Source organism: Klenkia sp. AC732 (assembly GCF_979256525.1).
The window spans coordinates 1-57,671 of sequence record NZ_CEEDOS010000016.1; the positions used below are offsets into that span (position 1 = coordinate 1).

Annotated in this window: 52 protein-coding genes, 1 tRNA gene and 1 pseudogene (1 of these 54 running past the window's edge); 42 read left to right on the forward strand and 12 right to left on the reverse strand. The window is 75.5% G+C overall.

The genetic code is table 11. From position 1 onward, the window contains the following. The 13 genes from AC0IVP_RS09485 to AC0IVP_RS09545 all read left to right on the forward strand — a co-directional run. On the forward strand, positions 1–3,002 hold a 3,002-nt coding region (locus tag AC0IVP_RS09485), incomplete at its 5' end, for an Rne/Rng family ribonuclease (RefSeq protein WP_471756196.1). Between the two features lie 314 nt (positions 3,003–3,316). Next, positions 3,317–3,634: a 50S ribosomal protein L21 gene (gene rplU, locus AC0IVP_RS09490; protein ID WP_056297449.1), complete on the forward strand. Its 318-nt coding sequence runs from the start codon at positions 3,317–3,319 to the stop codon at positions 3,632–3,634. Positions 3,635–3,641: 7 nt separating this feature from the next. After that, positions 3,642–3,917: a 50S ribosomal protein L27 gene (gene rpmA / locus AC0IVP_RS09495; protein ID WP_056297451.1), complete on the forward strand. Its 276-nt coding sequence runs from the start codon at positions 3,642–3,644 to the stop codon at positions 3,915–3,917. Positions 3,918–4,068: 151 nt separating this feature from the next. Next, positions 4,069–5,550 carry a GTPase ObgE gene (gene obgE, locus AC0IVP_RS09500; protein ID WP_471756198.1) on the forward strand — a complete coding sequence of 494 codons (1,482 nt, stop codon included), beginning with the start codon at positions 4,069–4,071 and terminating at the stop codon, positions 5,548–5,550. After that, entirely contained in the window at positions 5,547–6,668 is a 1,122-nt protein-coding gene (proB, locus tag AC0IVP_RS09505; RefSeq protein ID WP_471756200.1) for a glutamate 5-kinase, read from the forward strand. The genes obgE and proB overlap by 4 nt, the downstream gene beginning before the upstream one ends. A gap of 13 nt (positions 6,669–6,681) precedes the next feature. Next, the gene (gene def, locus AC0IVP_RS09510; protein ID WP_471756202.1) at positions 6,682–7,164 is read left to right on the forward strand and encodes a peptide deformylase; all 483 of its coding nucleotides are present in this window, start codon (positions 6,682–6,684) and stop codon (positions 7,162–7,164) included. A gap of 50 nt (positions 7,165–7,214) precedes the next feature. Next, the gene (locus AC0IVP_RS09515; protein WP_157519471.1) at positions 7,215–8,468 is read left to right on the forward strand and encodes a glutamate-5-semialdehyde dehydrogenase; all 1,254 of its coding nucleotides are present in this window, start codon (positions 7,215–7,217) and stop codon (positions 8,466–8,468) included. Between the two features lie 7 nt (positions 8,469–8,475). Continuing rightward, a complete protein-coding gene (locus tag AC0IVP_RS09520; protein WP_471756204.1) occupies positions 8,476–9,366 on the forward strand; it encodes an AAA family ATPase in 891 nt (296 codons plus the stop codon). Next, positions 9,366–10,781, forward strand: coding sequence for a vWA domain-containing protein (locus tag AC0IVP_RS09525; RefSeq protein ID WP_471756206.1), 1,416 nt, complete (start codon positions 9,366–9,368; stop codon positions 10,779–10,781). Before AC0IVP_RS09520 ends, AC0IVP_RS09525 begins: the two co-directional genes overlap by 1 nt. A 295-nt stretch (positions 10,782–11,076) precedes the next feature. Beyond that, positions 11,077–11,829, forward strand: a complete 753-nt coding sequence (gene nadD, locus AC0IVP_RS09530; RefSeq protein WP_471756208.1) for a nicotinate-nucleotide adenylyltransferase — start codon at positions 11,077–11,079, stop codon at positions 11,827–11,829. Then, the gene (rsfS, locus tag AC0IVP_RS09535) at positions 11,829–12,368 is read left to right on the forward strand and encodes a ribosome silencing factor (RefSeq protein ID WP_082557029.1); all 540 of its coding nucleotides are present in this window, start codon (positions 11,829–11,831) and stop codon (positions 12,366–12,368) included. Before nadD ends, rsfS begins: the two co-directional genes overlap by 1 nt. Next, positions 12,365–13,216: a histidine phosphatase family protein gene (locus tag AC0IVP_RS09540; protein WP_471756210.1), complete on the forward strand. Its 852-nt coding sequence runs from the start codon at positions 12,365–12,367 to the stop codon at positions 13,214–13,216. Before rsfS ends, AC0IVP_RS09540 begins: the two co-directional genes overlap by 4 nt. A gap of 20 nt (positions 13,217–13,236) precedes the next feature. Then, complete coding sequence (locus AC0IVP_RS09545; protein WP_056297470.1) at positions 13,237–14,109, forward strand: DegV family protein; 873 nt, start codon at positions 13,237–13,239, stop codon at positions 14,107–14,109. Between the two features lie 23 nt (positions 14,110–14,132). On the opposite strand, the gene AC0IVP_RS09550 is transcribed toward AC0IVP_RS09545, so the two are convergent. Further along, on the reverse strand, positions 14,133–15,728 hold the full coding sequence (locus tag AC0IVP_RS09550) for a hypothetical protein (RefSeq protein WP_471756212.1): 1,596 nt from the start codon (positions 15,726–15,728) through the stop codon (positions 14,133–14,135). Between the two features lie 93 nt (positions 15,729–15,821). On the opposite strand from AC0IVP_RS09550, the gene AC0IVP_RS09555 reads away from it, so the two are divergent. From AC0IVP_RS09555 to holA, 4 genes and pseudogenes are all read left to right on the forward strand, one after another. Beyond that, positions 15,822–17,069 carry a ComEA family DNA-binding protein gene (locus tag AC0IVP_RS09555; RefSeq protein WP_471756214.1) on the forward strand — a complete coding sequence of 416 codons (1,248 nt, stop codon included), beginning with the start codon at positions 15,822–15,824 and terminating at the stop codon, positions 17,067–17,069. A 23-nt stretch (positions 17,070–17,092) separates the two neighbouring features. Next, a complete protein-coding gene (bluB, locus tag AC0IVP_RS09560; protein ID WP_471756216.1) occupies positions 17,093–17,734 on the forward strand; it encodes a 5,6-dimethylbenzimidazole synthase in 642 nt (213 codons plus the stop codon). A gap of 816 nt (positions 17,735–18,550) precedes the next feature. Continuing rightward, positions 18,551–19,558 (forward strand): annotated as a pseudogene (locus tag AC0IVP_RS09565) (ComEC/Rec2 family competence protein); the annotation flags it as partial. Between the two features lie 782 nt (positions 19,559–20,340). Next, a complete protein-coding gene (gene holA / locus AC0IVP_RS09570) occupies positions 20,341–21,309 on the forward strand; it encodes a DNA polymerase III subunit delta (protein ID WP_471756218.1) in 969 nt (322 codons plus the stop codon). A 103-nt stretch (positions 21,310–21,412) separates the two neighbouring features. On the opposite strand, the gene rpsT is transcribed toward holA, so the two are convergent. Continuing rightward, complete coding sequence (rpsT, locus tag AC0IVP_RS09575; RefSeq protein WP_056297483.1) at positions 21,413–21,673, reverse strand: 30S ribosomal protein S20; 261 nt, start codon at positions 21,671–21,673, stop codon at positions 21,413–21,415. Positions 21,674–21,884: 211 nt separating this feature from the next. Between rpsT and lepA the strand changes: the two genes are divergently transcribed. From lepA to AC0IVP_RS09595, 4 genes are all read left to right on the forward strand, one after another. Beyond that, on the forward strand, positions 21,885–23,726 hold the full coding sequence (lepA, locus tag AC0IVP_RS09580; protein ID WP_235564861.1) for a translation elongation factor 4: 1,842 nt from the start codon (positions 21,885–21,887) through the stop codon (positions 23,724–23,726). Further along, complete coding sequence (locus AC0IVP_RS09585; RefSeq protein ID WP_471756220.1) at positions 23,723–24,370, forward strand: MOSC domain-containing protein; 648 nt, start codon at positions 23,723–23,725, stop codon at positions 24,368–24,370. The genes lepA and AC0IVP_RS09585 overlap by 4 nt, the downstream gene beginning before the upstream one ends. A gap of 66 nt (positions 24,371–24,436) precedes the next feature. After that, complete coding sequence (locus AC0IVP_RS09590) at positions 24,437–25,123, forward strand: LppX_LprAFG lipoprotein (RefSeq protein WP_056297491.1); 687 nt, start codon at positions 24,437–24,439, stop codon at positions 25,121–25,123. Positions 25,124–25,151: 28 nt separating this feature from the next. Further along, positions 25,152–26,801: an MFS transporter gene (locus AC0IVP_RS09595; protein ID WP_471756222.1), complete on the forward strand. Its 1,650-nt coding sequence runs from the start codon at positions 25,152–25,154 to the stop codon at positions 26,799–26,801. Here the strand turns inward: AC0IVP_RS09595 and AC0IVP_RS09600 are convergent. Then, positions 26,791–27,759, reverse strand: a complete 969-nt coding sequence (locus AC0IVP_RS09600; protein ID WP_056298229.1) for a zinc-binding dehydrogenase — start codon at positions 27,757–27,759, stop codon at positions 26,791–26,793. The genes AC0IVP_RS09595 and AC0IVP_RS09600 overlap by 11 nt on opposite strands. A gap of 35 nt (positions 27,760–27,794) precedes the next feature. Further along, entirely contained in the window at positions 27,795–28,796 is a 1,002-nt protein-coding gene (gene selD, locus AC0IVP_RS09605; protein WP_056297498.1) for a selenide, water dikinase SelD, read from the reverse strand. 83 nt (positions 28,797–28,879) lie between these two features. Between selD and AC0IVP_RS09610 the strand changes: the two genes are divergently transcribed. The 3 genes from AC0IVP_RS09610 to selB all read left to right on the forward strand — a co-directional run bounded on the left by AC0IVP_RS09610 (position 28,880) and on the right by selB (position 32,027). After that, positions 28,880–28,975 (forward strand) — tRNA-OTHER (locus tag AC0IVP_RS09610). Between the two features lie 47 nt (positions 28,976–29,022). Further along, complete coding sequence (gene selA / locus AC0IVP_RS09615; RefSeq protein ID WP_471756224.1) at positions 29,023–30,309, forward strand: L-seryl-tRNA(Sec) selenium transferase; 1,287 nt, start codon at positions 29,023–29,025, stop codon at positions 30,307–30,309. Further along, the gene (selB, locus tag AC0IVP_RS09620) at positions 30,297–32,027 is read left to right on the forward strand and encodes a selenocysteine-specific translation elongation factor (protein ID WP_471756226.1); all 1,731 of its coding nucleotides are present in this window, start codon (positions 30,297–30,299) and stop codon (positions 32,025–32,027) included. Before selA ends, selB begins: the two co-directional genes overlap by 13 nt. A gap of 38 nt (positions 32,028–32,065) precedes the next feature. Here the strand turns inward: selB and AC0IVP_RS09625 are convergent, their stop codons facing one another. After that, positions 32,066–32,842 (reverse strand): enoyl-CoA hydratase-related protein, encoded by a 777-nt coding sequence (locus tag AC0IVP_RS09625; RefSeq protein WP_471756228.1) that lies wholly within the window; start codon positions 32,840–32,842, stop codon positions 32,066–32,068. 39 nt (positions 32,843–32,881) lie between these two features. Here AC0IVP_RS09625 and hemW point away from each other — a divergent pair, with 39 nt between their 5' ends. Next, complete coding sequence (gene hemW, locus AC0IVP_RS09630) at positions 32,882–34,114, forward strand: radical SAM family heme chaperone HemW (protein WP_471756230.1); 1,233 nt, start codon at positions 32,882–32,884, stop codon at positions 34,112–34,114. Positions 34,115–34,144: 30 nt separating this feature from the next. On the opposite strand, the gene recQ is transcribed toward hemW, so the two are convergent. After that, complete coding sequence (gene recQ, locus AC0IVP_RS09635; protein WP_471756232.1) at positions 34,145–35,986, reverse strand: DNA helicase RecQ; 1,842 nt, start codon at positions 35,984–35,986, stop codon at positions 34,145–34,147. Positions 35,987–36,081: 95 nt separating this feature from the next. Between recQ and AC0IVP_RS09640 the strand changes: the two genes are divergently transcribed. The 5 genes from AC0IVP_RS09640 to AC0IVP_RS09660 all read left to right on the forward strand — a co-directional run bounded on the left by AC0IVP_RS09640 (position 36,082) and on the right by AC0IVP_RS09660 (position 40,995). Further along, positions 36,082–36,969 (forward strand): ABC transporter ATP-binding protein, encoded by an 888-nt coding sequence (locus AC0IVP_RS09640; protein WP_471756234.1) that lies wholly within the window; start codon positions 36,082–36,084, stop codon positions 36,967–36,969. After that, positions 36,966–37,709: an ABC transporter permease gene (locus AC0IVP_RS09645; RefSeq protein WP_471756236.1), complete on the forward strand. Its 744-nt coding sequence runs from the start codon at positions 36,966–36,968 to the stop codon at positions 37,707–37,709. Before AC0IVP_RS09640 ends, AC0IVP_RS09645 begins: the two co-directional genes overlap by 4 nt. Before the next feature lie 17 nt (positions 37,710–37,726). Beyond that, the gene (locus AC0IVP_RS09650) at positions 37,727–38,836 is read left to right on the forward strand and encodes a sensor histidine kinase (protein WP_471756238.1); all 1,110 of its coding nucleotides are present in this window, start codon (positions 37,727–37,729) and stop codon (positions 38,834–38,836) included. Continuing rightward, on the forward strand, positions 38,833–39,438 hold the full coding sequence (locus tag AC0IVP_RS09655) for a response regulator (RefSeq protein ID WP_471756240.1): 606 nt from the start codon (positions 38,833–38,835) through the stop codon (positions 39,436–39,438). The genes AC0IVP_RS09650 and AC0IVP_RS09655 overlap by 4 nt, the downstream gene beginning before the upstream one ends. Before the next feature lie 675 nt (positions 39,439–40,113). After that, positions 40,114–40,995, forward strand: coding sequence for an endonuclease domain-containing protein (locus tag AC0IVP_RS09660; protein ID WP_471756242.1), 882 nt, complete (start codon positions 40,114–40,116; stop codon positions 40,993–40,995). A 470-nt stretch (positions 40,996–41,465) separates the two neighbouring features. Here AC0IVP_RS09660 and AC0IVP_RS09665 read toward each other — a convergent pair whose 3' ends face one another. Further along, positions 41,466–41,789, reverse strand: coding sequence for a type II toxin-antitoxin system VapB family antitoxin (locus AC0IVP_RS09665; RefSeq protein WP_056297528.1), 324 nt, complete (start codon positions 41,787–41,789; stop codon positions 41,466–41,468). A 200-nt stretch (positions 41,790–41,989) separates the two neighbouring features. On the opposite strand from AC0IVP_RS09665, the gene hrcA reads away from it, so the two are divergent. From hrcA to AC0IVP_RS09685, 4 genes are read left to right on the forward strand one after another with little or no spacing between them, the layout of a single operon-like run. Further along, complete coding sequence (gene hrcA, locus AC0IVP_RS09670) at positions 41,990–43,036, forward strand: heat-inducible transcriptional repressor HrcA (protein ID WP_471756244.1); 1,047 nt, start codon at positions 41,990–41,992, stop codon at positions 43,034–43,036. A 15-nt stretch (positions 43,037–43,051) separates the two neighbouring features. Beyond that, positions 43,052–44,191 carry a molecular chaperone DnaJ gene (gene dnaJ / locus AC0IVP_RS09675; protein ID WP_471756246.1) on the forward strand — a complete coding sequence of 380 codons (1,140 nt, stop codon included), beginning with the start codon at positions 43,052–43,054 and terminating at the stop codon, positions 44,189–44,191. Between the two features lie 5 nt (positions 44,192–44,196). Beyond that, positions 44,197–44,964: a 16S rRNA (uracil(1498)-N(3))-methyltransferase gene (locus AC0IVP_RS09680; RefSeq protein ID WP_082557034.1), complete on the forward strand. Its 768-nt coding sequence runs from the start codon at positions 44,197–44,199 to the stop codon at positions 44,962–44,964. A 32-nt stretch (positions 44,965–44,996) separates the two neighbouring features. Beyond that, on the forward strand, positions 44,997–45,356 hold the full coding sequence (locus AC0IVP_RS09685; RefSeq protein ID WP_056297535.1) for an HIT domain-containing protein: 360 nt from the start codon (positions 44,997–44,999) through the stop codon (positions 45,354–45,356). A 33-nt stretch (positions 45,357–45,389) separates the two neighbouring features. On the opposite strand, the gene AC0IVP_RS09690 is transcribed toward AC0IVP_RS09685, so the two are convergent. Genes AC0IVP_RS09690 through AC0IVP_RS09700 form a run of 3 tightly spaced genes read right to left on the reverse strand, consistent with a single transcriptional unit; the run spans position 45,390 to position 49,113 of the window. Further along, a complete protein-coding gene (locus tag AC0IVP_RS09690) occupies positions 45,390–46,445 on the reverse strand; it encodes an ABC transporter ATP-binding protein (RefSeq protein WP_471756248.1) in 1,056 nt (351 codons plus the stop codon). Further along, entirely contained in the window at positions 46,442–47,944 is a 1,503-nt protein-coding gene (locus tag AC0IVP_RS09695) for an ABC transporter permease (RefSeq protein ID WP_471756250.1), read from the reverse strand. The genes AC0IVP_RS09690 and AC0IVP_RS09695 overlap by 4 nt, the downstream gene beginning before the upstream one ends. A 47-nt stretch (positions 47,945–47,991) precedes the next feature. Next, positions 47,992–49,113 carry an extracellular solute-binding protein gene (locus AC0IVP_RS09700; RefSeq protein ID WP_471756252.1) on the reverse strand — a complete coding sequence of 374 codons (1,122 nt, stop codon included), beginning with the start codon at positions 49,111–49,113 and terminating at the stop codon, positions 47,992–47,994. 131 nt (positions 49,114–49,244) lie between these two features. Between AC0IVP_RS09700 and AC0IVP_RS09705 the strand changes: the two genes are divergently transcribed. The 5 genes from AC0IVP_RS09705 to AC0IVP_RS09725 all read left to right on the forward strand — a co-directional run bounded on the left by AC0IVP_RS09705 (position 49,245) and on the right by AC0IVP_RS09725 (position 53,505). After that, positions 49,245–50,069: an enoyl-CoA hydratase/isomerase family protein gene (locus AC0IVP_RS09705; protein ID WP_471756254.1), complete on the forward strand. Its 825-nt coding sequence runs from the start codon at positions 49,245–49,247 to the stop codon at positions 50,067–50,069. A gap of 93 nt (positions 50,070–50,162) precedes the next feature. Then, the gene (locus AC0IVP_RS09710) at positions 50,163–51,311 is read left to right on the forward strand and encodes a PhoH family protein (protein ID WP_235564864.1); all 1,149 of its coding nucleotides are present in this window, start codon (positions 50,163–50,165) and stop codon (positions 51,309–51,311) included. 2 nt (positions 51,312–51,313) lie between these two features. Further along, positions 51,314–51,811: an rRNA maturation RNase YbeY gene (gene ybeY / locus AC0IVP_RS09715; RefSeq protein WP_471756256.1), complete on the forward strand. Its 498-nt coding sequence runs from the start codon at positions 51,314–51,316 to the stop codon at positions 51,809–51,811. Beyond that, positions 51,808–53,157 carry a hemolysin family protein gene (locus AC0IVP_RS09720; protein WP_056297547.1) on the forward strand — a complete coding sequence of 450 codons (1,350 nt, stop codon included), beginning with the start codon at positions 51,808–51,810 and terminating at the stop codon, positions 53,155–53,157. The genes ybeY and AC0IVP_RS09720 overlap by 4 nt, the downstream gene beginning before the upstream one ends. A gap of 6 nt (positions 53,158–53,163) precedes the next feature. Further along, positions 53,164–53,505: a cytidine deaminase gene (locus AC0IVP_RS09725; RefSeq protein ID WP_471756258.1), complete on the forward strand. Its 342-nt coding sequence runs from the start codon at positions 53,164–53,166 to the stop codon at positions 53,503–53,505. Here the strand turns inward: AC0IVP_RS09725 and AC0IVP_RS09730 are convergent. Further along, positions 53,498–54,094, reverse strand: a complete 597-nt coding sequence (locus tag AC0IVP_RS09730) for a hypothetical protein (RefSeq protein ID WP_056297552.1) — start codon at positions 54,092–54,094, stop codon at positions 53,498–53,500. The genes AC0IVP_RS09725 and AC0IVP_RS09730 overlap by 8 nt on opposite strands. 70 nt (positions 54,095–54,164) lie before the next feature. On the opposite strand from AC0IVP_RS09730, the gene era reads away from it, so the two are divergent. From era to AC0IVP_RS09745, 3 genes are read left to right on the forward strand one after another with little or no spacing between them, the layout of a single operon-like run. Continuing rightward, the gene (gene era / locus AC0IVP_RS09735; protein ID WP_056297555.1) at positions 54,165–55,079 is read left to right on the forward strand and encodes a GTPase Era; all 915 of its coding nucleotides are present in this window, start codon (positions 54,165–54,167) and stop codon (positions 55,077–55,079) included. Beyond that, positions 55,080–55,826 (forward strand): DNA repair protein RecO, encoded by a 747-nt coding sequence (gene recO, locus AC0IVP_RS09740; protein WP_056297560.1) that lies wholly within the window; start codon positions 55,080–55,082, stop codon positions 55,824–55,826. Between the two features lie 10 nt (positions 55,827–55,836). Next, a complete protein-coding gene (locus AC0IVP_RS09745; RefSeq protein ID WP_056297563.1) occupies positions 55,837–56,601 on the forward strand; it encodes an isoprenyl transferase in 765 nt (254 codons plus the stop codon). A gap of 3 nt (positions 56,602–56,604) precedes the next feature. Here the strand turns inward: AC0IVP_RS09745 and AC0IVP_RS09750 are convergent, their stop codons facing one another. Continuing rightward, positions 56,605–57,671, reverse strand: partial view of a serine/threonine-protein kinase gene (locus AC0IVP_RS09750; RefSeq protein ID WP_471756260.1) — the 3' portion only. 547 nt of this gene lie beyond the right edge of the window; only the last 1,067 of its 1,614 coding nucleotides appear in the window; its start codon lies beyond the right edge, outside the window; the stop codon is at positions 56,605–56,607.

The following is a 57,671-nucleotide window of genomic DNA, read 5'->3' on the forward strand; positions in this document are numbered from 1 at the left end:
CGGCCGCCGAGCCCGCCGAGGCCGCCCCCGCGCCCCGCCGCCGCAGCCGCCGCACCCAGGCCGAGACGCCGGCCGAGCCGACCGACAGCGCGCCCGAGGCGCCCGCCGTCAGCGACGACGAGCCCGCGGAGAAGCCGGCCCGTCGCAGCCGCTCGCGCCGCAAGACCGCCGCCGAGCGCGCCGCCGAGGCGGCCGAGGCAGAGCAGGACCGTGCCGAGCAGGAGGAGGAGACCCCCGTCGTCCTCCCCGCGCCCGGCGACGAGGCCGACGCCGAGGACGCCGAGGACACCGACGCCGAGGGTGAGGACCGCGACGACGACGACTCCGCCTCCGGCAGTCGCCGCCGTCGCCGTGGCCGCCGTGGCCGTGGCCGTGGCCGCAGCGGCGAGGACGACGAGGACCGCGACGGCGACACCGCCGACGCCGGCCCGGCCTCCGGGTCCGACGAGACCGAGGACCCCTCGGGCACCGGCTCCGATGGGGACGACGACGAGGACGACGACTCCGGGGACGCCGAGGGCTCCGGGTCCAGCACCCGCCGTCGCCGCCGCCGCCGGCGTCGCGGGGAGTCCGCGGGCTCGTCCGGCACGGCCGGCACGGCGGACACCACCGACAGCACCGACGACGACCGTCCCGAGCGGGCCGGCCGCAACGGCCGCGACTCCAGCGACGACGCCGTCAAGGGCGTCGCCGGCTCCACCCGCCTGGAGGCCAAGCGCCAGCGCCGTCGGGACGGCCGGGACACCGGTCGTCGCCGCGCGCCGATCCTGAGCGAGTCGGAGTTCCTGGCCCGCCGCGAGGCCGTCGACCGCGCGATGGTCATCCGCCAGCAGGGCGACCGGACCCAGATCGCCGTCCTCGAGGACGACGTGCTGGTCGAGCACTACGTGACCCAGGCGCAGTCGACGTCCTTCGCCGGCAACGTCTACCTGGGCCGGGTGCAGAACGTGCTGCCCTCCATGGAGGCGGCGTTCGTCGACATCGGCAAGGGCCGCAACGCGGTGCTGTACGCCGGTGAGGTCAACTGGGAGACCGCCGGGCTGTCCGGCAAGTCCCGGTCGATCGAGCAGGCGCTGAAGTCCGGGGACAAGGTCCTGGTCCAGGTGACCAAGGACCCGATCGGCCACAAGGGCGCCCGGCTCACCCAGCAGGTCAACCTGCCCGGCCGCTTCCTGGTCTACGTGCCCGGCGGCTCGATGACCGGGATCAGCCGCAAGCTGCCCGACAACGAGCGCCAGCGGCTCAAGGACATCCTCAAGAAGATCGTCCCCGAGGACGCCGGCGTGATCATCCGGACCGCGGCGGAGGGCGCCTCGGAGGAGGAGCTCACCCGCGACGTGGCCCGGCTGCAGGCGCAGTGGGAGGTCATCCAGACCAAGGCCGCCTCGACCAGCAACGCCCCGACGCTGCTGTACGGCGAGCCCGACCTGGCGATCCGGGTCATCCGCGACGTGTTCAACGAGGACTTCAAGCGCCTGGTCGTCCAGGGCTCGGACGCCTGGGACACCGTCGAGGCCTACGTCGCGCACGTGTCGCCCGAGCTCTCCGAGCGCCTGCAGCGGTACACCGGCACCGGTGACGTCTTCCGCGAGCTGCGGATCGACGAGCAGCTGCTCAAGGCGCTGGACCGGAAGGTCTGGCTGCCCTCGGGCGGGTCGCTGGTCATCGACCGCACCGAGGCGATGACCGTCGTCGACGTCAACACCGGCAAGTTCACCGGCTCCGGGGGCAACCTGGAGCAGACGGTCACCAAGAACAACATCGAGGCCGCCGAGGAGATCGTCCGCCAGCTCCGGCTGCGCGACATCGGCGGGATGATCGTCATCGACTTCATCGACATGGTGCTGGAGAGCAACCGGGAGCTGGTGCTGCGCCGGCTCACCGAGTGCCTGGGCCGCGACCGCACCAAGCACCAGGTCGCCGAGGTCACCTCGCTGGGTCTGGTCCAGATGACCCGCAAGCGGGTCGGCCAGGGCCTGCTCGAGGTGTTCTCCGAGCCCTGCGAGCACTGCCGCGGCCGGGGTGTCGTGGTGCACCTGGACCCGGTGGACGAGAAGAAGCGGGCGGCCACCGCGGCGGCCGCCGGCGTTCCCGCCCCCCAGGGCGGCAACGGCGGCAACGGCGGCAACGGTGGCAACGGCCGCAACCGGGGCAACGGCTCCGGTGGTCGGGACGCCGAGGCCCCCGAGGTGACCACCGAGGCGGCCCAGACCGCCGAGGCGGTCCCGGCCGGCGATGAGGCGACCGCGGGGGACGAGCAGCCCACCGGCGGCCGTTCCGGGCGCCGCAGCCGGGGACGCCGCAACCGCGGCCAGTCCGGTGAGGCCCGCGCCGCCGAGGACGCCGCCGTGCTCTCCGCCGCCCGCGGTGAGGACGACGACGCCGCGGGGGAGACCCCCGACGAGGCCGTCCGGGACGCGCCGGTGGACGCCGTCGACACGGTCGAGGAGGCCGACGGCCAGCTGGCCGTCGACGCCGAGGCCGTCGACGCCCAGGTGGTCCACGACGACGACGACGCCGACGACGCCGACGGCGCAGACGACGCCGAGGACGCGGCCACCCAGGACGCGCTCGGGACCGTGGCTGCAGGTGCGGTGTCCAGCGGTGCCGTGGCGCCCGTGCCCGCCGACGCACCCGTCGGACCGTCCGCGGACGAGGCGCCCGCGGACCAGTCGACGGTGGACGAGCCGACGGTGGACGAGGCGGCGGTGGACGAGCTGACGGTGGACGAGGCGGCACCGACCGACGGGACCGCCGGGGACACCCCGGCCACCGCGGAGCAGCCCGACGTCCCCGAGCAGGTCGAGCTCGACCTGCCCGAGGCCGCCGGCGCCGTCACCGAGGAGACCCCGGCGACCGCCACCGACGGCGACGCCGCCCCGGAGCCGACCGCCGAGGTGCCCGCACCCGCGCAGCCCGTCGTCGAGGAGCCCCCGGCCGCGGCCGTGGCCCGTCCGCGCCGCCGCCGCGCGGCCAGCCGTCCGGCCGGTCCGCCCGCCTGACCCGACCCCGACCCGGTGGCCCAGCCACCGGGTCGGGGCTCGAGCCACCGTCGACGGTGGCTCGACCCCCTGCCCGGTGGCTGAGCCACCCAGCAGGGGACCGCACACCTGGTCGCGGCCACCCGGACGCGACCTCCGGCACACGGGTTCGACCACGCGCGTCGGCCTCGGGTACGCTGGCCGGGTTGCATCGCCACGGGCCGGGCACCGCGAGGTGTCCCCTGGACCGGCGAGCGACCAGTCCAGCACCCAGGTCACCGCTCCAGCGCGGGGCCGTGTGCAGGACACGAAGAGAACCGATCGAGGAGTCAGTGGTGTACGCAGTCGTCAAGGCCGGTGGCAAGCAGCACAAGGTGGGTGTGGGTGACACGTTCACCGTGCACCGCCTCTCCGGAGCGGCCGGCGACACCGTCGCCCTCCCCGCAGTCCTGCTGGTCGACGGGGACACCGTCACCAGTGACGTGGCCGCCCTCGCCGGCGTGACCGTGACCGGCGAGATCGTCGCCCACGGCAAGGGCCCGAAGATCAAGATCCACAAGTTCAAGAACAAGACCGGCTACCACAAGCGTCAGGGGCACCGTCAGCCGCTGACCGACGTCGTGGTCACCGCCATCGACTCGAAGAAGGGCTGAGCACCTCATGGCTCACAAGAAGGGCGCATCGTCGTCCCGCAACGGTCGTGACTCGAACGCCCAGCGCCTGGGCGTGAAGCGTTTCGGTGGCCAGGTCGTCAAGGCCGGCGAGATCATCGTCCGCCAGCGCGGCACCCACTTCCACCCCGGCCTCGGCGTCGGCCGCGGCAAGGACGACACCCTCTTCGCCCTCACCCCCGGTGCGGTCGAGTTCGGCCGCCGCGGCGGTCGTCGGGTCGTCAACGTGCAGGCCGTCGCGGCCGAGCTCGCCCCCGCAGTCTGATCGTCGGCCCCTCGGGGCCACCGCACCACCACGCATCACGTCCGGGCCCGGCGGGAATCCCGCCGGGCCCGTTCGCGCTCCACGGCACCACCACCGCACCACCACCGCACCACCCCACCACCAGGCCACCCAGCAGAGAGAGGCGGCGATCATGGCCGCTTTCATCGACCGTGTGACCGTGCACGTGTCCGCCGGCAACGGAGGGCACGGGGTCAGCTCCGTCCACCGCGAGAAGTTCAAGCCCCTCGGCGGTCCCGACGGCGGCAACGGCGGTGACGGGGGCGACGTCGTCCTCGAGGTCGCCTCCGACGTCCACACGCTGCTGGACTTCCACCACCACCCGCACCAGAAGGCGCCCAACGGCAAGCCCGGTGCGGGCAGCAACCGCAACGGCGCCCGCGGTGAGGACGCCGTCCTTCGCGTCCCCGAGGGCACCGTCGTGACCACCACCGACGGTGAGGTCCTCGGTGACCTCATGGGCGTGGGCACCCGGCTGGTCCTGGCCGCCGGCGGCCGCGGCGGTCTGGGCAACGCGGCACTGGCCAACGCCCGCCGCAAGGCCCCCGGCTTCGCGCTGCTCGGCGAGCCCGGTGACGAGATCGACGCCGTGCTGGAGCTCAAGAGCGTCGCCGACGTCGGCCTCGTCGGGTTCCCCTCGGCCGGCAAGTCCTCGCTGGTGGCCGCGATGAGCGCCGCCAAGCCGAAGATCGCCGACTACCCGTTCACCACCCTGGTGCCGAACCTGGGCGTCATCCGCTCCGGCGACGTCACCTACACGATGGCCGACGTCCCCGGACTGATCCCCGGCGCCTCCACCGGGCGTGGGCTGGGCCTGCAGTTCCTCCGCCACGTCGAGCGCTGCGCGGTGCTGGTGCACGTCGTGGACATGGCCACGATGGAGCCCGGCCGGGACCCGGAGAACGACATCGCCGCCCTCGAGCACGAGCTCAGCGAGTACGCCGGCGACGAACTGGACCTGGTGGGCCGGCTGAAGATCGCCGTGCTCAACAAGATCGACGTGCCCGACGGTCGCGAGCTGGTCGACCTGGTCCGCGGCACCCTGGAGGCCCGCGGCCTCGAGGTGTACGCGATCAGCGCCGTCACCGGCGAGGGCCTGGCCGAGTTCGGCTTCGCGCTGGCCCGCGAGGTCGCCGCGCACCGGGCCTCGCTGCCGGCGCCGGAAGCCACCCGGATCACCCTCACCCCGCGCGCTGTCGACGACGGTGGCTTCACCGTCGAGCCCGACCCGCGCACCGGTGGCTGGGTGGTGCTCGGCGTCCGCCCCTCGCGCTGGGTGCGCCAGACCGACTTCAGCAACGACGAGGCCGTCGGCTACCTGGCCGACCGGCTCAACCGGCTCGGGGTGGAGATCGCGCTGGCCGAGGCCGGTGCGGTCCCCGGGGACGCGATCACCGTCGGCGACGTCACCTTCGACTGGGAGCCCACGCTGCCCGCCGGCACGCTCACCGTCGAGGAGACCGCGGGCCTGGGTGGCCGTGGCACCGACGTGCGGCTGGAGAACAACACCCGGCCGCGCGCCGAGGACCGCCTCGCGGCCAAGAAGCTGCGGCGCACGCCCTACGAGCTCATCGAGGAGTACCCCGACGAGCTCTGGGACGACGACCGCGCATGAGCACCCGCGCCGACGTCGCCGCCGCACACCGGGTCGTGGTCAAGGTCGGTTCCTCCTCGCTCACCACGGTGGAGGACGGCCTCGACGAGACCCGGCTGCGTGCGCTGGTCGACGTCCTGGGGGCGCTGCGGGCCGCCGGCCGTGAGGTCGTGCTGGTCTCCTCCGGCGCCATCGCCGCGGGGCTGGCGCCCCTGGCTCTGACCGGCAAACCGCGCGACCTCGCCACCGCGCAGGCCGCCGCCAGCGTCGGGCAGCTCCGGCTGGTGCAGACCTACGCCGACGCGTTCGCCGGGCACGGCGTGACCGTCGGGCAGGTGCTGCTGACCGCCGACGACCTCACCCGCCGCGGGCACTACCGCAACGCCCGGCAGACCATCGAGCGGCTGCTGGCCCTGGGCGTGCTGCCGATCGTCAACGAGAACGACACGGTCGCCACCGAGGAGATCCGGTTCGGCGACAACGACCGGCTGGCCGCCCTGGTCGCGCACGTCGCCGTCGCCGATGCCCTGGTGCTGCTGTCCGACGTCGACGGCGTCTACGACGGCGACCCCCGGGTCGGCCCGGCCGAGCGCATCGACACCGTGCGTGCCGTCGAGGACCTCTCCGCCGTCGTCCTGGGCTCGGCCAGCCGCAACGGCGTGGGCACCGGCGGGATGGCCACCAAGGTGGAGGCCGCGCTGATCGCCGCCCAGGCCGGGGTGCCCGTCGTCGTCACCTCGGCGGCCCAGGCCGGCCCGGCGCTGGCCGGGGAGCCGGTGGGCACGCTGTTCGCGGTGAGCGGGCGGCGTCCCTCGGCCCGGCAGTTCTGGCTGCGCTACGCCTCGCGCCCGCGCGGCCGGGTGCTGCTGGACGCCGGCGCGGTCACCGCCGTCCGGGAGCGTGGGGCCTCGCTGCTGGCCGCCGGGATCACCGGCGTCACCGGGGACTTCCTGGCTGACGACCCGGTCGAGCTGGTCGGCCCCGACGGCGTCGTCGTGGCCCGTGGCCTGGCCGGTTACGACGCCCGCGAGCTGCCCGACCTGCTGGGCCGCAAGACCGCCGACCTGGACCCCGAGCACCGCCGCGAGGTCGTGCACCGCGACGAGATGGTGCTCGTGCGGCCCCGTGCGGGTGCCTGAGAGGATCTCCGACGTGGCTCTGCGTCCCATCCGTGAGTACGGCGACCCGGTGCTGCGCACCCCCTGTGACCCGGTCCGGTCCTTCGGCAAGGACCTCGCCGGGCTGGTGCGCGACCTGGAGGAGACCGTCGACCACCCCGGCCGCGCCGGGCTGGCGGCCAACCAGATCGGCGTCTCGCTGCGGGTCTTCTCCTACAACGTGGACGACGTGATCGGGCACCTGGTCAACCCGGTGATCACCGAGCGGTCCGAGGAGACCCAGGACGGCGACGAGGGCTGCCTGTCCATCCCCGGCCTCTACGCCCCGACCGTGCGTGCGATGTGGTGCGTGGCCGAGGGCGTCGACGTGCACGGCGAGCCACTGCGCCTGGAGGGCGAGGGTCTGATGGCCCGCTGCCTGCAGCACGAGGTGGACCACCTGGACGGCAGGGTGTTCCTGGACCGGCTGGCCGGGGACGCCCGCAAGCAGGCCCTGCGCGCACTCCGCGGCGCCTGACCCCGGCGGACGCCCGACAGTCAGCGCTGTCTGCTGCGTATCCTCGCGGCGTGCCCGACGTCTCCGCCCTGCCCCTGATCGGTGCTGCTGCCCTGAAGGCCCGGGCCGCCGCCCGGGTGCTCCGCACGCTGCCCACCCAGACCAAGGACGCCGCGCTGCTGGCGATGGCCGACGCGCTGGTCGCCCACACCGACGACGTGCTGGCCGCCAACGCCGCCGACGTCGAGGCCGCCCGCGCCGGGGGGACCCCGGAGTCGGTGCTGGACCGGCTCCGGCTGGACGCCGACCGGGTCGCCGGGGTGGCCGACGCGCTGCGCCAGCTGGTCGCCCTGCCCGACCCCGTGGGTGACGTCGTCCGCGGGTCGACGCTGGAGAACGGGCTGCAGCTGCGCCAGGTCCGGGTGCCCCTGGGCGTCATCGGGATCGTCTACGAGGCGCGCCCCAACGTGACCGTGGACGCGGCCGGACTGTGCCTCAAGAGCGGCAACGCCGCCCTGCTGCGCGGATCCGCCTCGGCGTTCGGCACCAACACCGCCCTCGTCGCCGTCCTCACCGAGGCCGCCGAGAAGGCCGGGCTGCCGGCCGGGTCGATCGCCCTGCTGCCCGCCGACCGCGCGTCGGTGGGGGAGCTGCTGCACGCCCGCGGCCTGGTCGACGTGGTCATCCCGCGGGGTGGGGCCGCCCTGATCCAGCGGGTGGTCAGCGAGTCGACCGTCCCGGTCATCGAGACCGGTGTCGGCAACTGCCACGTCTACGTCGACGCCTCCGCAGACGGCGCGATGGCCGAGGCGGTCGTGCTCAACGCCAAGACCCACCGGGTGAGCGTCTGCAACTCCGCGGAGTCGCTGCTGGTGCACCGGGACTCCCCGCACCTGGCCCGGCTGCTGGGCGCCCTGGTCGAGGCCGGGGTGACCCTGCACGGTGACGACGCCGCCCGGGCCGCGCACTCCGCCGTCGTCCCGGCGACCGACGAGGACTGGGCCACCGAGTACCTGTCGATGGACATGGCCGTGCGGGTCGTGGACGACCTGCCGGCGGCGCTGGACCACATCGCGACCTGGGGGAGCGGGCACTCCGAGGCCATCGTGGCCGACTCCGCGACCGCGATCGCGGACTTCGTCGCCGGGGTGGACGCCGCCGCGGTGCTGGTCAACGCCTCCACCCGGTTCACCGACGGCGGGGAGTTCGGGTTCGGCGCCGAGATCGGCATCAGCACCCAGAAGCTGCACGCCCGCGGCCCGCTCGGACTGCCGGAACTGACCTCCACCACCTACGTCGTGACCGGCAACGGCCACACCCGATAGGAGCCCCGTGCCCACCCAGTCGAAGCAGTCGCCCCAGTTCGCCGACGTGGCGGACGTGACCGCCCGGCTGTCGGCCGCGGGCTACCTCCCCGACCACCAGATCGCGACCACCGTCTTCCTGGCCGACCGGCTGGGCAAGCCGCTGCTCGTGGAGGGTCCGGCCGGCGTGGGCAAGACCGAGCTGGCCAAGGCCCTGGCCACCGCGACGTCGGCGGAGCTGATCCGGCTCCAGTGCTACGAGGGCCTGGACGAGGCCCGCGCGCTGTACGAGTGGAACTACAAGAAGCAGCTGCTGCGCATCCAGGCGTCGCAGAACTCCGCGGATGGCGGCGACTGGGGCGACCTGCACGACGACGTGTTCGGCGAGGAGTTCCTGCTCTCCCGACCGCTGCTGACCGCCATCCGGCGCACCGAGCCCACCGTGCTGCTCATCGACGAGACCGACAAGGCCGACGTGGAGGTGGAGGGTCTGATGCTGGAGGTGCTCAGCGACTTCCAGGTCACCATCCCCGAGATCGGCACGATCGTCGCGACCCGCCGGCCGATGGTGGTGCTGACCTCCAACGCCACCCGGGAGCTGTCCGAGGCCCTCAAGCGCCGTTGCCTGTACCTGGCCCTGGACTACCCCAGCGCCGAGCGGGAGCGGGAGATCGTGCTGTCCCGGGTGCCCGACCTCGCCCCGGCGCTGGCCGAGCAGCTGGTCCGCACCGTGCGGGCGCTGCGGGCGATGGAGCTGAAGAAGTCGCCGTCGATCTCGGAGACCCTGGACTGGGCGCAGACCCTGCTGGCGCTGGGCTTCGACACCCTGGACGACACGGCGGTGCGCGACACCCTGGGGGTGGTGCTCAAGCACGCCAGCGACCAGACCCGGGCCGCCGCCGAGCTGCGGCTGAACTGATGACCGCCGCGGTCGGGTCGGGCGGGCTGCCGGCGCACCTGGACGGCTTCGTCCGGGCCGTGCGCGAGACCGGCATCCCGGTGGGGATCTCCGCCGCCGTCGACGCCGCGCAGGTGCTCACCGTCGTCGACCTGCTCGACCGCGAGCAGCTGCGGCACGGCCTGGCCTCGGTGCTGCTGACCCGGGCGGCCCAGCGGCCGGCCTACGACGTGCTGTTCGACCTGTGGTGGCCGCTCACCGACCGCCCCGGCGTCGCCGAGACCACGGACACCCCCGCCGACGGCGCCGAGGACGATCCGCGCCCGGACGCCGAACGGCAGGCAGCGCTCGCCGCCGAGCTGCGCGAGGAGCTGCTGCGCCGCCTGCTGGAGGGTGACGAGGAGGAGCTGCGCCGCTTCGCCCGACTCGCCGTCGACCAGCTCGGGCAGGGGCAGCCCTCGCCGTCCGGGCAGTCTTTCTTCTCCTACCGCGTGTTGCGGGCACTGTCCCCGGACACCCTGGTGGCCCAGCTGCTGTCGGGCCTGCTCGGGGACGCCGAGCGCGGCGGCCTGGACGAGCAGGTCGCCCGGCAGACCGTGCGGGAGCGGCTGGCCGCCTTCCGTGCCGCGGTCGAGGCCGAGGTCCGGCGGCGGACGGCCGCCGAGCGCGGCCGGGACCGGGTGGCCCGCAACGCGGTCAAGCCGCTGGCCGACCAGGTCGACTTCCTGCGCGCCCAGTCCGCCGACCTCGCCGAGCTGCGTCGTTCGGTCGCCCCCCTCGCGCGCCGCCTGGCCGCCCGGCTGTCGGCCAAGCGGCGGCTCGGCCGGGAGGGCCGGCTGGACTTCCGCAAGACCGTCCGCGCCTCGCTGGCCACCGGTGGCGTCCCGGTGGTCACCCACCACCGGCCGCGGGCGGTGCACAAGCCCGAGCTGGTCGTGCTCTGCGACATCAGCGGCTCCGTCGCCGGGTTCAGCCACTTCACCCTGATGCTCACCCAGGCGCTGCGGGAGCACTTCACCGGCGTGCGGGCCTTCGCCTTCGTCGACTCCACCGACGAGGTCACCCGGTTCTTCGCACCCGGCGCCGACGTCGCCGACGCGGTGCAGCGGATCGGCCGCGAGGCCGACGTCGTCTCCTTCGACGGGCACAGCGACTACGGCAACGCCCTCGAGGTCTTCGCCGAGCGGTGGCCGGCCGCCGTCGGGCCCAAGACGTCGCTGCTGGTGCTCGGCGACGGGCGGACGAACTACCGCCAGCCCGGCCTGCCGGTGCTCGCCGACCTGGTCCGGCGGTCCCGCTCGGCGTACTGGCTCAACCCGGAGCCGCGGCGGCTGTGGGGGAGCGGGGACTCCGCCGCCGACCGCTACGGCCAGGTCATCGAGATGGTCGAGGTGCGCACCGCGGCGCAGCTGGCGGACTTCGTCACGACGCTCTGACCTGCCCCTCCCGGATGGGAACGGTTGCGTCGGCTTTTTCCTGCACGAGCCCCGTAACCGGTCCTGGGCCGTGCCGTTGGTCTCGGTGTACCGGGCGTCGTCCCGGTCAGCACCACCCCGGCGGGGAGCACCACGGCCGCGCCGGGCGATCGGCGGCACGGGGGCGCCGATCGGTGCGGTGGCCCGGTCGGGGGAGACCCCGGGCGGGTCTTCCGCGCGTGCTGGTCCGGGCCGGGGTGACCCCTGCGGTGCGCGAGCGGCGCTCCCGGTGGCGGGGCCCGGCTACGCTCGACCGGTGGCTGGCAGTCGACTGGGTGTGATGGGCGGGACGTTCGACCCCGTGCACCACGGTCACCTGGTGGCCGCCAGCGAGGTCGCGACCCTCTTCGGGCTCGACGAGGTGGTCTTCGTGCCCACCGGTCAGCCCTGGCAGAAGGCCGACCGCGAGGTCAGCCAGGCCGAGGACCGCTACCTGATGACCGTCGTGGCCACGGCGTCCAACCCCCGCTTCTCGGTGAGCCGGGTCGACATCGACCGGGGGACGACGACGTACACGATCGACACCCTCACCGACCTGCACCGCCAGCGCCCGGACGCCGAGCTGTTCTTCATCACCGGCGCCGACGCGCTGGCCGCGATCGTGGGCTGGCGGGACACCGAGCGGCTCTTCGACCTGGCGCACTTCGTCGGGGTCACCCGGCCCGGCTACCAGCTGGCCGACGCCGACCTGCCCGCCGGCGCGGTGAGCCTGGTGGAGATCCCGGCCCTGGCCATCAGCTCGACCGACTGCCGCGACCGGGTGCGCCGCGGGATGCCCGTCTGGTACCTGGTGCCCGACGGGGTCGTGCAGTACATCGAGAAGCGCGGCCTCTACCGGGACGGCCTGCCACCGACCCCGGCCGGTCAGCTGCTGCCCGGCACGACGGTCCGCCACGTCGGCCCGCCGCTGCCCGGCCGCGCCGCACCCGCGGTGCACGCCCCACCAGACCGCACCACCCCTGACCACCCGCCCGTACCGGGCACCCCCGACCTGCAGGAGACACCCTGATGACCGCCTCGACAGAGGCCCGCGAGACCGCGCTGTGGGCCGCGCAGGCCGCCGCCGACAAGCTCGCCACCGACGTCTCCATCGTCGACGTCAGCGACCGGCTGGCGATCACCGACGCCTTCGTCCTCGCCTCCGCACCCAGCGAACGCCAGGTCCAGGCCATCGTCGACGGGGTGGAGGAGTCGTTGCGCGAGCACGGCATCAAGCCGGTCCGTCGCGAGGGCGTGGCCGAGGCCCGCTGGGTGCTGCTGGACTTCGTCGACGTCGTCGTGCACGTCCAGCACGCCGAGGAGCGGGCCTACTACTCCCTCGAGCGGCTCTGGAAGGACTGCCCGACCATCCCGTTCACCGACGCCGCCGTTCCCGGCGGTGCGCCGGTGACCGAGGACGTCACCGTGGACGGCGTCACCGACGTCCCGGCCGACTCCGGCACCGACGCCGCCGTGGTGTCCGGTGGGTTCTCCGGGGACGGGGAGTCCGCCGAGGCGGCGCTGGACCCGACCACCGCCCACGCTCCCGAGGCGGACACCCGCCGGTGAGCGGGGCCGCCCCAGCTCCTGCCACGACCCCCGCGGTCCCGGGCGCGCCCGAGGGCGCGTCCGAGCCGACCGTCGCCCGGCTGCTCGTGTGGCGCCACGGCCGGACGGAGTGGAACGCCCGCGGGCGGTTCCAGGGGCAGCTCGACCCGCCGCTGGACGGCACCGGACGGCGCCAGGCGGCCCGGGCCGCGACGGCGCTGGCCGCCGCCGTCGGCCCCGACGCCCTGGTGGTCAGCAGCGACCTGGACCGGGCGCGCGCGACCGCCCAGGCCCTCGCCGACGAGCTGGGCACGAGCGTGCGCGTCGACCCCCGGCTGCGCGAGCACGGGCTGGGCAGCTGGGAGGGCCTCACCAGGGAGGACGTCGCCCGCGACCTGCCCGAGCAGTACGCCGACTGGATGGCCGGCCGCCCTGTGCGCGGGCGCGGTGGGGAGGACCCCGCCGAGGTCGCCCGGCGGGCGCTGGCCGCGCTGGCCGACCTGCCCGCGGCGCCCGTGGCCGTCGTGGTGACCCACGGCGGGACCGGTGGCCGGTTGGTCGAGGCGCTGCTGGGGCTGGGGCCCGAGCACCGCCGGGTCTTCGGCCCGCTGGGCAACTGCGCCTGGACCGAGCTGGCCTTCCAGGGCACCCGCTGGCGGGTGCTGCGGCACAACGCCTCCGCCGAGCCGTCGGGCGACCCGCCCGGCGGTGTGCGCCGGTCGGGCGCGGACTCCGGTCCCGACGTGGTCGAGGCCGCCGGTGTCGCGGACGGCCCGGTGACCGGTCGCCCGGTCGCGGCCGGTGCCACCCCCGAGGAGGGCGCCCCCGCCGTCCCCGGGGTGCCCACCGACGCCGACGCGGCGCTCTGACCGAGAGCGTGTCGCCCCCCGTGCCGACCGCCGTCGTCACCGACTCCACGGCCTACCTGCCGGCCGAGCTGGTCGACGGGCTGGGCATCACGGTGGTGCCGCTGTACGTGGTGCTCACCGGGCGGTCGGGGCGGGAGGGGCTGGACGTCAGCCCCGGGGACGTCGCCCGCAGCCTGGCGGTGCGCGGACAGCACGTGACCACCTCGCGGCCCACCCCCGGGGACTTCGTGGCCGCCTACCGGCGCTGCCTGGACGCCGGGGCGTCCCGGATCGTGTCGGTGCACCTCTCCCGCGAGCTGTCGGGCACCTGGGACGCCGCCCGGTTGGCGGCCGGCCAGGTCGGTGAGCACGTCGTGTCGGTGGTCGACAGCCGGTCGGCGGCGATGGGCACCGGTTTCGCGGCGCTGGCCGCGGCGCGCACCGCGGCCACCGGCGCCGGCCGGGACGAGGTGGACGCGGTCGCCCGGGAGACCGCGGCGTCGACCAGCACGTTGTTCGTCGTGGACACCCTGGAGCACCTGCGGCGCGGTGGCCGGATCGGCTCGGCCGCGGCGCTGCTGGGCACGGCCCTGGCGGTCAAGCCGGTGCTGCACGTCGACGACGGCCGGATCGTCGCCCTGGAGAAGGTGCGCACCACCAGCCGGGCGGTCGCGCGGATGGTCCAGCGCGTCGTCGACACCGCCGGTGACCGGCCGGTGTCCCTCGCGGTGCACCACCTCGCGGCGCCCGAGCGGGCCCAGCAGCTCGCCGACGAGCTCATCCGCCGGGTGCCGCAGCTGCGTGAGCTCTTCGTCAGCGAGCTCGGTGCGGCCATCGGTGCGCACGTGGGACCCGGTGCGGTGGGCGTCGTCGTCGACCCGACCACAGCCCGGGACACGGCCGCGCAGGACTGAACCGACCCCGGGGCCGGTGGCCCTCAGCCGCCCGGCGGGTCCTCGCAGTGGCCGGCCGGCCACCAGGCGCTGGTCAGCACGACCGACCCGGACCCGGTCGTGTGCAGCAGCACCGTCCCGTCCTGGGCCGGTGCCAGACAGGCCGGTCCGGAGACGCTGAGCCGGGCGTCCCAGTCCAGCGCCACGGCCACGGTGCCGGCACCCCGCGCCGCCACCGTGACCGCCCGGCGGTCGCTGGACACCAGGTCGGCCGGCCCGCGGACGAAGGCCGACCCGGCCACCGCGTAGAGCGTCCAGTGCCGGTCGGACCACACCGGGGTCAGGCCGGGCACGCCGTCGCGGACCAGGGTGGCCTCCGCGCGGGCCGCCCAGTCCGGTCGGTGGGTCGACAGCGCCACGAAGGACACGCCCCGCGCCCGCAGCCAGGCCAGGTAGGTGTCCGGCGCCAGGGTGCCGTCGTAGAAGAGCGGGTTGCGGGCCACGTCCAGCTGGCGGTTCCAGCCACGGGCCAGCGGGACCCGCTCGCCCAGCAGTGCGTCCTGGTGGTCGGCCAGCGGCACCACCTCGACCCGGCCGACCGGTGCCCGGTCGGCCAGCTCGCGGAGCAGCGGGGTGGTCCGGTCGGCAGGGTGCCGGGGTGCGAGGTCGGCGGGGAGCACCGGTGGCAGCAGCCACACCACGAGCGCCGCTGAGGCCAGCACCACGGCCGGGCGGCGGCGCACCGTGCCCACCAGCACCGGGACGGCGAACAGCAGCACCAGCCGGGTGGTGTTGGAGCCGACCGGCTCGGGCACCAGCCAGCACACCAGCAGCGCGAGCGCCGTCAGCAGTGCGCCGACCCGCAGCAGCGGCTGCTCGCGCCCGACGAGCAGGGCGACCACCCCGGCGGCCGCGACCGCGGACGTCATCTGGTGGGTGCTGCCGGTCATCGGGCCGCCGGCCGCCCCCAGGACCACCATGCCGAGCAGCGGCGCAGCCGCTCCGGTCAGCAGCAGCGCAGCACCGCCCGTCGGGCGCGCGGACCCCCGGGCCGGTGGCGCCAGCCACCAGGCTGCCGCGGCCAGACCCAGGAAGACCGCCGCCACCGGGCTGAGCGCGCCGGTGAGGACCGCCGGCACGGCGGTCGTGACCCGGCGGGAGGCGCGGCCACCCGGGCCGCGCACCGCCAGCAGGGCCAGCAGGCCCACCGCGGCGCCCAGGGCGAACGTGGTGCGGCCGGAGAGCTGGTCGGCGGCCCAGAGCACCGCCGATGCGACACCGGCCGCCCGGGGTCGTACGGCGCCGGCGCGCAGCAGCAGCGCGGTCGTCGCGGTGGCGCCGACCGTGGTGCCCAGCACCCCGGCCAGCGGCGGGCCCAGCACTGCGAGCAGCCCGGGGGCCAGCAGGCTGTAGGAGACGGCGGGTGACCCGCCGAACCAGCCCAGGTCGACCGGCCGGCCACCGGAGGTGGCCGCCCACGAGGCCCACCACTGCTGCGCCACGAGGTCCGCGCCGACGACCGGCACCAGCTCCACCCCGACCGCCAGCAGCAGGGCCAGCCCCGCCGTCAGCAGCAGGGCGGGGCGTCGGGGAGGTGTCTGGGGGCGGGGGCACGACGTCAGCACAGCCGGGGCCACCACGGCTGCGCATGCTGTCATCCACAACCGCGGGTCCCGTCCACAGATCCGTCCCGGGACGTCCGTGCGGCCCGTCCCGTGCCTAGCCTGCCGCCCGTGTTCTCCGCCCGTCGCGCCGACGACGCCGACCTCATCCGTGCCCGGCTGCGGGCCCTGCTGGCCGACGGCCGGGCGGGCCCTGGCTGGGTGCCGGACGACCCGGACGGCCCGGCCGACCCGCCGGGGCCCGCGGAGGGTGCCACGGGCTGGGACGACGACGAGGGCGACGGCGACGACTGGACGGTCGAGCCGGTCCCGGGCCGGCGGCACCTCGCCGTCGTGCGCGAGCCGGTCGGCGGTCGGGGCAGCCGGGGGCCGGCCGGGCAGGACCCCCGGGAGACCGTCCGGCTGGGTCGCCCGGGCCACGGTACGGGGGAGGGGATGCCCCGACAGGCCGGGTGGGAGACCGGTACGGGGCCTGCGCCCTCCTCCGGGCGGTACCCCGCCGGAGCCCGGCAGCCCGACGCGGCCCGGCCAGTCGGCCCCCTGTGCGACGGCGCCCGCCCCGACACCGGTGGCGGCGGGGCGTACGGCGACGGCACCCTCGCCGCCCGCCCGGGCCGGTACCGCCGCCACGACGCGCCCGGGCCCGAGGAGCTCCCCGGTGCCGCCGACGAGGAGGCGTACGACGACGACGACGACGCCGCAGCCGGCCGCCACCGTGCGGCCGGCGCCGGGGTGCGGGTGACGCCCGGGCGGACCAGCAGCCGCGCGCTGTGGGTCGCGGCCCTCGTCGCCGCGGTCGCCGTCGGGGGCTGGAGCTGGCTGAGTCGTCCCCCCGTCGAGCCCGTCGACCCCGGCGCCGCCGTGCCCGTCACCGCACCCGCCGACCCGACCGCGGTCCAGGCCGACGTCGCTGCCCCACCCCCGACCACCCCGGCGGTCGTGGTGGTCGCCGTCGTCGGGCAGGTGGTGACGCCGGGGCTGGTCACCCTGCCGGTGGGCTCCCGGGTCGCCGACGCGGTGGCCGCCGCCGGGGGGCTGCTGCCGGAGGCCGACCCCGCGGGCTTCAACGCTGCCGCACTGCTCAGCGACGGCCAGCAGGTCGCCGTGGGCGTCCCGGGGGCGGTGGCCGCGCCCGTCGCTGCGGGAGGGGCCGGTGGCCCCGCTGGAGGGCCCGTCGACCTGAACGCCGCGACCGTCGCCGACCTGGACGCGCTGCCGGGCATCGGCCCGGTGCTGGCGCAGCGGATCGTCGACCACCGGACGGCGAACGGGCCCTTCGCCTCGGTCGAGCAGCTCGACGACGTCAGCGGCATCGGCCCGGCGCTCTACGGCGAGGTGTCCCCGCTGGTCACCGTCTGAGGGGTCTCGGGTGGGATGGGGGCATGCCGCAGGAGCTGTACGAGGTGCTGCACCGCCGTCGCGACGTCCGCCGGGAGTTCACCGGCGCCCCGGTCCAGGACGCCGTCCTGCGCCGGGTGCTGGCCGCGGCACACGCCGCGCCCAGCGTCGGGCTGACCCAGCCGTGGGACTTCCTGCTGGTCCGGGACGAGGGGCTGCGCCGGGACTTCCAGGCGCACGTGGCCGGCGAACGCGAGGTCTTCGACGCCACCCTGGACCCCGCGCAGGCCGAGGTCTTCGCCCGCATCTCCGTCGAGGGCGTCCTGCAGTCCAGCCTCGGCGTCGTCGTCACGTACGACCCGACCCGGGGGTCCCCGGCGGTGCTGGGGCGGCACGCCATCGCCGACGCCGGTCTGTACTCGACCTGCCTGGCCGTGCAGAACCTCTGGCTGGCGGCCACCGCCGAGGGCTGGGGCGTCGGCTGGGTCTCCTTCTACCGCGAGCCGTTCCTGCGTGAGCTGCTGGGCATCCCCGAGCACGTCCGACCGGTCGCCTGGTTGTGCGTCGGCCCCGTGGCGGCCCTGCAGGACACCCCGGACCTGGAGCGGCACGGCTGGCGCACCCGTCGGCCGCTGGCGGACGCCCTGCACGCCGACCGCTGGGGCACGCCCGCCGACCTGGGCTGAGGGGCCGGGCTAGCAGGCCGGGTCCCCGCCCGCTGCCCGCCGTCCACACCCCGGGGGTCCCTCCCCAGGACGTCCGGCAGGGCCCCGAGCGCGGACCGGCTGCCTAGCGTCCCCGGCGTGCGGGTGCGACGACGACGGGTGTCCGAGCGGTGGACCTGGTTGGACCTGCGGCTGGTGCCGCCCGCCCTCGCCGTCTGGGCGACCACGCTGGTGCTCGGTGGACGGACCCCGGTTGCCGCGGCCGGCCTGCTCCTGGTCGCCGTGCTCACCGCTGCCCTGGTCGCGCGGCGGGCCGGGCGCCTGCGCTGGACCGTCGTGTCGGTGCTGGCCGGGGTGGCGACCGCGGCAGTGGTGGGCACCGTCGGGGGCCTGGAGCGCACCGGCTCGCCGCTGGTCGACCTCGGCGCGCGGGGTGCGGTCGCCACCGTCGTCCTGACCGTCGACGAGGAGCCCCGCGTGCTGGCCGGTGGGCCCGGGCCGCCGCGGGTCCTGGTCGCCGGCACCGTCACCGGCCTGCCCCAGGGGCCGGCGCTGCGCCCGGCCACCGTGCTCGTGTTCGCCCCCGCCGACGAGTGGCGGGAGGTGTCGACCGGCAGCCAGGTCGAGGTCCGCGCCACGGTGCGGCCCCCGGAGCCGGGTGACGACGTGGTGGCGGTGCTGTCCGCCCGGTCCCCGCCCACCTCCGTGCGGGGGCCGGGTCCGGCGCAGGCCTGGGCCGGGGACCTGCGCGGAGGGCTGGCCGCGGCGTCCCAGCGGGTGCTGCCCGACCGGGAGGCCGGGCTCCTGCCGGGGCTCGTCGTCGGCGACACCTCCGCGATGGACCCCGGCGTCACCGCCGACTTCCGCCGGGCCGGGCTCGGGCACCTGACCGCCGTCAGCGGCGCCAACGTGGCGATCGTGCTGGCGCTGTTGCTGTGGCCGCTGCGCCGCCGCGCGGTGTCGCGCCGGTGGCAGGCCGCGGTGGGGGCCGCCGGACTGGCCGGGTTCGTCGTGCTCGCCGGCCCCAGCCCCAGCGTGGTGCGGGCCGCGGCGATGGGCGCCGTCGCGCTGCTGGCCCTGGCCACCGGGCGACCCCGCGCCGCCGTGCCGGCCCTGGCCGCCTCGGTGGTGGTCCTGCTGCTGCTGGACCCGGGTCTGGCCCGCGACGGCGGCTTCGCCCTGTCGGTCGCCGCCACCGCCGGCATCGTCCTGCTGGCGCCGGGCTGGTCCCGGGCCCTGCGGCGCCGGGGCCTGCCCGGACCGCTCGCCGACGCACTGGCGGTGAGCGGAGCGGCCGGCCTGGTCACCGCACCGCTGGTGGCCGGGCTGTCCGGGTTGGTGAGCCTGGTGTCACTGCCGGCCAACCTGCTCGCCGCCCCCGCCGTGGCCCCGGCGACCGTGCTGGGCCTGGCGGCGACCCTGCTGTCCCCGCTGAGCAGCGACCTCGCCGACGCGTGCGTGTGGGCCGCCGGGTGGCCGACGCGCTGGCTCGTCGGCGTCGCCGAGCACGCCGCGGCGGTGCCCGACGGTGCGACCGGCTGGCCCACCGGCACCGGGGGAGCCCTCCTGCTGGCCGGCCTCCTCGTCGGCGGCGCGGCCGTGCTGGTGCGGTGGCCCCGCGCCCGACCCCTGGCGGTGGCCGCCGTCGTGGGCGTGGTGGTGCTGGGCTGGCCGGCCCGCGAGGCCGCCCGGGGCTGGCCGGTGCCCGGCAGCGTGCTGGTCGGCTGCGACGTCGGCCAGGGCGACGCCCTGGTGGTGCCGACCGGCCCGGGGGAGGGCGTGCTGGTGGACGCCGGCCCCGACGCCACGCTGGTGGACGCCTGCCTGACCCGGCTGGGAATCGACCGGCTGCCCCTGGTCCTGCTGTCCCACCTGGACGCCGACCACGTCACCGGTCTGGCCGGTGCGCTGGCCGGCCGCGAGGTGGGCGAGGTGGCCACCGGGGTGCTCAGCCCCACCGACGACCGGGTCGGGTCGGTCGGCCGGGTGGTGGCCGCGGCCGGCGGCCGGCTGACCGTGCTGGCCGCCGGCGACACCCGCACCCAGGGTCCGGCGACGTTCGACGTGCTGGCCCCTGCGGCCGCCGACGCGGTCCCCTCCGCCGACCCCAACGGCCTGTCCATGGTCGTCCGGGTCACCCACCACGGGCTGCGCCTGCTGCTGACCGGTGACCTGGGCGAGGACACCGAGAGCCGGCTGCTGGCCCGCGGGATCGACCTGCGGGCCGACGTGCTCAAGGTGCCGCACCACGGCAGCGGGGACGCCGACCCGGACTTCCTCGCCGCGACCGGCGCGCGGGTCGCGCTGGTCAGCGTCGGTGCCGACAACGGCTACGGGCACCCCGCCCCGCGGCTGCTGGACTGGCTGGCCGCCGACGGGATGCGGGTGCTGCGCACCGACCTGGACGGCGACGTCGCGGTCACCGGCGAGCGGGGCGACTGGGGGACCGCGGTGCGCGGCGTGGACGATGTCGACCGGGCCGTCGCACTGGGACCCGGCCCACCCGGGACGGTGCCGGCGACCGGCCGTGGGGTCCACCGTCGCCGGGTCGGACCGTCGGTGCTGCGTGACACGATGAGGTCGTGTCCAGCGCCGCCCCGCCGCCCCCCACCTCCCGGCTGCGGGTCGTGGTCGGCGAGGAGGAGCTGCTGCGGGCGCGGGCGGTCTCCGCCGTCCGTGCGGCCGCCCTGGAGCGGGACCCGGGCACCGAGGAGCACGAGCTGGTGGCCCTGGGGCTGCCGGCCGGTCAGCTGGCCGACGTGCTGGCTCCCTCGCTGTTCGGCGGGCACCGGCTGGTGGTCGTGCAGGGCGTGCACGAGGCCGCCGGTGCGCTGGTCGACTCGCTGCTCAGCTACGCGAGGGACCCCGACCCCGAGCTGACCCTGGTGCTGGTGCACAACGGGGGCAAGCGGAACGAGGCGCTGCTCAAGGCGTTCACCCAGGCCGGCGCCGCGGTCGACGAGTGCCCCAAGATCGGCAACGCCGGTGAGCGGATGGCGTTCGTCCGCAACGAGGTGCGGCGGCTGGGCGGCCGGATCACCCCGGACGCCGCGACGGCCCTGCTCGACGCCGTCGGCAACGACCTGCGCGGTCTGTCCGCGGCCGCCAGCCAGCTGGTCTCGGACTTCGGCGGCTCCATCGACGCCGACGACGTCGCCCGGTTCCACCGCGGCCAGGCCGAGGTCACCGGGTTCACCGTGGCCGAGCGGGTGCTCGTCGGGGACAACGCCGGCTCCATCGAGATGCTGCGCTGGGCGCTGGACCGGGGCGTACCGCACGTGCTGGTGGCCGACGCCATCGCCGACGGCGTCCGCACCGCGGCCCGGGTCGCCTCGCTCAACACCACCAACGTCGGCGAGCTGGCCCGCACGCTCAGGCTGCCGCCGTGGAAGGTCAAGAAGGCCCAGGCGCAGGCCCGCGGCTGGACCATCGACGCCCTCCAGCAGGCCATCGGGGTGGCCGCCGAGCTCAACGCCGACGTCAAGGGCGTGGCCGCGAGCGCGGACTACGCCCTGGAGCGTGCGGTCCGCCGGATCGTGGCGATCCGGGCGGCCGCCGGCGCCGGCCGCGCGGGCCGGGTGCCCACCCGGCGCTGACCGGTCGCGACCGGGACCCCCGCAGGACGCGACGAGCCCCCGTCCCCGTGCGGGGAGGGGGGCTCGTCGGGAGCGCGCCGCGGCCGGGGCCGCGGGCGGCGCGTCAGACGCTGGCAGCCTGCTTGGCCAGGGCCGACTTGCGGTTGCCCGCCTGGTTCTTGTGGATGACGCCCTTGCTGGCGGCCTTGTCGAGCGCCTTGGAGACGGTGACCAGGGCGGCGTCGACGGCGGTCTTGTCACCGGCGTCGACGGCGGAGCGGAAGCGCCGGACCGAGGTCTTCAGGGCCGACTTGACCGCGACGTTGCGCTTGCGCGCGATCTCGTTGGTCTTGATCCGCTTGATCTGGGACTTGATGTTCGCCACGCGTGAGCCTCAGGGTGTTCGCAGGGAGGGGTACTTCTGACAGTGCGTCCGCGGCAGCGCAGAGCACGCCACAGGACCGGTCTCACAAGATACCAGGCAGCTCCCCGGCACCCAACCCGCCCGCAGGTGCACCTGCACACGCGGGCGGCCACACGACGCGCCCCGACGTCGGCGCACGCCCGAGCAGGGACGTGGGACGATGGGCGGCACTGTGACTGCACCCGCCCGCACCGACCCGACCCGCATCCGGAACTTCTGCATCATCGCCCACATCGACCACGGCAAGTCGACGTTGGCCGATCGGATGCTCGAGGTGACCGGGATCGTCGAGGGGCGCAACATGCGCGCCCAGTACCTCGACCGGATGGACATCGAGCGCGAGCGCGGGATCACCATCAAGAGCCAGAACGTCCGGCTGCCCTGGACGCCGCGCACCGGCGAGCACGTGGGCACCGAGTACGTGCTGGACATGATCGACACCCCGGGCCACGTGGACTTCACCTACGAGGTGTCCCGCTCGCTGGCCGCCTGCGAGGGCGCCGTGCTGCTGGTCGACGCCGCGCAGGGCATCGAGGCCCAGACGCTGGCGAACCTGTACCTGGCGATCGAGAACGACCTGACGATCATCCCGGTGCTCAACAAGATCGACCTGCCCGCGGCGCAGCCGGAGAAGTTCGCCGCCGAGATCGCGCACATCATCGGCTGCGACCCCGACGACGTGCTGCGGGTCAGCGGCAAGACCGGCGAGGGCGTGCCGGAGCTGCTGGACATGATCGTGGAGAAGATCCCGGCCCCCACCGGGGACGCCGATGGCCCCGCCCGGGCGCTGATCTTCGACTCGGTCTACGACATCTACCGTGGGGTCATCACCTACGTCCGCGTCGTCGACGGCCGCATCTCCGGCCGCGAGCGGATCAAGATGATGAGCAACAACGTCACCCACGAGCTGCTGGAGATCGGGGTCATCAGCCCCGAGCCCAAGCCGGTGGAGAGCCTCGGCGTCGGCGAGGTCGGCTACTTCATCACCGGGGTGAAGGACGTCCGGCAGTCCCGGGTCGGGGACACCGTCACCCTGCAGCACCACCCGGCCGCAGAGTCCCTGGGCGGCTACCGGGACCCCAACCCGATGGTCTACTCCGGGCTGTACCCGATCGACGGCAGCGAGTACCAGCTGCTGCGCGAGTCCCTGGACAAGCTGCTGCTCAACGACGCCGCGCTGGTCTACGAGCCCGAGACCTCGGCGGCCCTGGGCTTCGGCTTCCGGGTCGGCTTCCTGGGCCTGCTGCACCTGGAGATCGTCCGGGAGCGGCTGGAGCGCGAGAGCGGCCTGAGCCTGATCTCCACCGCGCCCAACGTGGTCTACCGGGTGGTCATGGAGGACGGCACCGAGCACGTCGTCACCAACCCCAGTGACTGGCCGCACGGGAAGATGGAGAAGATCTTCGAGCCGATCGTGAACGCCACGGTGATCGCCCCCAGCGACTACACCGGCACGATCATGGAGCTGTGCCAGGGCCGCCGCGGGTCGCTGACCGGGATGGACTACTTGTCCGAGTCCCGCGTCGAACTGCGCTACACGCTGCCCCTCGGCGAGATCATCTTCGACTTCTTCGACTCGCTGAAGTCACGCACCCGGGGCTACGCGAGCCTGGACTACGCCGAGGCCGGTGAGCAGGAGGCCGACCTGGTCAAGGTCGACATCCTGCTGCAGGGCGAGGCCGTGGACGCGTTCTCGGCGATCGTGCACCGGGACAAGTCCTACGGCTACGGCGTGATGATGGCCGGCAAGCTGCGCGAGCTGATCCCGCGCCAACAGTTCGAGGTGCCCATCCAGGCCGCCATCGGCGCCCGGGTCATCGCCCGCGAGACCGTCCGCGCGATCCGCAAGGACGTGCTGGCCAAGTGCTACGGCGGTGACATCACCCGCAAGCGCAAGCTGCTGGAGAAGCAGAAGGAGGGCAAGAAGCGGATGAAGATGGTCGGCCGCGTCGAGGTCCCCCAGGAGGCCTTCGTGGCCGCGCTCTCCAACGCCGAGCCGACCGCCAAGAAGTGACCGGCCGCATCGAGGCGGTCTGCGTCTCCGGTGCCGACCTGCTGCCCCTGCCGGGCAAGCGGCCCGCGACCACGGGCATCCGCAAGCGCCCGGTCGAGGGCCGTGTCGCCGTCCTCGAGGAGACCCTGGACGGCGACCGACAGGTCAACCGCAAGCACCACGGCGGCGAGGGGCAGGCCGTCTACGCCTACGCCCAGGCCGACGCCGAGTGGTGGCAGGCCGAGCTGGACCGCGAGCTCCCGCCCGGCTCGTTCGGGGAGAACCTGCGCACCACCGGCCTGGACCTGACCGGTGCCGTGCTGGGGGAGCGCTGGGCGGTGGGCACCGCGCTCCTCGAGGTGACGGCACCGCGCATCCCGTGCGCGAACTTCGCCCGGTACTGGGACGTCCCGGACCTGGTCAAGCGGTTCACCGCGCACGGTGCCAGCGGGGCCTACCTGCGGGTGCTGCAGACCGGTGACATCGGCGCCGGTGACGCCGTCGAGGTCGTGCACACCCCCGACCACGGCGCCACGGCCGGCCTGCTGTTCCGGGCGCTGACCACCCAGCGGTCCCGGCTGCGGGAGATCGCCCCCGCACTGGACGTCGTCCCCGACAAGGACCGCGCCAAGCTCGCCGCGCGCATCGCCGCCCTCACCAGCTGACCGCCCCGCCCCCCGCGCTACTGTCCGCCCCGGGCTCCAGCGGGGGGCGCCAGCGAGGGAGGCGTCATGCGGGTCGCGACGACGGCGGTGCTGCTGCTCACCGCCCTGGTGACGGCGGCCTGCGGCGGTGGCAGCGACGAGTCGGCCGCGGACCTGCTGTCCCGGGCGAAGACCACCCTGGACGACGCCGCGTCCGTGCACTTCGTGCTGACCAGCGAGGGCGCGCCGAGCGGTGGCACCTCGGTGGTCGGCGGCGAGGGCGACATCGCCCGGCCCGCCTCCTTCGCCGGCACGCTGCAGGTGCAGGCACTGGGCAGCGCGATCGACGCCCAGGTGGTGTCGGTGGACGGCACCGTCTACGCCCAGCTCCCGCTGACCTCCGGGTTCTCGGTGGTGGACCCGGCGACGCTGGGCTTCGGTGACCCGGGCGCGCTCATCGACCCCGACGACGGCATCTCCCAGCTGCTCACCGCGGTGGAGTCCCCGGAGCGGGGGGAGGAGTCCCGGGTGGACGGCGAGGTGGTCACCCAGGTGACCGGGCAGCTGCCCGGCGACCTGGTCGAGGCGTTGCTGACCACCGAGGACCCCGCACAGCCGGTGGACGCGGTGTTCTCCATCGCCTCCGACAGCGGTGAGCTGCGCCAGGTCCAGCTGACCGGGCCGTTCTTCGCCGCCGGCGAGGACGCCGGCTACACGATCGTCCTGTCCGACTTCGGGGCCGATGTCCAGATCACCGCACCCCCCACCGACTGACACCCGGGCGCCCTCGCGGGCGACCCTGGTGCTGGCGACGCTCGCGGTCCTGGTGTCCGCGGCGGACACCTACGTCGTCGTCCTGGCGCTGCCCGACATCCTCACCGGTGTCGGCGTCGGCCTGGACCAGCTGCAGCAGGCCACCCCGATCGTCGGCGGGTTCCTGCTCGGCTACACCGCCACGCTCCCGCTGCTGGGCCGGCTGGCCGACCTGCGCGGTCGACTGCCGGTGCTGGTCGGCTGCCTGCTGCTGTTCGCCCTGGGTTCGCTGCTGACCGCCACCGCCGTGGAGCTGGGGCCAGCGGTGCTGGGCCGGGGTCTGCAGGGCATCGGTGCCGGTGGGCTGGTGCCGGCGACGCTGGCCCTGGTCGCCGACCGTTGGCCGCCCGAGCGCCGGGCCGTGCCGCTCGGCGTCGTCGGGGCGGTGCAGGAGGCCGGCGCCGTGCTCGGTCCGCTGGCCGGGGCCGCGGTGCTCGCCGTCACCGACTGGCGCGGGATCTTCTGGCTCAACCTGGTCCTGGGCGTGGCCCTGGCCGTGGCGCTGCGGGTGACCGGGCCGCGGCGCCCGGGGCGCGACGTCGTCGGCACCGTGCTGGCGGTGCTGGCGGCGACGGCGCTGGCGCTGCAGCTGGGCGAGCCCGACGTGCTCGCCACCGACGTCACGCTCGGGTTGGGCTGGGTGCCGCTGGCCGGGCCGGCCTGGACGACCCCGCTGGTGCTGGTGACGGTGCTCGCCGGCGCGGGCGTGCTCGTCCGCTCGGCCACCGCGGCACACCCGGTGCTCCCGCTGCGCGGGCTGCCGGCGCTGGCACGGGAGGTCGACCTGGTCGGCGCTGTCCTCGTCGTCCTCGCGCTGGGCGCCCTGGTGTGGGCCTTCGCCGCCGCGGACCCGGCGACCCAGGTGGTGGCCCACGGCCCCGTGCTGCTGCCGCTGGCCGCGATGGCCGCGGTCGGTTTCGTGCTGCACGAGCGACGGACGGCGCAGCCGCTGGTCCCGCTGGCCGACCTGCGCCCGGTGGGGGCGTGGGGTGCGCTGGTGGTCAACCTGCTGGTCGGGGTCGCGCTGGTGGCGGCGTTGGTCGACGTGCCGCTGTTCGCCCGGGCCACCACCGAGACCGACCAGCTGGGCGCCGCCCTGGTGCTGGTCGAGCTGCTGGTCGCCGTCCCGGTGGGTGCGGTGGCCGGGGGGTGGGCGTGCCGCGTGGTCGCCCCGCGCTGGGTCGCCGCCATGGGGATGGGGCTGGCCGCAGCCGCGTTCGTGGCGATGGCCGGGTGGGACGCGACCGCGCTGGACTCCTGGACGTCGACCGCCGCGCTGCTGGGCGCCGGGCTCGGCTTCGGGCTGGCGGTGGCACCGGTGAGCGCGGTGCTGCTGGCCGTCACGCCGCAGCGGGTGCACGGCAGTGCCAGCGCGCTGGTCGTGGTGGCCCGGACGATCGGCATGCTGGTCGGGCTGTCGCTGCTGACCGCGATCGCGCTGCGCCGGTTCACCGCTGCCGTCGGGGAGATCCCGAGCCCGCTGGTCAGCTGCCCGACCAGCCCGGCCGACTGCGCCGTCTACGAGCGGGCCACCGACGCCGCCGTCCTCACCCAGCTGCACACGGTCTTCGCCGGGGCAGCGGTGGCGGCGGCGCTGGCCGCCGTCGCCGCCGCCGTCCTGCTGCGGGTCAGACGGTGAAGACGATCTTGCCGGCGGTCCGGCCCTCGTGCATCCGCTCGAAGCCCTCGCGGGCCTGGGCCAGGGGCAGCTCGACGTCGATCTGAGGGCGCAGCCCGGTGGTGCTGCACAACTGCAGCAGCTGCTGCAGCTCGGTGCGGGTGCCCATGGTGGAGCCCTCCACCCGCAGCTGGGTGAAGAAGACCCGGTTGAGCTCGGCGGAGGGGTCGAAGCCGGTGGTCGCACCGGAGACCACGATGACGCCACCGGGCTTGAGCGACTTGACGCTGTGCGACCAGGTGGCCTTGCCGACGGTCTCCATGACGGCGTCGACCCGCTCGGGCAGCCGGGCCCCGGTCTCGAACGCCTGGTCGGCGCCGAGCTCCAGCGCCGCGGCCCGCTTGGCCTCCGACCGGCCGGTCACCCACATGCGGTAGCCGGCGGCGCTGCCCAGCGCGACGAGCGCGGTGGCCACCCCACCCGAGGCGCCCTGCACGAGCACCGTCTGGCCCGGCTGCAGGCCGGCCTTGGTGAAGAGCATCCGGTAGGCGGTGAGCCAGGCGGTGGGCAGACAGGCGGCCTGCGCGAAGGACAGCTCAGCGGGCTTGGGCAGCACGTTGGCGGCCGGGACCAGGACCTGCTCGGCCAGGGTGCCCTGGTGCAGCTCGGACAGCAGCGAGCGCTTGGGGTCCAGGGTCTCGTCGCCCGCCCAGCCCGGGGTGCCGGTGATCACGGCGTGCACGACCACCTCGTTGCCGTCGGGGTCGGTGCCGGCGGCGTCGCAGCCCAGCACCATCGGCATCCGCTCCTGGGGGAGCCCGACGCCGCGCAGGCTGAAGAGGTCGTGGTGGTTGAGCGAGGCCGCCTTGACGTCGATGGTCACCCAGCCCTCCCGGGCCTCGGGCGCCGGCCGGTCGCCGACCTCCAGCACGGAGAGCGGGTCGTCGGCGGACGGGGTCGAGACGAAGGCAGCCAGCATGCCCGGCACGTTAACGGGGCCTCACGTGTCCGGCATCACCGGAGGACGACGGCGTGCTCCCCGGCGGCGACGAACTCCCCGATGACCGGTGCGCCGGGCACCTCGCCGGCCAGCAGCAGCCCGCCGGAGGTCTGCGCGTCGGCGAGCAGCAGGGCGTCGTCGTCGGACACGGCCGAGAGGTCGGTGTGCGGCCGGACCCAGTCCAGGTTCCGCCGGGTGCCCCCGGAGACGTACCCGTCGGCGACGGCCTGCCGGGCGCCGGCCAGGTAGGGGACGTCGGCCGCGGAGACCACCGCGGTCACCCCGCTGGCCCGGGCCATCTTGTACAGGTGGCCCAGGAGGCCGAACCCGGTGACGTCGGTGCCGGCCCGCACGCCCGCGGCGACGGCGGCCACCGATGCCTCGGCGTTGAGCCGGGTCATCGAGTCGATCGCCTCGGGCGAGGGCTCACCGGTGGCCTTCATCCGGTTGTTCAGGGTGCCCACGCCCAGGGGCTTGGTCAGCGAGATCGGGTCGCCGACCGCGGCCCGGTCGTTGCGGATCAGCCGCTCCAGGTCGACCAGCCCGGTGACGGCCATGCCGTAGGTGGGCTCGGGGGAGTCGATGGAGTGCCCGCCGCCGACGTGGCACCCGGCCGCGTGCGCCACCTCCAGACCGCCGCGGAGCACCTCCGCGGCCAGCTCCGGCGGCAGCACGTCGCGGGGCCAGCCGAGCAGGTTCACCGCGACGACCGGGGTGCCGCCCATCGCGTAGACGTCGGACAGCGCGTTGGCCGCGGCGATCCGGCCGAAGTCGTAGGCGTCGTCGACGACCGGGGTGAAGAAGTCGGTGGTGAGCACCAGGCCCTGGCCGCCGGCGATCCGGACGACGGCGGCGTCGTCGCCGTCGTCGAGACCGACCACCAGCTCCGCGCGCGGGTCGGTGGGTCCGGTGTGGGTCAGTCCGGCGACCACGGCCTCCAGCTCGCCGGGCGGGATCTTGCATGCGCAGCCGCCCCCGTGTGCGTACTGGGTGAGGCGGTGGGTCGCGGTCGTCACGGCTCCGAGTGAACACCGGCCCCAGCCCGTCCGCAGCCCGTCCGCAGCCGGCGGTGGCGCGGTCGGTGCGTACCCTCGACCCCGGAGGCGTCAGGGTGTCTGGTGACCCCCGCGGCCTCTAAAGCCGACGTGACCCGGTACCCGGGTCAGGCGGGTTCGATTCCCGTCCGCCTCCGCCAGACCACCTCGCCCCCGGGCGCCGCCGGGCTCCTACGCTCGGACCACGATGACGAGCGACCCCCGGCGGCTGGTGCCGCGCACCGACGTCCTGCTCGCCGAGGCCCGGGTCGCCGCAGCCGTGGGGCGCCTGGGCCGGGACCTGGTCAAGGCCGTGGTGACGGGCGTGCAGCAGCAGGTCCGCGCGGGTGCGCTGGCCCCCGACGACGCCGCCGACGCGGTGCTGGCTGCACTGCCGGGCACCGCGTCCTCGCTGCACCGGGTGCTCAACGCGACCGGCGTGCTGGTGCACACCAACCTGGGCCGGGCCCCGCTGTCGGCGGCCGCCCTGGAGGCCGTCATAGCCGCCGGCGGCACCACCGACGTCGAGCTGGACCTGGCCACCGGCCGCCGCGGCCCGCGCGGTGAGGGCGCGATCGACGCGCTGCTGGCCGCCGTCCCGGCCGCGGAGGCGGCGATCGTGGTCAACAACTGCGCCGCCGCACTGGCGCTGGTGGCGACCTGCCTGGGCGGGGAGCTGGTGGTCGCCCGCGGCGAGCTGGTGGAGATCGGCGACGGGTTCCGGATCCCGGACCTGCTGGTGTCCACCGGCGCCCGGCTGCGCGAGGTGGGGACGACGAACCGGGTGTCCGCGGCCGACTACACCGACGCCGTCGGGCCGGACACCGGTGCCGTGCTGAAGGTGCACCCGTCCAACTTCGTGGTCCGCGGCTTCACCCGGTCCGTCGAGGTCGCCGAGCTGGCGCCGCTGCTGGACGTGCCGCTGGTGGCCGACGTCGGTTCCGGGCTGCTGCGCCCGCACCCCGCACTGCCCGACGAGCCCGACCTGCAGACCACCCTCGCCGACGGCGCCGACCTCGTGCTGTGCAGCGGGGACAAGCTGCTCGGCGGGCCACAGGCCGGTCTGGTGCTGGGGCGGGCCGATCTGGTCCAGCGGCTGCGCCGGCACCCGCTCTACCGGGCGCTGCGGGTCGACAAGACGACCCTGGCCGCGCTGGAGGCCACGCTGCGCGGGCCGCAGCCGCCGGTGCAGCGGATGCTCGCCGCCACGGTGCAGGAGCTGCGGGCCCGGGCCGAGGCGGTCGTCGCCGCGCTGCCGGGGGTCGACGCGGTGGTCGCCGACGCCGGCGCGCGGGTGGGTGGGGGAGGGGCGCCGGAGTTCGAGCTGCCCTCCGTCGCGGTCACCCTGCCGGCCTCGTGCGCGGAGGAGCTGAGGCAGGGGCAGCCCCCGGTGGTCGGCTACACCGCCGAGGGCCGGACCTGGCTGGACCTGCGCAGCCTGGACCCCGCCGACGACGACACCCTGGTGACGGCGGTGCGCGCGTGCACGTCGTAGCCACCGCCGGCCACGTCGACCACGGCAAGTCCTCGCTGGTCAGCGCGCTCACCGGCATGCAGCCCGACCGGTGGGAGGAGGAGCGCCGCCGCGGGCTCACCATCGACCTCGGGTTCGCCTGGACCACGCTGGCCGGCGGCCGCACCGTCGCCGTCGTCGACGTCCCCGGGCACGAGCGGTTCGTCGGCAACATGCTCGCCGGGGTCGGCTCGGTCCCGGCGGCCCTGGTGGTGGTCGCCGCCGACGACGGCTGGTCCGCCCAGACCGCCGAGCACGTCGCCGTGCTGGACGCCCTGGGCGTCCGCGACGCGCTGCTGGTGGTGACCAAGGCCGACCTGGCCGACCCGGCACCGGTGCTGGCCGACGTCACCGCCCGGCTGGCCGAGACCTCGCTGGGCGTCGTCCCCGGCGTCGCCGCGAGCTCCCGCACCGGGGCCGGCGTGCCGGAGGTCGCCGCCGCGCTGGAGGCGCTGCTGGCCGGGCTGCCCGCCCCCGACGTGGCCGCGCCCGTCCGGCTCTGGGTCGACCGGGCCTTCACCATCCGCGGCGCCGGCACGGTCGTCACCGGCACCCTGGCTGCCGGCACCGTGTCCGCCGGGGACCGGCTCACCCTGGGCGGCCGGGACGTCGTCGTCCGCGGGCTGCAGTCCCTGGGGGCCGACGTCGAGACAGCCCGCGCCACGGCCCGGGTCGCGCTGAACCTGCGCGGCGTCGCCGTCGAGGACCTCTCCCGCGGCGACGCACTGCTCACCCCGGACGCGTACCGGGAGACCGCCGAGCTCGACGTCACCCTGGTCCGGCCGGTCGATCGGCTGCCCGCGGAGCTGGTCGTGCACGTCGGCTCGGCCACCGTCGCAGCCCGGGTCCGGCCGCTGGACGACGCGACGGTGCGGCTGCGGCTCACCGCCCCGCTGCCCCTGCGGGTGGGGGACCGGCTGCTGCTGCGCGACCCCGGGACCCGCACCGTGCACGGCGCCGACGTCCGGGACGTCGACCCGCCGCAGCTGCGCCGCCGAGGTGCCGCCCGGGCCCGCGCCGAGGCCCTCGCCGTCGGCGGCGGTGCCGTGGCCGACCTGACCCGTCGCCGGGTGGTGCTCCGCTCGGATTTCGTGGCGATGGGCTGGCCGGTGCCGGCCGAGGCCACCGCGGTCGGGCGCTGGCTGCTGGCGCCCGGGCTGGCCGACGAGCTGGCCGCGCGGGTGCCCGCCGTCGTCACCCGGTACCGGCAGCTGCGCCCGCTGGAGCCGGGCCCGCCGACGGCCGTGCTGCGCAGCGCCCTCGACCTGCCCGACGCCGAGCTCGTCGCCGGCCTGGTGCGCCCGCCGCTGGTCCTGCGCGAGGGACGGGTGGTGGCCGCCGACAGCGGCCTGCCCGAGCAGGTGCAGCGCGCGGTCGACGGCGTCCTGGCCCGGCTGGCCCTCGAGCCGTTCGCGGCCCCGGACACCGAGGCGCTGATCGCGGCCGGGCTCGGCGCCCGGGAGCTCGCCGCCGCCGTGCGGGACGGTCAGCTGGTCCGGGTTGGGGAGGGCGTCTACCTGGCCCCGGGCGTGGAGGACCGCGCCCGGGCGGCACTGGCCGGCGTCGCCCAGCCGTTCACGCTGTCGACGGCGCGGCAGGCGTGGGGCACCAGCCGCCGGGTCGCCGTGCCGCTCGCCGAGTGGCTCGACGCCCGCGGGGTCACCCTGCAGCTGGGCGACCGGACCCGATGGCTGCGCTGAGTCAGCCCTCGCTCGTGCGCCGATGGTGCCCCCCGGTCTCAGTCCTGCGGCACCCAGGACGCGGGGCGCTTCTCCCGGAACGCGGCGATCCCCTCCTGGCCCTCCGGGGAGGCGAAGAACCGGGCCGAGAGACCGAGCAGGTCGCCGAACTGGTCGCCCAGCGACCCCGACGGCGTCGAGCGCAGCAACCGCTTGGTCTCCGCCAGCGCGAGCGGGGCACCGGCGGCCAGCGCGCGGACCTGGGCGGCGACGGTGTCGGTGACGGCGTCGTCGGCGACGGCGAGGTCGACCAGCCCGGTCTGCGCGGCGGTGGCCGCGTCGAAGACCTCGCCGGTGAGCATCAGCCGGTGCACGGCGTGCGGCAGCATCCGGGGCCGGCAGACCGCGGAGATGACCGCCGGGACCACCCCGATGCGGACCTCGGCGAACCCGAAGGTGGCCGAGGCCCCGGCCACGACGACGTCGCAGGCGGCCAGCAGCCCGACGCCGCCGGCCCGGGCCGGACCGCGGACGGCGGCGAGCACCGGCTTGGGGGAGTGCCAGATCGTCTCCAGCAGCTCCGGGAACTCGTTGACGCCCTGGTCGGCGGCGGACCCGCCGGCGGCCTCGGAGAGGTCCATCCCGGAGCAGAACACCCGCCCGGTGTGGTCCAGCACGACCACCCGGACGGCGTCGTCGGCCAGGGCGTCGGTGAGGGCCTGCCGGAGCTCCGCACGCATGGCGCGGGACAGGGCGTTGCGGTTGGCGGGGGAGTCCAGGGTGAGCGTGGCGACGCCGCGGGACACCTCGACGTGCAGCACGGGGGTGGAGGTCACGTCCGCATCCTGCCGGTAGCGGGGACACTGGACCCAGCGATGACCACCACCCTGCCCGTCCTGGGCCAGACGCCCGTCCTCCCGGCCGGCCCGGCGATGCTCCCCGACGCCGCCCGCGCCGAGCTGCCGACGACGCGGTTCGGGCTGTACCTGCACGTGCCGTTCTGCGCGACGCGCTGCGGATACTGCGACTTCAACACCTACACCTCCGACGAGCTGGGCCCCGGCGCCAACCGCAGCGAGTACGCGGCCACCGCCATCGCCGAGGTGGAGCTCGCCGCCCGGGTGCTCGGGCCGACCCCGCCGACGATCAGCACCGTCTTCGTCGGCGGCGGCACCCCGACCCTGCTGCCCGCGGCCGACCTGGTCGCCGTGCTGGACCGGGCCCGCGAGCTGTTCCCGGTCGCCGCCGACGTCGAGGTCACCACCGAGGCCAACCCGGAGTCGGTGACGCCGCAGTCGCTGGCCACCCTGCGCGCGGGCGGCTTCACCCGGATCAGCCTGGGCATGCAGTCCGCCGCCCCGCACGTGCTCGCCGTCCTGGACCGCCGGCACACGCCCGGCCGGGCCGCCGAGGCCGCCCGGGAGGCCCGCGCCGCCGGCTTCGACCACGTCAACCTGGACCTCATCTACGGCGCCCCCGGCGAGACCGACGCCGACTGGGGCCTCTCGCTGCAGGCCGTGCTGGACTCCCCGGTCGACCACGTCAGCGCCTACGCGCTCATCGTCGAGCAGGGCACCAAGCTGGCCCGCCGGGTCGCCCGCGGCGAGCTGCCGATGCCCGACGACGACGTGCTGGCCGACCGGTACGAGCAGGCCGACCGGGTGCTGCGCGGTGCCGGGCTGGAGTGGTACGAGGTGTCCAACTGGGCCCGTGGCGCGGCCGCCCGGTGCCGGCACAACGAGCTGTACTGGGCGAACGCGCACTGGTGGGGCATCGGCCCCGGCGCGCACAGCCACGTCGGCGGGCTGCGCTGGTGGAACGTCAAGCACCCGGCGGCCTACGCCGGGCGGCTGGCCGCCGGTGAGCACCCGGCCGCCGACGCCGAACAGCTCACCGCCGCCGACCGCGTGCTGGAGCGGGTGATGCTGGGCCTGCGCCTGCGCGACGGCCTGCCGCTGGACGCGCTCAGCGACGTCGGCCGGGCCCGGGCCGCGGGCTCGGTCGTGCAGGGTCTGCTCGAGCCCGGACCGCACGCCGCTGGCCGGGCCGTGCTGACCGACCGCGGCCGGCTGCTCGCCGACGCGGTGGTCCGGGACCTCACCGACTGAGGCCCCGCCCGGGCTCCCGTGGCCGGGTGCTCAGCCGTGCAGGGCGGCCAGCAGTCCCTCGCCGTAGCGCTCCAGCTTCGCTGCGCCGACCCCGCTGATCGTGCCCAGCGCGGCGACGTCGGCCGGCTCGTCGGTGGCGATCTGGCGCAGCGTCGCGTCGTGGAAGACGACGTAGGCGGGCACGCCCTGCTCCTTGGCGGTGGCCGCCCGCCAGGCCCGCAACCGCTCGAACGCCGGCGCGGCGGTCGTTGGCAGGTCCACCGCCGCGGCCTTGGCCGCACGCGAGGAGCGGCCCGAGCGCGCCGGGCGGTCGGCCTCCCGGCGCATCAGCACCTCGCGTTCGCGGCGCAGCACCGGGCCGCTGGCCTCGTTGAGCACGAGCGTGCCGTACTCGCCCTGCACCGACAGCAGGCCCTGGGCCAGCAGCTGGCGGACCACACCGCGCCACTGCGTCTCGCTGAGGTCGGTGCCGATGCCGAAGACGGTCAGCTCGTCGTGCGAGTGCTGCGCGACCTTCTCGGTGCGCTTGCCCAGCAGGATGTCGATGGACTGCCCGGCGCCGAAGGACTGGCCGCGTTCGCGCTGCAGCCGCAGCACCGTGGACAGCAGCTTCTGCGCCGGGATGGTGGCGTCCCAGGTCTCCGGCGGGGCCAGGCACGTGTCGCAGTTGCCGCAGGCCGAGCTCTCCTGGCCGAAGTGCGCCAGCAGCCGGACCCGCCGGCAGTCGACGGTCTCGCACAGCGCCAGCATCGCGTCCAGCTGGGCGGACAGCACCCGCCGGTGGGCCAGGTCGCCCTCGGAGGAGTCGATCATCTTGCGCTGCTGGACGACGTCGGCCAGCCCGTAGGCCAGCCACGCGGTCGAGGGCAGCCCGTCCCGGCCGGCCCGGCCGGTCTCCTGGTAGTAGCCCTCGACGGACTTGGGCAGGTCCAGGTGTGCGACGAAGCGGACGTCGGGCTTGTCGATGCCCATGCCGAAGGCGATCGTCGCGACCATCACCAGGCCGTCCTCGCGCAGGAACCGGGACTGGTTGGTCGCGCGGGTCCGCTGGTCCAGCCCCGCGTGGTACGGCAGCGCCGGGATGCCCTGGGCGACGAGGGCCTCCGCGGTCTTCTCCACCGAGGCGCGGGACAGGCAGTAGACGATCCCGGCGTCCCCGGGGTGCTCGGTGCGCAGCAGGTCCAGCAGCTGCTTGCGCGGCTCGTTCTTGGGTGCGATCCGGTACTGGATGTTGGGCCGGTCGAAGCCGGCCACGACGTGCAGGGCGTCGTCGAGCTGCAGCCGGGTGCTGATCTCGGTGTGCGTGGCCCGGGTGGCGGTCGCGGTCAGTGCGATCCGCGGCACGTCGGGCCAGCGCTCGTGCAGCATCGACAGGGCCAGGTAGTCCGGCCGGAAGTCGTGGCCCCACTGGGCGACGCAGTGCGCCTCGTCGATGGCGAACAGCGCGATGTGCCCGCGCTCCAGCAGCCGCGCGGTCGGGGAGCTGCCGCCGCCCAGGGACTCCGGGGCGATGTAGAGCAGGTCCAGCTCGTCGGCCAGGAACGCCTCCTCGACCGCCCGGCGTTCGTCGCGGTCCTGGCTGGAGTTGAGGAACCCGGCCCGGACGCCGACCGCCCGCAGCGCGTCCACCTGGTCCTGCATCAGCGCGATCAGCGGGGAGACCACGACGCCCACCCCGTCCCGGAGCAGCGCCGGCACCTGGTAGCACAGCGACTTGCCGCCACCGGTGGGCATCAACACCAGGGCGTCCCCGCCGGCGACGACGTGGTCGACGACCTCGCGCTGCGGGCCGCGGAAGGCGTCGTAGCCGAAGACCCGGCCCAGCACCTCGAGCGCGGGATCGGTCAGCTCGTCCTCCGGTGCCAGGGTCACGCACCGAGGGTAGGGCGACCCGTCTGACATCCGTCAGCCCCTGTGGACGACGTCTCGCACTCCCGCCGGGACCCTCCCGCCGCCAGGCTCGACGCATGGCACAGACCCCCGCCCTGGACGTCCGCGGGCTCACCGTCCGCTACGGCGGCACGACCGCCGTCCACGAGCTGGACCTGCTGATCCCGCGCGGGCAGACCGTCGCGCTGCTGGGCCCCAACGGCGCCGGCAAGTCCTCCACGGTCAACGCCGCCCTGGGCCTCTTCCGGCCCAGCTCCGGCACCGTCGAGGTGCTCGGCCGGGACCCGCTCACCGCGGTCCGCACCGGCGGGGTCGGGGCGATGCTGCAGCACGGCGGGCTCCCCAGCGAGGCCCGCGTCGGGGAGGTGCTGCGGCTGGTCGCCGGCCGGTACGCCGACCCGTGGCCGATGGCCGACCTGGTCGCCACCACCGGCATCGTGGGCCTCACCGGCCGGCGCACCGAGCAGCTGTCGGGCGGTCAGCGCCAGCGGGTGCTGCTGGCCCTCGCCCTCGCCGGCACACCGCCGCTGCTGGTCCTGGACGAGCCGACCTCGGCGATGGACGTCGAGGGCCGGCAAGCCTTCTGGGCGACGATGCGCAGCCTGGCCGACCGCGGCCACACCGTCGTCTTCGCCACCCACCACCTCGACGAGGCCGACGCGGTGGCCGACCGGGTCGTCGTCGTGGACGGCGGCCGGGTGGTCGCCGACGGCACCGCGGCCCAGGTCAAGTCCGGGATCGCCGGGCGCACCGTCCGGTTCGGCTGCACCGACCGCACCGGGCTGTCCGACCTGCCCGGCGTGACCGCCGTCGGCGGAACCGGGGACCTGGTCGAGCTGGCCACCACCGACGCGGAGGCCACCCTGCGCGCCCTGCTCGCCGCCCGCGACCGGCTGCCGGACCTGGAGGTCCGCGGGGCGAGCCTGGAGCAGGCCTTCCTCACCCTCACCGGAGGCACCCGATGACCGACCTGCTCGTCTTCCAGCTGCGCCGGGTCACCCGGTCCTGGCAGTACCTGCTCTTCACGGTGCTGCTGCCCGCGCTGTTCACCGTGTTCTTCACCAAGGTGTTCGGTGCGCAGGCCGCCGACCCGGCCGAGTACCAGGAGTACGCACGGGACTACATGGTCTCGATGATGTGCTACGGCGCGCTGGGGGCGGCGCTCGGCGCCACCATCCGGCTGTCGTTCGACCGGGCGTCGGGCTGGTTGCGCCAGCTCCGGGTGCTCCCGCTGCCCGCCCGCACCGTGGTCGCGGTCGACGTCGCGGTCGGCATGGTGCTGGTGCTGCCCAGCCTGCTGGTCGTCGCCCTCGTCGGCCGGTTCGTCAACGACGTCGAGCTCGGGCTCGGCAGCTGGGCCGTGCTGCTGGGTGCCCTGTGGCTGGGGTCCGGGGCCTTCGTGGCCCTGGGCATGCTGCTGGGTCTCGCGCTGGAGGAGAAGGCCGCGGGCGCTGCCATCGGCATCCTGTCGGTCGTGCTGGCCGCCCTGGGCGGGTTGTGGATCCCGGTCTGGCTGTTCCCCGGCGGGCTGCAGCTGGTGGCCCGGGCGATGCCGTCCTACTGGTACGGAGAGCTGGGCCGGGCCGTGGTCACCGGCGGCAGCCCGGCCGGGGCGGCGCTCGTGCTGGCCGGCTTCGCGCTGCTGTTCACCGCGGCGGCCCTGGCGGTCGGTTCCCGGCGTCCCTTGCACGCCGTGGCCGGTTGAGCGGGAGACTGACCCCCGTGCAGCCCGTCCCCGAGACCCGACCGCCGCTGTGGCGGAGGCTGGCGTGGTCCGTCCCGTGGCTGGTCTTCCAGGTCTTCCCGGTGCTGGACCTGGTCACCGAGGAACGCCCCGTCCTCGCCCGGGTGCTCATCGCGGTCGCCCTGGTGGCCTTCACCGCCGCCTACCTCAGCGTGCTGGGCCGCTTCGCCGACCCGCGCGGCGTCCGGCCGGACTTCCTCGTGGTCGTCGTCCTGGCCACGGTGCTCTCGGCCGGGCTGGGCACCAGCTACGCGGGGCTCTGGATCTACGTGTCCGCCGCCGCGGCCGCCACCCTGCCGCAGCGTCTGGTGTGGCCGGTGACGGGGGCCGCGACGCTGGCCTCCGCGGTGGTCATCGTCTCGTGGCAGGACTGGACGACGCTCTTCCTGCCCGTCCTCTGCCCGCTGACCGCAGCCACCCTGTGGGGCACCCGGCACCTGCTCACCGTCAACGCCGAGCTGCGGGAGGCCCGCGAGGAGCTGGCCCGCAACGCCGTCGCCGAGGAGCGGCTGCGCTTCGCCCGCGACCTGCACGACCTGCTGGGCCACTCACTGTCCCTCATCGCGCTCAAGAGCGAGCTGGCCGGCCGGCTGGCCGAGGCCGACCCCGCCCGTGCCCGCACCGAGATGGCCGACGTCGAGGCCGCCGCACGGCGCTCCCTCGCCGAGGTCCGGGACGCCGTCAGCGGTTACCGGCAGATCAGCTGCGCGCAGGCCCTCGCCGAAGCCCGGGCCGCGCTGTCCGGGGCCGGCATCTCCTTCCGCGGCCCCGACCGGGTGCCGGTGCTCCCCGGCCCGGCCGACGCCGTCCTGGGCTGGGTGGTCCGCGAGGCCACCACCAACGTGCTGCGGCACAGCCGCGCCCGCGCCGTCGTCGTCACCCTGACCGAGGACGGCGTCAGCGCCGCGCTGACCGTCACCGACGACGGCCGCGGCCCCGACGACGCCACCGCACCCGGCAGCGGACTGACCGGCCTGAGCGAGCGGGTCGGCGCGCTGGAGGGCACCCTCACCGGCGGGGCCGGCCCGCGCGGTGGCTGGCAGCTGGCCGCGACCGTGCCCCTGGTCCCCGCGGCGGTGACGGCGTGATCCGGGTGCTGCTGGCCGAGGACCAGCAGCTGGTCCGGGGAGCCCTGCGGGCGCTGCTGGAGCTCGAGCCCGACATCACCGTCGTCGCCGAGGTCGGCCGCGGCGATCTCGTGGTCGCCGCGGCACAGGCGCACATCCCGGACGTCGCGCTGCTGGACATCGAGATGCCCGGCCAGGACGGCATCGAGGCCGCCCGCGACCTGGCTGCCGCGATGCCCGGGGTGAAGGCCGTCGTGCTGACCACCTTCGGCCGGCCGGGCTTCCTGCGCCGGGCCATGGAGGTCGGCGCGCAGGGCTTCCTGGTGAAGGACTCCCCGGTCGCCGAGCTGGCCGCCGCGATCCGCGCGGTGGTCGCGGGGGAGCGGGTCATCGACCGCGACCTGGCCGCCGCGGCCCTCGCGCTGGGGGCCACCCCGCTGTCCGGACGGGAGGCCGACGTCCTGCGGGCTGCCGCCGACGGGGCCACCGTCGCCGACATCGCCGGGCGGCTGTTCCTCTCCGAGGGCACCGTGCGCAACTACCTGTCCAACGCCATCGGCAAGACCGGCGCCCGCACCCGCGTCGAGGCGGCCCGGGTCGCCGCCGACAAGGGCTGGCTCTAGGGGGGGGCGGGTCCGTCCCCACGCGCAGCTGTGCCGGCGGTGCGCGGCCACGCCGCTGTCCCCGTCGCGGGCGCGGCCTCGGCGCGCCCGGACCGTGCGGGTGCGCGCCCAGACCGCCACGCCGCTCGGGACGCCGGCAGGAGCGCGCGCCCGTGGAGCGGCTGCGCGTCCACGCCGGGTGCCGGGCTGCGCGGCCGGGCCGGTCCACTTCCCGGGGTGACGGTGTGGGCGCGCGCCCGGGCGGGAGTGCGCGGCTGTGCGGGTGTGCTCCCTGGGGTGGCGGCGTGGGCGCGCGCCCGGGCGGGAGTGCGCGGCTGTGCGGGTGTGCTCCCTGGGGTGATGGTGTGGGCGCGCGCCCGGGCGGGAGTGCGCGGCCACGCGGGTCTGCTCCTCAGGGTGGCGGTGTGGGCGCGCGCCCAGGCGGGACTGCGCGGCCACGCTGCTCGGCGGGGGCGGACGGCGGGCCCGGCGCGCACGTCCACTGCGGGTGCGCGCCGGCGCAGCTGCGCCGTCGGCCACGGTCCGCCGTGCGAGAGAGCAGGCAGACGTGTCGGCCGCGCCGGAGAGGAGCACAGCCGGCGCGGCGCGGTCGAGGGTCGGCGCCATCTGTGGACGGACCCGTGCGGTGTGGACGCCCGCGGCCCCGGCCCGCTCTCGGGCGCGACGCTGCATCGCGTGCCCCGTCGACCACGCCCCGTCCCTGAGCTGGGTGCTGCGCCCTTCCGCGGCACCACTGCTGTCGCGACCGGGCTGTTGACCCGGCACGAGCTCGCCGGGCCCGGGTGGTCGCGGCTGCACCGGGACGTCTACGTCGCGGCCGGCGCACCGGTGACGCACGCGGTGCGGGTGCAGGCGTCGGTGGCGTTGGTGCCCGGCGCGGTGGTCACCGGTTCGTCGGCGGCCCGGCTGCACGGCGTGGACCTGGGGCCGGGGGAGAGCGAGCCGGTGGAGCTGACCGTCCCCGGCGGATCGGGCGGGTGGTCCACGACGGGCGTCCGGGTGCGGCGCCGGGACCTCGGGCGGCACTCGGTGGTGGTGCTCGACGGGCTGCAGGTGACCAGTGCCGTCGTCACGGCCGTCGACCTCGCGGTCGCCTGGCCACACCCGCAGGCGGTCGCCGTCCTGGACCAGTTCGTGGCCGCACGGTTGGCGACGCTCGAGGAGGTCCGCGCGGAGGCGGCGCTGCGGACCGGCCCGGGTTCGGCGCGTGGACGCCGGGCGGCGGCCGTGGCCGACGGGCTGGCAGCCTCGCCGCCGGAGACGGTGCTGCGCATGCTCCTGGCGTCGTCCGGGCTGCCGGTACCGGTCGCCCAGTACGAGGTGCGGGACCGGCGGGGCCGGTTCGTCGCCCGCGTGGACTTCGGGTGGCCCGGACTCCGGTTCGCGGTCGAGTACGACGGCGCCGGCCACGTCGACCGGCTCGCCCACGACCGACGTCGGCTCAACGCCCTGCAGGACGCGGGCTGGCGCGTCTTCTTCGTCACCGCGGCCGGGATGCACGACCCGCAACGGTTGCTCCTCACGATCGCCGCGGCCATGGCCGACTGCCTCCGCTGACCCGCTGACCCGCTGACCCGCTGGGCCGCTGACCCGCTGACCCGCTGGGCCGCTGACCCGCTGGGCCGCTGACCCGCTGGGCCGCGCCGGTCTGCAGCTCCCCAGGGCCGGGTCCACCCGGTCAGCCGTCGCGCGCTGCGGCGCCGGGGCCACGCGCCCAAGCCGCTGACCCGCGGCGCCCAGGCACCTCCCCGCGCAGGAAAGTCGTGGGTGCGCGCCTGCGCCGCTCACGAGCCCGGGAGACCGGCAGGGGCGCGCAGTCGGTGCGCCACTGCGCGTCGACGGCGCAGGGCTGCCCGCGGGGGATCGCCCGCGGCGCCGGGCCTGAGCGGGGCGGCTCAGGGGGGCTGTGGCAGGGGCTCAGGGCAGGCTGGCGCAGGGCGCGGGGGCCGCCGGGCGCAGGGGCCAGGCGGTCAGGAAGAGGCCGGGGCCGCCGGGCGCAGGGGCCACCGGACGGAAGGCCCAGGCGGTCAGGTGGAGGCGGGGGCGGACGGCATCAGCGCGTCCAGGTCCAGCACGCGCACGTGGATGACGTTGCGCTGCTGGAGGGCCGCGCGCAGGGCGCGGTGCAGCCCGTCCTCCAGGAAGAGCTCCCGGTGCCACTGGACGGCGTGCGGGAAGAGGTCGCCGTAGAAGGTCGAGTCGTCGGCCAGCAGGGCGTCCAGCTCGAGGGTCCGCTTGGTGGTGACCAGGGTGTCCAGCCGGATCTGCCTGGGCGGGATCATCGCCCAGTCCCGGGTGGAGAAGCCGTGGTCGGGGTAGGGCCGGCCGTCGCGCACCGCTTTGAAGATCAGGTGCCGACTCCCCTCAGACCGTCCCCGTGACCCGGGGCACTCGACGCCCGGACCACCCTAGTGCGACCCGGTCTCGACCCGCCCGGGGACACCTCGGGTCGGCGGTGAACGGTGCACCGGGGGTGCCGCCCGGTCGTATGCTGGACCTGGCACTCGGACGAGGTGAGTGCCAACCGCGGTGCGAGGAGGGGGTGGTCGGCGTGGCGCACGACGAACGCCGCCTGCAGGTCCTGCGGGCCATCGTGCAGGACTACGTCTCGACCAACGACCCGGTCGGCAGCAAGGCCCTGGCGGCCCGGCACGACCTGGGCGTCTCCTCGGCGACCATCCGCAACGACATGGCGGTGCTGGAGGAGGAGGGGTACATCACCCAGCCGCACACCAGCGCCGGGCGGGTGCCCACCGACAAGGGCTACCGCTTCTTCGTCGACCGGCTCTCCCAGGTCAAGCCGCTCTCGGTCGCCGAACGGCGGGCGATCGAGCGCTTCCTGGACGGCGCGCTGGACCTCGACGACGTCCTGGGGCGGACCGTGCGCCTGCTGGCCCAGCTGACCCGCAACGTCGCGGTCATCCAGTACCCGACGCTGGCCCGCTCCGCCGTCCGGCACCTGGAGGTCGTGCAGCTGGCGACCAACCGGCTGCTGGTCGTGCTGATCACCGACACCGGCCGCGTCGAGCAGCGCGTCGTCGAGGTGCCCGCGGTGACCGACGCGCCCGCGGGCGCGGACCCGGTCGCCGAGCTGCGCACCCTGCTGAACTCCGCCTTCGTCGGCGCCAAGCTGGCCGAGGCCAGCGTCGCCGTCGCCGACCTGCTGGAGACCGCGCCCCCGCACCTGCGCGGGCTGGTCGCCGCGGTCAGCGCGACGCTGGTGGAGACCCTCGTCGAACCGGGGGAGGACCGGCTGCTCATCGGTGGCACGGCCAACCTCACCCGCGGCGGGGCACTGGACTTCCCGGGCAGCCTCCGGCCGTTGCTGGAGGCCCTGGAGGAGCAGGTCGTCGTCCTGAGGCTGATGGGCGAGGTGGCCCCCAGCCACGTGCTGGTCAGCATCGGCGAGGAGAACGAGCACGAGGGCCTGACGGGCGCCTCCCTGGTCTCGGTGGGCTACGGGTCGGTCGGTGGCACCGGCGACCTGGCGCTCGGCGGACTGGGCGTCGTCGGACCCACCCGGATGGACTACGCCGGGAACATGGCCGCGGTACGAGCCGTGGCCCGCTACGTCGGCCAGCTGCTGGCCGAGAGCTGAGGACTGAGAAACCGCATGGCAACGGACTACTACGGCGTGCTCGGGCTGGCCCAGGGGGCCACCGACACCGACATCAAGCGCGCCTACCGCCGCAAGGCCCGCGACCTGCACCCCGACGTCAACCCCGACCCCGGGGCCAAGGAGGAGTTCCAGCAGGTCAGCCGGGCCTACGAGGCGCTCACCGACCCGGACAAGCGGCGCATCGTCGACCTGGGCGGCGACCCGTTCGAGACCGGTGGCGGCGGGGGCGGCAACCCCTTCGGCGGCGGGGCCGGCTTCGGCGGCCTGGGCGACATCATGGACGCCTTCTTCGGTGGCGGCGGGGCCACCCGAGGGCCGCGCAGCCGCACGCGGGCCGGCGGCGACGCGCTGATCCGCGTCGAGCTGGACCTGGACGAGACCGTCTTCGGGACGACGACCGACATCACCGTGGACACCGCCGTGCTGTGCACCATGTGCACCGGCGCCGGCACCGCCCCGGGCACCCACCCGACCCAGTGCAGCACCTGCAACGGCCGCGGCGAGGTGCAGAGCGTGCAGCGCTCGTTCCTCGGCCAGGTCGTCGCCTCGCGTCCCTGCCCCACCTGCGCCGGCACCGGCCAGGTCATCCCCGAGCCGTGCCCGCAGTGCGCCGGCGACGGCCGCGTGCGGGCCCGCCGCACCATCCCGGTGAAGATCCCCGCCGGCGTCGAGGACGGCATGCGCATCCGGCTGTCCGGGCACGGCGAGGTCGGCCCCGGCGGCGGGCCGGCCGGTGACCTGTACGTCGAGGTGCACGAGCGCCCGCACGACGTCTTCACCCGGGACGGCGAGGACCTGCACTGCCGGGTCACCCTGCCGATGACCGCGGCCGCGCTGGGCACCACGCTGACGCTGAAGACCCTGGACGGCGACGAGCCGCTGCAGGTCAAGGCCGGCACCCAGTCCGGCAGCGTGCTCACCCTGCGCGCGCACGGTGCCCCCCGGCTGCGGGCCACCGGCCGCGGCAACCTGATGGTGCACATCGACGTGCAGACCCCCACCCGTCTGGACGACGAGCAGGAGGAGCTGCTGCGCAAGCTCGCCGCCGTCCGCGGGGAGGACCACCCCGAGGCCAGCCGGGCCCAGCACAACGGCCTGTTCTCCCGGGTCCGCGACGCCTTCAACGGGCGCTGAGCGGCGTGGCCGAGGTCGTCACCGACACCACCGCACCGCCGCTGGACGGCACCCCGCTGTTCCTGCTCGACACGCTGCCCGAGGGCCCCGAGGTGCTCGTCGACGGCGGTGAGGGCCGGCACGCCGTCGACGTGCTGCGGCTGGCCCCCGGCGAGCGCGTCCGGGTCGGGGACGGCGAGGGCACCCTGCTGGAGGGCGAGGTCACCGCGGCCGGCCCCGGCGGCCTGCGGGTCCGGGTGACCGCGCGCCACGAGGTGCCCGCCCCCGAGCCCGAGCTGGTGCTCGTGCAGGCGCTGCCCAAGGGCGACCGGGGCCCGTTGGCCGTCGAGCTGGCGACCGAGCTGGGCGTGGACCGGGTCGTGCCGTGGACCGCTGCGCGCTGCGTCACCAAGTGGCGCGAGGACCGGGTGGACAAGGGCCTGGCCAAGTGGCGCTCGGCGGCCCGGGCGGCCAGCAAGCAGGCCCGCCGTCCCCGGGTCCCCGAAGTCACCGACCCGATGAGCACCCGCCAGGTCTGCGGCCTGCTGGGCGACACCGACCTGTCGGTGGTGCTGCACGAGCAGGCCCGCCGTCCCTTCTCGGTGCTGGAGGTGCCGGCCACCGGTGTCATCGCCGTCATCGTCGGGCCCGAGGGCGGGCTGACCGACGGCGAGGTCGTCGCCTTCCGTGCCGCCGGTGCCGTCTCGGTCCGGCTGGGTGCCGAGGTGCTGCGGACGTCGACCGCCGGTGCCGCGGCGCTGGCGGCGCTGGCCGCCCGCACCCGCTGGAGCTGAGCGGGCGGCAGGACGGCCCTAGGGTCGCGGCCATGACCGACTGCCTGTTCTGCGCGATGGTCGCCGGGGACATCCCGGCCGACGTCGTCCACGAGACCGAGCGCACGTTCGCCTTCCGAGACATCGCCCCGCAGGCCCCCACGCACGTGCTGGTGATCCCGAAGGACCACCACGCCACGGCCGGGCTGTTGGTGGGCGCGGACCCGACCCTGCTGGCCGAGGTCGTCGCGGCCGCGCACGCCGTCGCCGTGCAGGAGGGCCTCGCCACCGAGGACGGCCCGGAGCCGGGCTACCGGCTGGTCGCCAACACCGGTCCGGCCGCCGGCCAGACCGTGCACCACGTGCACCTGCACGTGCTCGGCGGTCGCGACCTGGCCTGGCCGCCCGGCTGACCCGTCACGGCCGGTCCGGTCACCGGCCCGGGCTCAGGTCCGGCGGGGCCAGGCCCGGACCGGGCCGTGCACCTGCAGCCGCACCCGGTCACCGGGCCGGCGGGGGATGCTCCGCTCGCGGACGGCGACCAGACCCAGGCCCGCCACCCGCACGGTGAGCACGGTGTCCGGCCCGCTGAACCGCACGCCCTCCACGACGCCGGCCGTGCCCGTCCCGTCGCCGTCCCCTGCCCGCAGGTCCTCGGGGCGCACCAGCACCTCGACCTCGCTGCCGGGCCGCCCCGGGACGTCGAGCTCGTGCCGGCCCAGCGGGGTCTCCACGGCCGAGTGCCCGGTGACCGTGCCCGGCAGCAGCACCGCGGTGCCCAGGAAGCCGGCCAGCTCGGCGTCGACCGGGGAGCGGTAGAGCTCGCGAGGCGTGCCCGCCTGGACCAGTCGGCCGGCCCGGAGCACGGCCACCCGGTCCGCGGTCGACAGCGCCTCCTCCTGGTCGTGGGTGACCAGCAGGGCGGTGGCACCGTCGGCGGCCACCGCGGCCCGGACGTCGTCCCGCACCGCGACGCGCAGCCCGGCGTCCAGCGCGCTGAACGGCTCGTCCAGCAGCACCAGGGCGGGCCGGGGTGCCAGCGCCCGGGCCAGCGCCACCCGCTGCTGCTGCCCGCCGGAGAGCTCGTGCGGCATCCGGGCGCCCATCGCGCCCAGGCCCAACAGGTCCAGCAGCTCGTCGGCGCGGCCGTCCCGGCGGCGGGCGCGCGGCAGGCCGAACGCCACGTTCGCCCGCACGTCCAGGTGCGGGAACAGCGAGCCGTCCTGCGGCACGACCCCCACGCCGCGCCGGTCCGGGGCGACCCGGTGACCGTGCCCGGCCACCGGGCGGCCGGCGATCGTCACCCGGCCCGACGTGGGCGTCAGGAAGCCCGCGACCACCCGCAGCAGGGTGGTCTTGCCGCAGCCCGAGGGGCCCAGCAGGGCGGTGAACGACCCCGTCGGCACGGTCAGCGAGACGCCGTCCAGCGCCGCGACGGCACCGAAGCGGACCGTCACGTCGGCGACGTCGAGGGCGTGGGTGCTGGGGCTGGACGCGGTCACCGGGCGCCCCGCTCGCGCTGCAGCAGGTGCGCGGGCACCGCGGCGAGCACCACGATCAGCGCGGCGTAGGGCGCCGCCGCCGCGTACTGGCCCGACGTCGTCGAGCTCCACAGTCGCATCGCCAGCGTCTCCGTCCCGGTCGGGTGCAGCACGAGGGTCGCCGTCAGTTCCTTGACGCAGGACAGGAAGACCAGCAGTGCCCCGGTCAGCACGCCCGGGGCGGCCAGCGGCAGGGTCACCTCGCGCAGCACCTGCCAGGGCCGGCGGCCCAGCGAGCGGGCCACCTCCTCCAGGGCGGGCGGGGACTGCGCGACCGCCGTCCGCACCGCGCCGACCGCCAGCGGCAGGAAGAGGACGGCGTAGGCCAGCACCAGCACCGGCGCCGTCAGGTAGGCCGCCGGTGCCACCCGCAGCGTCAGGTAGACCAGGGACAGCGCGACCACGATGCCGGGCACGGTGTGCGACAGCCAGCTCGCGCCCTCCAGGGCCCGCGCCAGCCGGCCCGAGGACCGTCCGGCGACCACCCCGATGGGCAGCGCCAGGGCCACGGTGAGGAGGGCGCCACCGGAGGCCAGCAGCAGCGTGGACGTCGCGGTGTCCCACAGCCGCGCCGGGTCGAAGGTCGCCGACGTCCCCACGGCGAGCCAGCGGGCCAGGCTGACCACCGGGACGCCGAGCGCCGCCGCGGCGAGCGCCCCGAGGCCGGTGACGACGGCGGCAGCGGACAGCGGGGCGAGTCGGACCCGGGGCGCCCGGCGGCGGGCCCCGCTGCCGGTGCGGGCGTACCGGGCGCGGCCCCGGCTGCGCAGCTCGCCGGTGACGACGAGTGCGGAGACGACGACCAGCAGCAGCGAGAGGGTGACCGGGACGAGCCGGCCGAAGCTGTTCTCCAGGGAGACCGCGATCGCCCGGGTCAGGGTGGTCACCCGCAGGATCGACACCGAGCCGAAGTCGGCCAGCACGTAGGTCGCCACCAGCAGGCCCCCGGCGGCCAGTGCGGGCCTCAGCTGGCGGACCGTGACGGTGCAGAAGACGCCGAGGGGCCGCCGGCCGGTGGCCCGGGCGACCTCGGCGAGCCCGGGGTCCAGCCCGCGCAGCGCGCTGCCGGCCAGCAGGTGCACGTAGGGGTGGCAGCACAGCGTCAGGACCATCGCGGCCCCGGCGGGCCCCGCCACCGCGGGCGTGAGGGCCACCCACGTGTAGGCGGCCACGTAGGACGGCACGGCCAGCGGCAGCCCGGCCAGCACGGCGAACACCCGCCGGCCGGGGAAGTCGAAGGCGTGTAGGACGTAGGCGGTGGCCAGGCCCAGCAGCACCGAGGCGGTGGTGACCGTGCCGGCCAGCAGCAGGGTGGTGGCGAGCAGCTGGCGGGTGCGCGGCTGCAGCAGCACCTCGGCGACCTGCCCGGCGTCCAGCCCGGCCAGGGCGATCCCCAGGTAGACCAGCGGGACGGCGCTGACCGCCGCGGCCAGCACGGCCGCAGCGGTCAGCGGTGTCACCGTCCAGGAGCGCCGGCCCGGGTGGACCGGCGCCCCTGCGGTGTCGATCAGGCCAGCCCCGAGGCGGTGATCATCTGCAGCGTGACCGACAGCGACGCCAGGTCGTCCAAGTCGATGGTCGGGGCGTCGAGGTCCTCCAGCGAGGGCAGCTGGTCGGCCACCGGCACGCCGGAGACCATCGGGTACTCGTAGGTCTCCTGGGCGAAGTACTCCTGCGCCTGGGTGCTGAGCAGGAAGTCCACCAGCGTCAGGCCGTCCTCGGCGCGGTCGGAGGAGCTGACCACCCCGGACCCGCTGACGTTGACCAGCGAGCCGGCCTGCCCGTCGCGCAGGTAGTGCAGCTGGGAGCGCATCGCGTCGGCGCCGACCTCGGCGGCCTGCTCGAACCAGTAGTAGTGGTTGACCAGGCCCATCGGGACCTCACCGGCCTCCACGGCGTCCAGGATCGCGCCGTTGCCGTCGTAGACCGGTGCCGCGCCGTCGACGAGGCCCTGCAGGAACCCCTCGGCGGTGGCGTCGTCCTCCAGCACCCGCATCGCGGTGACGAAAGCCTGGAAGGAGGCGTTGCCCGGGGCGATGGCGACCTGGCCGGCGTAGGCCGGGTCGACCAGGGCCGCGGTGTCGGCCGGCAGGTCGGTCTCGGCGACCTGCTGCGGGTCGTAGAGCACCACGCGCGCGCGGCCGGTCAGCGGCACCCAGCGGCGGTCGTCGTCGGCGTACTCGGCGAAGGTCTGCCCGACGGTCTCCTCGGGCAGCTCGGCCAGGCAGTCGGCGTCGGCCAGCGCGCCCAGCGCGCCGGCGTCCTGCAGCAGCACGACGTCGGCGGGGCTGTCGGCGCCCTCCTCCAGCAGCTGCGCGGTGATGGAGGACGTCGAGCCGTACCGCACCGAGACCTCGATGCCGGTCTCCTCGGTGAACTGCTCCAGCACCGGGGCGACGAGCTCCTCGTCGCGGCCGGAGTAGACGACCAGCGCCTCGTCGTCGACCGTGCTGGCCTCGACCTCGGGGTCGGTCTCGCCGTAGGCGACCGTGCCGGCCTCGCACGTGGACGCGGGCGCGGCGGCCGCCGTCCCGGTGTCGTCGGTGGCCTCGCCGCAGCCGGCGACGGCCAGGACGAGGGTGCCGGCGGCCAGCACCGCGGTCCGTCGGGGGCTCCAGTACGAGCGCATGTGTCCACCTCTCCGGCGGCCCCTGGTGGGCCGCGGCGGCAAAGCTAGCCTGCCCTAACTCGTTGCTGCACGCCGCCTACCTGCGCTTTCGCCGACGGACGGCGGATCGGCACGGCTGGGAGCATGGGGTGGTGACCGAGAGCAGTGCAGCCCCCGTCCGGATCGAGCGCGACGGCGACGTCGCCGTGCTGGTGGTCGACGCCTCGCCCCTCAACCTCTTCGACGCGGCCGTCTTCGACGCCCTGGAGGCCCGGGTCGCCGAGCTGGCCGAGCTGACCGACCCGGCCCGGGAGGACCGGGTGCGGGCGGTCCTGGTGCGCGCCGAGGGCCGGGTGGTCTCCGGTGGCGTGGACGTCGCGCTGTTCGGCGAGATCGCCGAGGGGCCCGACGCCGCCGCCGTGGGCGGGGCCCTGTGGGCGCGGTTGTTGCGCACCGTGCAGACCCTGGAGGACCTGCCGGTGCCCACCGTCTTCGCCGCGCACGGGCTGACCCTGACCGCGGCGTTCGAGCTGGCCCTGGCCTGCGACCTGCTGGTGGCCACCGAGCAGGCGTCGTTCGGGCTGGTGGAGATCGTCGTCGGCCTGACCCCGTCGATGGGCGGGCCGCAGCGGCTGGCCGAGCGGGCGGGGACCGCGCGGGCCAAGGAGCTGGTCTTCACCGGCGAGCGGTACCCGGCCCGGACCCTGCAGGAGTGGGGCGTGGTGAGCCGGGTGCTGCCCGCGGAGGGGTTCACCGAGGCCGCGCTCGCACTCGCGCGGCAGGTGGCCGCCGGGCCCACCCTGGCGCACGCGGCGACCAAGACCCTCGTGGCGACCAGCGCACGGCAGGGGGTCCGGGCCGCGGACGCCGTGGTCCCCGAGGTGTCCGGTGCGCTGTTCGACAGCGAGGACCTGCGCGCCGCCGTGGCCTCCTTCCTCAGCGAGGGCCCGGGGAGGGCCCGGCACCGAGGGCGCTGACCCCGCCTGGGGAAACCGGGCGCCGGGCGGGTGCGCTGCGCGTAGGCTGGGAGACGTCCCACCCCCGTCGCAGGAAGGCAGGGTCGAGCGTTCTTGCCCGACACCTCACCGAGCTCCCCGCCCGTCGCGGGCGCCCAGCCCGGTGCCAGCGCGTCCCGAGAGGCCTCGGCCCGCGCCGCGGGCCTGGGTGACGCCGGCACCGCGGTGACGGCCCCCGCCGCCGAGGCAGGCACCGAGCCCGTCCGCACCTCGATCACGGTCCCCGAGTCGGTCTCCATGGTGTCCCTGCTGGGATCCGGGGACGAGCTCCTGCGCCTGGTGGAGACCGAGCTCTCCGCCGACGTCCACGTGCGGGGCAACGAGATCACGCTGACCGGGCAGGCGGCCGACAACGCCTTCGCCGTCCGGGTGTTCGACGAGCTCATCGCCCTGGTGCGCACCGGCCAGGCGCTGCGCCCGGACTCGGTGCGCCGGGTCGTGGGGATGCTGCGGTCCGGGGGCAGCGAGCGGCCCGCCGAGGTCCTCAGCCTGGACATCCTCAACCGTCGCGGGCGGACGATCCGGCCCAAGACGCTGAACCAGAAGCACTACGTCGACGCCATCGACCAGCACACGGTGGTCTTCGGCATCGGCCCCGCCGGCACCGGCAAGACCTACCTGGCGATGGCCAAGGCCGTGCAGGCGCTGCAGACCAAGCAGGTCGACCGGATCATCCTCACCCGCCCCGCGGTCGAGGCCGGCGAGCGGCTGGGCTTCCTGCCCGGCACGCTCAGCGAGAAGATCGACCCCTACCTGCGGCCGCTGTACGACGCGCTGCACGACATGGTCGACCCGGAGTCGATCCCGCGGCTGATGGCCTCGGGCACGATCGAGGTGGCCCCGCTGGCCTACATGCGCGGCCGCACGCTCAACAGCGCGTTCGTCATCCTCGACGAGGCGCAGAACACCACCGCCGAGCAGATGAAGATGTTCCTCACCCGGCTCGGCTTCGGCTCCAAGATGGTCGTCACCGGCGACGTCACCCAGGTCGACCTGCCCGGCGGCGCCCAGTCGGGCCTGCGGGTGGTCCGGGAGATCCTCACCGGGATCGACGACGTGCACTTCTCCCTGCTCACCAGTTCCGACGTCGTCCGGCACCGCCTGGTCGGGGACATCGTCGACGCCTACGAGCGCTGGGACACCGCCCAAGCCACCCGCCCCGCCGTGCACAACCCCGGCCCGCGCCGGCAGAAGGGCAGCTGACCGTGGCCGTCGAGGTCGCCAACGAGTCCGAGATCGCCGTCGACGAGACGTCGCTGACCGGCATCTGCCGCTACGTGCTGGGCGAGCTGGACGTCAGCCCGCTCGCCGAGCTGTCGGTGCTGTGCGTGGACGTGGACTACATGGCCAGCCTGCACGAGCGGTGGATGGGCGAGAAGGGCCCCACCGACGTGCTGGCCTTCCCGATGGACGAGCTGGACACCGCCCGGCCCGACGACCCCGACCCGGGCCCCGAGCTGCTCGGTGACGTCGTGCTGTGCCCGGCCGTGGCGATCCGCCAGGCCCGCGCCGCCGGCCACAGCATGGACGACGAGCTCCTCCTGCTGGCCACCCACGGCGTGCTCCACCTGCTGGGCTACGACCACATGGAGCCCGAGGAGGAGAAGGAGATGTTCGGTCTCCAGTCCTCGCTGCTGGAGGGCTTCCGCGCCGTCCCACGGGACCAGGTGACCGGCGCGCCCGTGGAGACCGACGGACGATGAGCTCCACCGCGGTCACCCTGCTGGTGATCGCCGTCCTGCTGGTCCCGGTGGCCGGGGTCTTCGCCGCGATCGACTCCGCGCTGGCCGGGATCTCCCGTGCCCGCGTGGAGGAGATGCGCCGCGACGGCGCCCGCAACGCCGACGCGCTGCTCGCCGTGGTCGACGACCGCGCCCGGCACGTCTCGCTGCTGCTCCTGCTGCGGATCGCCTGCGAGATGACCGCGGCGGTGCTGATCGCGGTCATCCTCTTCGTCGTCTTCGACGGGGTGGGCGGCGGGGTGGTCACCGCGGCCGCGGTCATGACGGTGGTCAGCTACGTGCTCATCGGGGTGGGCCCGCGCACCCTGGGCCGCCAGCACGCCTACCCGGTGGCCCTGCGGACGGCGGGGCTCACCCGGCTGCTGGGCCGCCTGCTCGGCCCGGTCTCCACCCTGCTGATCCTGCTGGGCAACGCCATCACCCCCGGCCGGGGCTTCCGCGAGGGCCCGTTCTCCACCGAGGTCGAGCTGCGCGAGCTGGTCGACATGGCCGAGGAACGCGGCGTCGTGGAGTCCGGCGAGCGGGCGATGATCCACTCGGTGTTCGAGCTGGGCGACACCATCGCCCGCGAGGTCATGGTGCCGCGCCCCGACGTCGTCTACATCGAGCGCACCAAGACCCTGCGCCAGGCGCTCGCGCTGGCCCTGCGCAGCGGGTTCAGCCGCATCCCGGTCATCGGGGAGAACGTCGACGACGTCGTCGGCGTCGTGTACCTCAAGGACCTGGTCCGACGGACCCAGGGCGACCAGGACGTCAGCCGGATCAAGGTCGAGGACCTGATGCGCCCGGCGGCGTTCGTGCCCGAGTCCAAGCCCGTGGACGTGCTGCTGCGCGACATGCAGGCCCGCCGGATCCACATGGCCGTCGTCGTCGACGAGTACGGCGGCTTCGCCGGGCTGCTGACCATCGAGGACATCCTCGAGGAGATCGTCGGCGAGATCGACGACGAGCACGACACCGTGCAGCGCCCGCCGGTCGAGGAGCTGCCCGACGGCGCCTACCGGGTGACCGCGCGGCTGCCGGTGGAGGACCTCGCCGACCTGTTCAAGGTCCAGCTGCCCGAGGACGACGACGTCGAGACCGTCGGCGGCCTGCTGGCCCGGGAGATCGGCCGGGTGCCCATCGAGGGCTCGGAGACCGTGGTCGGCGAGCTGCACCTGCTGGCCGAGTCCACCGGGGGCCGCCGCAACCGGGTGGACACCCTGCTGGTGACCCGCGTGCCGCAGGGCACCGACGTCGACACCCCCGACCCCGACGACGCCGCGCAGACCGCCCGGGCCGACCAGCCCTCCGCCGTGGCAGGCTGACCGACCGTGAGCGCACCCGACCTGCAACCCGAGGACGCCAAGCTGGTCACCCTGGCCCGGTCGGCCCGGGGCCGCACCGGGGCCCCGGAGGGGGCCGCCGTGCGGGACACCGACGGCCGCACGTACCTGGCCGCGACCGTGTCGTTGCCCTCGATGCGGCTGTCGGCCTTGCAGGCCGCCGTCGCCGCCGCCGTCAGCAGCGGGGTGGAGGGCCTGGAGGCCGCCGCCGTGGTCAGTGCGGACGGCGAGGTCGAGCCGGCCGGGCTCGCCGCGGTGCGCGACCTGGCCGCCGCGGCCCCGGTCCACCTGGCCGGGCCCGACGGCGTCCTGGTGTCGACGCTCAGCTGAGCGGGCGGTCCAGGGCGTCGGCGAACCCGTCGGCGTCCCGGACCCAGACGCTGAAGGCCTTGTCGGCGACCCCGTCGCCGCCCAGGTGCCGGACGACGACCCGGGTGCGCCCGGGCCACCAGCCGCCGCGCCGCTTGGCCCGCGGCCAGTCCGCCGGCGCGGGGGCCACCGCGACGTCCTCGACCAGCACCAGGGGCACGATCCCGAACGAGGAGGTCTGCCGGATGCCGGCGATGTCCCCGGACAGTCCGTGGTCGGACACGGTGAACCGGCTGGTGGCCAGCACCAGGACCAGCAGGCCCAGCCCGACGGCCAGCGGGGCCTCGTCCCGGGCGGCGGCCGGGCCGTCGATGAGCGCCAGCACCCCCAGCCACACGGCGACGACGACCACCGCCAGCGCGGCCACCGTCGGGCTCACCGGGTTGTACTGCCAGTAGCGCAGCGGGGCCGGTTGCACGGTCGTGGAGCGCTTGGGGCCGCGGCGGGCGAGGAAGCCGTAGCTGGTCACCTGGCTGACGTGCCGCTCCCGGTCCCGGGCGGCCCGGACCGCGGGTGGCTCGTCGTTCTCTCGTCGCTGTCGGCGGGCCATGTGCCCATCGTCCCAGGCCCGGGACGGCGCACCGGCGGGGAACGTCGGTGGCCGGTGGGAGACTGGTCGCGTGAGCACCCCCGCCCCGCCGCACCGCAGTGGCTTCGTCGCCCTCGTCGGCCGCCCCAACGCGGGCAAGACCACGCTCACCAACGCCCTGGTGGGCGACAAGGTCGGCATCGTCAGCAACCGCCCGCAGACCACCCGGCACGCCATCCGGGGGGTCGTGCACCGCCCCGAGGGGCAGTTGGTGCTGGTCGACACCCCCGGTCTGCACAAGCCCAAGAGCCTGCTGGGCCAGCGGCTCAACGACGTCGTGCGGGACACCCTGGCCGACGTCGACGTGATCCTGTTCTGCATCCCGGCCGACCAGCCGGTCGGCGCCGGTGACGCCTTCATCGCCCGCCAGCTCAAGAACGTCAGCACCCCGGTCGTGCTGGTGGTGACCAAGACCGACGTGGCGTCCAAGAAGGCGATCACCAGCCAGCTGGTGGCGGCGTCGGAGCTCGTCGAGGCCCGCGACATCGTCCCGGTGAGCGCGGTGGCCGGTGACCAGGTCGAGCTGCTGGCCGGGCTGCTGATCGGGATGCTCCCCGAGGGCCCCGCGCTGTACCCCGAGGACCAGCTGACCGACGAGGACGTCGAGCGCCAGATCGCCGAGCTGGTCCGTGAGGCCGCGCTGGAGAAGGTGCGCCAGGAGGTCCCGCACTCCCTGGCCGTCAGTGTCGAGGAGATCATCCGCAAGCCCGACCCGCGCGACCCCGAGGCCGTGTTCACCGAGCTGCACGTGCTGCTGCACGTCGAGCGGGCCAGCCAGAAGCCGATGCTGCTGGGCAAGGGCGGGACCACGATCAAGGCGATCGGCTCCGAGGCGCGGGTGGGCCTGGAGCACCTGCTCGGCGGCCGGGTGCACCTGGACCTGCACGTGACCGTGCTGGGGGAGTGGCAGGACGACCCGAAGAAGCTCAACCGACTGGGCTACTGAGTGTCCACGACACCGCAGGCGCTCTACCGCGACGAGGGGGTCGTCCTCCGGGTGCAGAAGCTCGGGGAGGCCGACCGGATCGTCACCGTGCTCACCCGCCGCACCGGCAAGGTGCGCGCCGTGGCCAAGGGCGTCCGCCGCACCAAGAGCAAGTTCGGCGCCCGGCTGGAGCCCTTCAGCCACGTCGACCTGCAGCTCTACACCGGCCGGAACCTGGACATCGTCAGCCAGGCCGAGTCGCTGCACTCCTACGGTCCGCGGATCGTGGGGGACTACCCCTGCTACACCGCCGGCACCGCCGTGCTGGAGACCGCCGACCGGCTGACCGCGGAGGAGAAGGAGCCCTCGCTCCGGATGTTCCTGCTGGTCATCGGGGCGCTGCGCTCGCTGGCCGACCGGGCGCACCCGCCCGGTCTGGTGCTGGACGCCTTCCTGCTGCGCGCCATGTCGGTGGCCGGCTGGGAGCCCGCGCTGGCCGACTGCGCCCGGTGCGCCGAACCCGGGCCGCACCGGCACTTCTCGGTCCCCGGCGGCGGGATGGTCTGCCCGTCCTGCCGGCCCACCGGCTCCCAGATGCCCAGCCCGGTCACCATCGGGCTGCTGGACTCCCTGCTGACCGGGGACTGGGCTGCGGCCGAGGCCAGTCAGGGGACCAACCGTCGGGAGGGCAGCGGCCTGGTCGCCGCCCTCCTGCAGTGGCACCTGGAGCGCGGCCTGCGCTCGCTGCCGCTGGTGGAACGCACGTGAGGGAGTCGCAGTGAAGCGCGAGGTCAGGGCACCGAACCCGCACCCCTCCGGTGCCCGGCCGCCGGACGTGCCGGCCGACAAGGTGCCGCACCACGTCGCCGTCGTCATGGACGGCAACGGCCGGTGGGCCAAGCAGCGCGGACTGCCCCGGACCAAGGGCCACGAGGCGGGGGAGTCCAGCCTCTTCGACTGCGTCGAGGGCGCCATCGAGATCGGCGTCAAGGCGATCAGTGCCTACGCCTTCTCCACGGAGAACTGGAAGCGCAGCCCCGAGGAGGTGCGCTTCCTGATGGGCTTCAACCGCGACGTCATCCGCCGCCGCCGCGACGAGATGCACGAGCTCGGGGTGCGGGTCCGCTGGGCCGGTCGCCGTCCCCGGCTGTGGCGCAGCGTCATCGACGAGCTGCAGGTCGCCGAGGAGCTGACGAAGGACAACGACGTCCTCACCCTCACCATGTGCGTCAACTACGGGGGGCGGGCCGAGATCGCCGACGCCGCGGCCGCCATCGCCCGCGAGGTCGCGGCCGGCCGGCTGAACCCGGACAAGGTCACCGAGAAGACGGTGGCCAGGTACCTGGACGAGCCGGACATGCCCGACGTGGACCTCTTCCTGCGCAGCTCGGGGGAGAACCGCACCAGCAACTTCCTGCTGTGGCAGTCCGCCTACGCCGAGCTGGTCTTCCAGGACACCCTGTGGCCGGACTTCGACCGCCGGCACCTGTGGGCCGCGGTCGAGGAGTACGCCTCCCGGCAGCGCCGCTTCGGTTCGGCCTGAGGGTCAGCCGAAGCGGCTGTTGGCCTCGTCCTCCCACCAGTCGGTGAGGTCGTCGAGGCCGTCCTGCCCGCCGCCGGGCACGGTGAGGACGGTCAGCGTGGCGTTGTCGCTGGAGGTCCAGAAGAGCACCGCGTCGCGGCCCCCGGCCACGGCGCAGCCCACCCGGCCGGCGACCTGACCGTCGCTGGACCAGTAGGCGTAGCCGGTCTCGTCCGGGCAGCTCTCGTCGCTGGACAGCGGCGGCAGGTCGCGCCGGTCGACCTCCAGCAGGAACTGGTCGTCGGCGGCCGCACCGTCGGTGTAGCTGCGGACCTCCACGGTCTGCGGGCCCGGCTGCACCGGTGAGGGGCCGCAGGTCAACGCCGCCGTCTGGTCGCTGTCGGTGAGCTCGGCGGAGCTGCACTCCGCGACGCCGGCCGGCAGCACCGCCCGCAGGCCCGCCTCGGCCGCCGAGGTCGTCGGCGCCGCGGTCGAGGTGGGTGCGGCGGTGCCGCCGGAGGAGCCGCGGTCGACCAGGAACGCGACGCCGACGACGACGAGGGCCACGAGCACGGACCCGGCCAGCACCCAGGGCACCCAGCGTGGGGTGGCGGGCGAGGTGGGCACCGGTGCCGACGGTCCGGTCGGCGGCGAGCCCCACCGGCCGGCGTCGGGCAGCGGCGTCCCCGGCCGGGCGGGGCCGCCCCACACCCCGGGCGGGCCGGGGTCGGAGAAGCCCACGGACTGGGGCCGCGGCGGGGGTGGGCCCGGCGCGACGGCGGACTCGTGCTGGGGGGTGACCCCGCCCGAGGTCAGCGCCGCGCGGGCGGCGGTCGCCATCGCGCCGGCGCTGGGCCACCGGTCGGCCGGGGACTTGGCCAGTCCGCGGGCCACCACGTCGTCCAGCGCCGGGGGCAGGCCGCCGCGGACCGAGGACACCCGTGGTGCCGGGGTGTTGAGGTGGGCGTACATCATCTTCGCCAGCCCCTCCCCGGTGAAGGGACGGCGGCCGGTGAGGCACTCGAAGAGCACGCAGGCCAGCGCGTACACGTCGGTGCGGGCGTCCACCGGGGCCTCGGTGAACCGCTCGG

Coding starts and splice junctions, on each gene's coding strand:
- AC0IVP_RS09590 (WP_056297491.1), top strand. CDS start 24,437: ATGCGGGTCGCGACGACGGCGGTGCTGCTGCTCACCGCCCTGGTGACG.
- AC0IVP_RS09600 (WP_056298229.1), bottom strand. CDS start 27,759: ATGCTGGCTGCCTTCGTCTCGACCCCGTCCGCCGACGACCCGCTCTCC.
- dnaJ (WP_471756246.1), top strand. CDS start 43,052: ATGGCAACGGACTACTACGGCGTGCTCGGGCTGGCCCAGGGGGCCACC.
- AC0IVP_RS09640 (WP_471756234.1), top strand. CDS start 36,082: ATGGCACAGACCCCCGCCCTGGACGTCCGCGGGCTCACCGTCCGCTAC.
- obgE (WP_471756198.1), top strand. CDS start 4,069: ATGGCCGCTTTCATCGACCGTGTGACCGTGCACGTGTCCGCCGGCAAC.
- AC0IVP_RS09700 (WP_471756252.1), bottom strand. CDS start 49,113: ATGCGCTCGTACTGGAGCCCCCGACGGACCGCGGTGCTGGCCGCCGGC.
- selA (WP_471756224.1), top strand. CDS start 29,023: ATGACGAGCGACCCCCGGCGGCTGGTGCCGCGCACCGACGTCCTGCTC.
- rpmA (WP_056297451.1), top strand. CDS start 3,642: ATGGCTCACAAGAAGGGCGCATCGTCGTCCCGCAACGGTCGTGACTCG.
- AC0IVP_RS09525 (WP_471756206.1), top strand. CDS start 9,366: ATGACCGCCGCGGTCGGGTCGGGCGGGCTGCCGGCGCACCTGGACGGC.
- proB (WP_471756200.1), top strand. CDS start 5,547: ATGAGCACCCGCGCCGACGTCGCCGCCGCACACCGGGTCGTGGTCAAG.
- AC0IVP_RS09685 (WP_056297535.1), top strand. CDS start 44,997: ATGACCGACTGCCTGTTCTGCGCGATGGTCGCCGGGGACATCCCGGCC.
- hemW (WP_471756230.1), top strand. CDS start 32,882: ATGACCACCACCCTGCCCGTCCTGGGCCAGACGCCCGTCCTCCCGGCC.
- AC0IVP_RS09730 (WP_056297552.1), bottom strand. CDS start 54,094: ATGGCCCGCCGACAGCGACGAGAGAACGACGAGCCACCCGCGGTCCGG.
- rsfS (WP_082557029.1), top strand. CDS start 11,829: ATGACCGCCTCGACAGAGGCCCGCGAGACCGCGCTGTGGGCCGCGCAG.
- bluB (WP_471756216.1), top strand. CDS start 17,093: ATGCCGCAGGAGCTGTACGAGGTGCTGCACCGCCGTCGCGACGTCCGC.
- AC0IVP_RS09645 (WP_471756236.1), top strand. CDS start 36,966: ATGACCGACCTGCTCGTCTTCCAGCTGCGCCGGGTCACCCGGTCCTGG.
- AC0IVP_RS09720 (WP_056297547.1), top strand. CDS start 51,808: ATGAGCTCCACCGCGGTCACCCTGCTGGTGATCGCCGTCCTGCTGGTC.